Source organism: Nocardia sp. 852002-20019_SCH5090214, from assembly GCF_001665865.1.
GTDB classification, from domain to species: Bacteria; Actinomycetota; Actinomycetes; order Mycobacteriales; family Mycobacteriaceae; genus Nocardia; species Nocardia nova.
Map to the genome: position 1 here is coordinate 1 of NZ_LZMK01000140.1, position 57,671 is coordinate 57,671.

A 57,671-nucleotide genomic window follows, 5' to 3' on the forward strand; every position below is an offset into this window, starting at 1 on the left:
GGTGTGGGAGAGTAGGACACCGCCGGAACATACATTCAGGTAAGGCCCCCAACCAGCAGGTTGGGGGCCTTACCCATATACGCCCCTTTTTGTTCGGCGCTGCCGCTACACCGGATTTTCGTCCGGATCCGCGACTCGTCGCCCCCGGCCACTCGCGATGCGCGCGCGGGCCGGGCAAGTGGGGAAGCGTTCGTGTCGCGTGATTGAATTTATGGTGGTTGCAGACGGGTGCCGGCGGACGGCGCGGTCTGCATGTCATCACCGGCTGCTCGTGCCGGATCAGAGAAAGGTAACGCTGTGTCGGAGCATGACGACGGTAGGAGACCCTTCCGCCGTGGCAGTACCGGTCCGGACTCGGCCGGCTCCGGCACACCTGCCCATGACCGCGGAGAAGGGGAACGTCGCTCCGGAGGTTTCCGGCGCGGCGACGACACCAGCCGCTCGGGCGGATACGGCGCCCGTGACGACGATCGGCGCGGCGGTAGCGGGCGCGGCGACGACCGCCGTGGATCCGAGCGCGGCACCGGCGGTTACGGCCGCGGTGGAGACGACCGCCGTGGATCCGAGCGCGGCACCGGCGGTTACGGCCGCAGTGGAGACGACCGCCGCTCCGGAGGCTTCCGGCGCGACAACGACGATCGCCGTTCCGGTGGATATGGGCGCGGCGACGACGACCGTCGCTCCGGTGGTCACGGGCGCGGTGGAGACGACCGCCGCTCGGGCGGCCATGAACGTGGCGGAGACGACCGTCGCTCCGGTGGCTTCCGGCGCGACAACGACGATCGCCGTTCCGGTGGTTACAGCCGTGGTGGCGACGATCGCCGCTCGGGTGGTTACAACCGTGGTGGGGACGACCGCCGTTCCGGTGGTTACAGCCGTGGTGGCGATGACCGTCGTCCCGGTGGTTACAGCCGTGGCGGGGACGACCGGCGTTCCGGTGGTTTCGAACGCGGCGGCGACGATCGCCGCTCCGGGGGATACGGTCGCGGTGGTGACGATCGCCGCTCGGGCGGGTTCCGGCGTGACGAGGGCGATCGGCGGTCCGGCGGCTACGGGCGCGGCTCGGATGATCGCCGAGGCGGATTCCGGCGTGACGAGGGCGATCGGCGGTCCGGCGGCTACGGGCGCGGCTCGGATGATCGCCGAGGCGGATTCCGGCGTGACGAGGGCGATCGGCGGTCCGGCGGCTACGGGCGCGGCTCGGATGATCGCCGAGGCGGATTCCGGCGTGACGAGGGTGGCCGGCGACCGGGAGGTCCGAGCGGCCGTGAGGATCGTCCGGGTGGTTACGGCCGGGGCGAGGGTGATCGGCGCGGCGGGTTCCGGCGCGGTGGCGCGGATGCCGAGCGTCGATTCGGATCGGCGGACGAGGCCGACACCACCGCGCACACCGGAGAATCGGCGGAGGCCGGCGCGAACTTCGAGGACCGGGAGCCGCGGCGACGGGGTGGTGAAGGGGCGCGCGTCGGCGGTGAGAGCCGGGCGGGGCGGCCCGACGAGCCCGCGTTGCCGGACGATGTGCAGGCGAGCGATCTGGACGGCGCGGTGCGCCGCGATCTGCTGAGCCTCGACAAGAACAACGCCGAGGCGGTCGCCCGGCACCTGGTGATGGCCGCCCGGCTTCTCGACGAGGACCCGGAGCAGGCACTCGAACATGCGCGCGCGGCACGGCGCCGCGCCGGACGCATCGCGGTGGTCCGCGAAACCGCCGGTGTCACCGCCTATCACGCGGGTGAATGGGCCGAGGCCCTCTCCGAGCTGCGTACCGCGCGCCGGATGTCCGGCGGCTCGGGTCTGCTGGCGGTCATGGCCGATTGCGAACGCGGGCTGGGACGGCCCGAACGCGCGATCGAACTCGGCCGCAGCGACGAGGCGCGGGCACTGTCGGGCGACGAGGCGACCGAGCTGCGGATCGTCGTCGCCGGTGCGCGAATGGATTTGGGCCAATACGATCAGGCCGTGGTCACCCTGCAGACGCCGGAACTGGATCCCTCGCGCTCCGGTTCCGCCTCGGCACGGTTGTTCTACGCCTATGCGGAGGCGCTGCTCGCCGCCGGCCGGTCCGACGAGGCACTGCAGTGGTTCCTCAATGCGGCCGCGGCCGATGTCGACGGTGATACCGACGCCGAGGAGCGTGCCGACGAACTCGCGGACGCACAGGTCGACGACGACGTGGAGTAACTAGTGGCAGCATCGCTTCGGGAGAGCTTCGAGGCCCTCCTGCTGGATCTGGACGGCACGCTGTATCGAGGTGCGCAGGTGATCACCGGCGCACCCGCCGCTCTCGACGCCGGCGGTGGCGCGCAGAAGCTGATGTTCGTCACCAACAACGCCAGCCGGTCGGCCGGTGTGGTGGCCGCGCATCTGCGCGAATTGGGTTTCGGCGCAAGTGAATCCGAGGTCGTTACCAGCGCGCAGGCGGCGGCGCATGTGCTCGCCTCCCGGCTGGCCGCCGGATCCACCGTGCTGATCGTCGGCACCGACGACCTCGCGGCGGAAATCGAACAGGTCGGCCTGCAACCGATTCGGCGTTTCAACGGCGTGGCTCCCGCCGCGGTCGTGCAGGGGCATTCCCCGCAGACCGGATGGCCGGACCTCGCCGAGGCGGCCTACGCCGTGCGGGCCGGGGCCCTGTGGGTGGCCGCGAATGCGGATGCCACCCTGCCGAACGAGCGCGGCCTGGCGCCGGGCAACGGCGCGATGGTCGCCGCATTGCGAGCCGCGACCGACCAGGAGCCGGTGGTAGCCGGTAAACCCTATGCGCCGCTGCTCGAGGATGCGCTGGTCCGCGCGGCGACCCGCGACGTGCTCGTGGTGGGAGACCGTCTCGACACCGATATCGACGGCGCCCGGTGCGTCGGCCTGCCGTCGTTGATGGTCCTCACCGGCGTCAGCACCCTCGACGATCTGCGAGCCCGCCCCGCCGACCACCGGCCCACCTACATCTCCCGAACTCTCGACGCGCTGAATCACCCGGTGATCCGGCACGATTCTCCCGAGGGTGACACGGTCGACCACCTGGTCAGACTGTTGGACGAAAACCCCGGTCGCGCAATCGAATTGCTTCGGTAACTGTCCGGCTCACCGCGTTCACCACGGCCGAGTCGACGACTGCCCGATCCGCGCCGGGATCGTCGGTCAATCGCGGCGATCCTCGGCAGCTGTGAACGCTGCCGCGGTCTCGGGGAGGATGCCCAGGCGCCGGAGTAGTGGAGTGGCGGCAGCTCCGGCGCGGCGCCGGGTGATCGCCGCCGATTCGTGTGCGGCAGTGGGGATTTTGAGCCACCAGCATTCCAGCGGCCGGTAGTCGGCGGCGGGGGCGAGGCGTTCGGCGAGGTCCGGCCGCTGCGCCCACAGATAGCGGCGGGCGCGGGCGGCGTGCATGGGGTCGGAGGCGATCATGATGCGATCGGCTCGTTCCATGGCGGGAATGGTGAATTCGATGTTCTGCCACGTGGTTTCGGCCGATGTCTCCGTCCGGATTCGCTCGGGCGGAACACCGAGGTGAGCGCGGGTGTATTCGGCCATCACCGTCGCTTCGACCCAGGGGCCGTGCACGGCGCCGCCGGTGAAGATCAGGAATCCGTCGCGGTCGCGCGGCAGCGAGCGGGCGCCGATGCGGCATCGCCAGCGCTGCAGCGCGCGCGTCCGGCCGTCGGCGGCGGCCGGGTAGCCCAGCACCACCACCGCGTCCACACCGCCGGTTCGTGGTTCCCGCCGCGGTCCGAGCAATCGCCGAGATGCGCGCCAGTGGGCGTATTCGGCGGCGGCGACCACCGCGGCCGCCGTCGATGCCGCCGCGAGTGCGACGAACCGGACAGATCCCTGTCGTCGCTTACCTCCCACGCCGCCATTGTGCCAATACTCGCCGCGCCCCACCGGTCCTGGGGCTGCAGCTGTCGACGCAGGGCGGCCGGCGCCCGGCCGCTGGACGCCACCGTGACCTCCGTTTCACCCGTGCCGCCGCTTGCCTGTCCGTCGTGGAACTCCGGTAGCGTTGTCGGCACCATGACTACGCCCATTCCGCGTCCGCATCCGTCCGGTTTCTCCGGTCCTCGCCCGGGAGTTCCGCTGCCCGGGCAGCATCTCGCGGGAGGGACGGCGGAGTTCGCCGATCCGGAGCAGGTGCGGGCCGAGGTAGCGGCGCTGCTGGCGGAATTGCCCGGAGCGCGGCGCGTGAGCAGCGACGAAGCCGACGGGGTGGACCGCGCGGGAACCGATATCACCCGGCGGGCGCGCATTCTCGAACAGGCCCACGAGGTGCTGGTCGGCGCCCTGGCGACGGTGGACAAGATCTGAGGTGGCCAGGCGCGCGCGAGTGGACGCCGAACTGGTTCGCCGCGGATTGGCGCGATCGCGAGAGCACGCGGTCGAACTGATCGGCGCGGGCCGCGTCCTGATCAACGGTGCGGTCGCGTCGAAACCGGCGACCGCGGTCGAGCCGAATACCCCGCTGCTGGTGCGTGAGGAACCCGACGAGGTCCAGTGGGCCTCGCGTGGTGCGCACAAGGTGCTGGGCGCGCTGGAGGCGTTCGAACCGCTCGGGGTGAGCGTGGCCGGGAAGCGCTGCCTGGACGCCGGTGCGTCGACCGGCGGGTTCACCGATGTGCTGCTCGCCCGCGGCGCCCGCGAGGTGGTCGCCGTCGATGTGGGCTACGGCCAGCTGGTGTGGCGGCTGCGCAACGACGAGCGGGTCCGCGTGTTCGACCGCACCAATGTGCGCGCGCTGACGCCCGAGGCGATCGACGGACCGGTCGAGCTGGTTGTCGCGGATCTGTCGTTCATCTCGCTGGCGCTGGTGCTGCCCGCGCTGGCCGCCTGCTGCACACCGGGCGCGGATCTGCTGCCCATGGTGAAACCGCAGTTCGAGGTCGGTAAACAGCGAGTAGGCTCCGGCGGTGTGGTGCGTGACCCGGCTCTGCGCGCCGAGGCGGTGACCGAGGTGGCCGCCGCGGCCGCCGAGCTGGGCCTGCGTACCCGCGGTGTGGTCGCCAGCCCGTTGCCCGGCCCGTCGGGCAACGTCGAGTATTTCCTGTGGCTGCGCAAGGACACACCGGACACGGATTCGGCCGAGACCGAATCGGAGCCCGATATCAGCGAATTGGTGCAGCGTGCGGTCGAGGAGGGGCCACAGTGAAGCGGGAGATCCTGCTCGTCGCCCATCCGGGCCGTTCCGAACTGCTCGAGACCGCGCATCGGGTCGCGAAGATCTTCGCCGACGCCGGAATCGGGTTGCGCGTCCTCGAGGACGAGGCCTACAGCACCAAGCTGGATTTCGACGACACCGGCGAACCCGACGGCTATCCGGTGCGGGTGGTGCCGCACGGTCCCGAAGCCGCGGTCGGCTGCGAGATGGTGCTCGCGCTCGGTGGCGACGGCACCTTCCTGCGCGGGGCGGAGATGGCACACCCGGCCCGGGTTCCGGTACTGGGAATCAACCTCGGACGCATCGGATTTCTCACCGAGGCCGAGGCCGAACATCTGGACGACGCGCTGGCCCAGGTGGTGCGCGGCGATTACCGCATCGAGCAGCGGATGACCGTAGATGTCAGTGTCCGCGTCGATGATGTTGTCGTGGAACGCGGATGGGCCCTCAACGAGGCCAGTATCGAGAATGCCGCCCGGATGGGCGTGCTGGAGGTCGTCCTCGAAGTCGACGGCCGCCCGGTGTCGCAGTTCGGTTGTGACGGCGTGCTGATCGCGACACCCACCGGCTCCACCGCCTATGCCTTCTCCGCGGGTGGTCCCGTGGTGTGGCCCGAACTCGAGGCGCTGCTGGTGATTCCCAGTAATGCGCACGCACTGTTCGCACGGCCGCTGGTGACCAGCCCGGAGTCGCGGATCGCGGTGGAAACCGTTGCGACAGGCCATGATGCGATCGTCTTCCTGGACGGCCGGCGTACGCTGGCATTACCGCGGGGTGGGCGATTCGAAGCGGTGCGCGGCGCCGAACCGGTGCGGTGGGTGCGGTTGGATTCCGCCCCCTTCGCCGACCGGATGGTGCGCAAGTTCCGCTTACCCGTGACAGGCTGGCGGGGCCGGCGGCCGGAACGGCCGTGCGCGCCGGAGCCGGCCCGCACCCCCACCGAGCAACCCGGCTCAGGCGATAGCGAACACCGCCGAACGGAGAGCACACGTGCTGACAGAGATCAGGATTGACGGCCTCGGCGTCATATCCACCGCCACCGCGCAGTTCCACGAGGGACTGACCTGTGTGACCGGTGAGACCGGTGCCGGCAAGACGATGGTGGTCACCGGACTGCATCTGCTCGGTGGCGCCCGCGCGGACGCCGGACGGGTGCGTCAGGGCGCGCAGCGGGCCGTGGTCGAGGGCCGGTTCACCGTCGAGGACGTGCACGACAGCGCCCGCGACGAGGTCGAGAAGGTGCTGGAATCCTCCGGCGCGCAACGCGACGACGACGACAGTGTCATCGCGGTGCGTACCGTCGGCAGCGACGGGCGTTCCCGCGCCCATCTCGGTGGCCGCAGTGTGCCGGCCGCGGTGCTGTCGGATTTCACGGCGCCGCTGCTGACCGTGCACGGGCAGAACGACCAGCTGCGACTGCAGCGTCCCGATCAGCAACTGCAGGCCCTGGACCGGTTCGCCGGCGATGCGGTGGCCGGGCTGCTGCGCAAATATCAGCTGGCCCGCCGCACCTGGCTGCAGGCTCGCGCCGAGCTGCTGGAACGCACCGCGCGCAGCCGTGAACTCGCCCTCGAGGCCGATCGGCTGCAGCATTCGCTGAACGAAATCGATTCGGTCGCACCGGAACCCGGTGAGGACGAGCGCATCGTCGCCGAGGTGCTGCGGCTCGGCGATCTGGATTCGCTGCGAGAGGCGGCCGGCGCCGCCCATGCGGCCCTCGCGGGTTCCGGCGACGGTGAGGGCGCCGGTGCGCTGGACGCGCTCGGTGGTGCGCGGGCCCGGCTGGAATCCAGTGACGATCCGGCGCTGACCGCGTTGGCGCCGCGGCTGGGGGAGGCCATCGCGGTGGTGGTCGATGTGACCACCGAGTTGAGTTCGTATCTGTCGGATCTGCCGTCGGATCCCGCGGCGCTGGACAGCCTGCTCACCCGCCAGGCGGAACTGAAATCGCTGACCCGCAAATACGCACCCGATGTCGACGCGGTGATCGCCTGGGCCGACGAGGCGCGCACCCGCCTGGCCTCCCTCGACGTGTCGGAGGAGGCGCTGGCGGCGCTGGCCGCCGAGGTGGAGACCGCGGCCGGGCAGGTGCGGGAGACGGCGAAGAAGTTGACCGCCGCCCGGCGCAAGGCCGCCCGCAAACTCGCGACCGCGGTGAGCGCCGAATTGAGCGGACTGGCGATGGGCCGCGCCAAACTCGAGGTGGAGGTGCGGCCGCTGGCGGCGGCCGCGCAGGACAGTGCGCCCATCACCGTCGAGGGGGCGGAGCTGCATGCCGGCGCGTCCGGTGTGGACGAGGTGGAATTCCGGCTGTCCGCCCACTCCGGCGCGCAGTCGCTGCCGTTGAGCCGCAGTGCGTCCGGTGGTGAGCTCTCGCGCGTGATGCTGGCGCTGGAAGTGGTGCTCGCGGCCTCCGAATACGGCTCGACCATGGTGTTCGACGAGGTCGACGCCGGTGTCGGCGGCCGCGCCGCGGTGGAGATCGGGCGACGGCTGGCGCGGCTGGCCCGCACCCATCAGGTCATCGTGGTGACTCATCTGCCGCAGGTGGCCGCCTTCGCCGACACCCACCTCGTGGTGGACAAGGTCGACGACGGCAAGGGCGTCAACAGCGGGGTGCGGGCGCTGACCACCGACGAGCGGGTCGTCGAGCTGGCTCGCATGCTGGCCGGTCTCGACGACACCGAGACCGGCCGCGCCCACGCCGAGGAATTGCTGGCCACCGCGCGGGCGGAGAAGGCCGACACCACCTCGGCGGCGGGCTGACGAGCTGCGAAGCGTCTACTTGGCGACGGCCTTCTTGGCGGCCTTGAGGAACGGCGAGATCAGGCCGCGCAGAAACAGTTCCGTCGCCTTGTCCGGCACCGGCAGCTTGGGCTCGGATTCCATCCGGTACGACACCAGGGTGCCGCCCGGGGCGTCGGCGAAGGTGATGGTGCCGACGTGCCGCTTCACCGGCGCACCGGCGATGATCCGGTATTCCATGCGCTCACCGGGAACCAGTTCGGTGGTCTCCTCGGTCACACCGATGCCGCCCACGCCCACCAGGTAGCGTGCACCGACGCCGGAGGCCTCGGGAGCGCCGGGCTGACGCAGCGTAATGCGCACGGGCAGATAGCCGTTGAGACTGTCGCGCTCGGCGAACAGCTTGTAGACGACGTCGCGCGGTGCGGGAATGACCGTGTCGACGGTGGTACTGGCCATGGCGTTCTCCTTCGGATGCAGTGAGCCGAAGCATATCGGTACCAGCGGTACCACCCGGCACGCCAGTCGACGTCGTGGAGGCGTGCGTTTGCTGGCCTCATGCCAGGGGATGTGATAGGACGTCGGCGCGCCTCCACCACAGGTTGAGAGTCGGCGTCCATTATCGGATGCCATGAAGATGCTGGCGCTGTTGTCGCGCAACACCGAAACGCTTCCCGGCGTCACCGGGATGGCCCGGGTGGACCGCAATACCCGGCGTCTGCTCAAGCGGGTCGGGGCGGGCGATGTGGTGGTCCTCGACGAGATGGACATCGATCGCCTCACCGCTGACCGGCTCGTCCAGGCGGGCGTGGCGGCGGTGATCAATGCCTCGCCCTCGATTTCGGGCCGCTATCCGAACCTCGGCCCGGAAGTGCTGGCCGCCAACGGGATCGTGTTGCTGGATGCTGTCTCCGCCGACGTGTTCGGCAAGATCAAGGACGGCAGCAAGGTCCGCATCGATGCCGGCGTGGTGTATGCCGACAAGTTGACCAAGAAGGAACCGGAGGTTCTGGTCGAGGCCATCGAGCTCACCGATCAGGTCATCGCCGAGCGGATGATCGCGGCGCGCAACGGGCTGGCCGACCATCTGGAAGCCTTCGCCGGCAACACGACCGAATACATCCGGACCGAAAGCGCGATGCTGATCGACGGTCTCGGGGTTCCGGCCCTGGATCTGTCGATGCGCGGCCGCCATGTCGTGGTGGTGGCCGACGGCGTGGACAGTCGTGACGACCTCAAGGCGATCAAGCCGTTCGTCAAGGAGTACGCGCCGATTCTGGTCGGTGTCGGGCGCGGCGCCGACATCCTGACCAAGGCCGGATATCGTCCCGATCTGATCGTCGGCGACCCGGAGGAAATCACCGCGAGCTCGCTGAAATGCGGTGCCGAGCTGATACTTCCGGCCGATACCGACGGGCATGCCAAGGGGCTGGAGCGAATTCAGGACCTGGGTATCGGCGCCACCACCTTCCCGTCCTCGGGATCGGCGGCGGATCTGGCGCTGCTGCTGGCCGACCATCACGGGGCCGCGCTGATCATCACCTGCGGGGCGCCGGCCTCACTCGACGACTTCTTCGATCGCAGCCGCCGCGAATCGGCTCCGGCGATGTTCCTGACCCGGCTCAAGGCGGGACCGAAACTGATGGACGCCAAGGCCGTCGCCACCCTGTATCGGCAGGGCAACTCCGGCTGGGCGACCGCACTGGTGGTGCTGGCCGCGCTGATCGCGCTGATCGTCGGACTGCTCGTGTCCTCGCATCTGGGCAGCGATGTGCTCGATTGGCTGGATTCGGCGTGGCGGCAGTCGCAGGACTGGCTCCATCGACTATCGGACCGTCGGGGGTAGAGAAAGCAGTGGGTTCCATGCGTCGGCTCGTCGTTTCCCTGGCCGCGATCTTTCTGGCATTGGCGGTGGGTGCGGCGCTCGGCGCCGTCGTCCGCCAGGGTGGTCCGGGTGGCGGTGACGATCTGGCTCAGCGCAACGGCGCGCTCGCGGCGGCCAACGGGCAACTCGAGCGGCAGGTCGGTGCGGCCGACGACTTCATCGCCCGGTCGGCGGGCCGCATCCTGAACGGAACCCTCGCCGATCACACGGTGCTCGTATTCACCACCCCCGATGCCGACGGCGGCGATGTCGACGCGGTGACGGCAGCCCTGACCACTGCCGGGGCGAAGGTCACCGGGCGGGTCGCGCTCACCGACGCCTTCGTCGACGCGTCGCAGGGCGACCGCCTGCGGACCGCGGTCACGAATATGATTCCCGCCGGCGCTCAGTTGCAGACCGAGGCGGTGGATCAGGGCAGCCTCGCCGGTGATCTCCTCGGCCTGGCGTTTCTCACCGACCCCGCCGACGGCGCCGACCGTGCCACCGCGCAGGAACGCGGGCTGATCGTCGACACCCTGCGCAACGGCGGCTTCCTCGCCGCCGGTGACTTCGCGCCGGCCCAGTTGGCCGTGGTGGTGACCGGGTCCGGCGCGCGGGCCGACGACAACGGCCAGGGATCGATCACGGCGCATTTCGCCGGGGCGCTGCGCGGACGCGGGGCGGGGCTGGTGCTGGCGGGACGGGCCGGTTCCTCGGACGGATCGGGGCCGATCGCCGAGGTGCGCCGCGAGAACCGCCTCGACGCGACGGTGTCCACGGTCGACAACGTGGACCGCGAAACGGGCCGGGTCACAACGGCTCTCGGCCTCGCCGAGCAACTGGGCGGCAAAACCGGTCACTACGGCACCGGGCCGGAGGCGACCTCGCTGTCGGTGACCGCTTCTCCCGGCTGAGCGCGGCCGCCGCTGTCGACCGCGATCGGATGATCCGTCACGTCGGAGCGAGTGCCGGGCGACCGGTGCGTCCTGGGCGCCGCGTCATGGGGTTGCTGCGCTGAATGAGACGGAAGTGACAAACCGGCAGGACGACGTCCGACATTCCCCGCGTGGCATTCGTTTCGCAACCGTTTTTCGTGTTAGCGTGGAGTTCCGTGAGTCAATCGCGGATTCCGGCGCGTTCCCCCCATCAGACGGCCACCAAACACATCTTCGTGAGTGGCGGTGTCGCCTCCTCCCTCGGCAAGGGACTGACCGCCTCCAGCCTCGGCCAGCTGCTGACCGCCCGCGGATTGCGGGTCACCATGCAGAAGCTGGACCCGTATCTGAATGTCGACCCCGGCACCATGAATCCCTTCCAGCACGGCGAGGTGTTCGTGACCGAGGACGGCGCCGAAACCGACCTCGACGTCGGCCACTACGAGCGCTTCCTCGACCGTGATCTGTCGGGCTATGCGAACGTCACCACCGGGCAGGTCTACTCCACCGTGATCGCCAAGGAGCGGCGCGGCGAGTACCTCGGCGACACCGTGCAGGTCATCCCGCACATCACCGACGAGATCAAGAACCGGATCCTCGCGATGAGCGGTCCGGATCTGCAGGGCCAGACCCCGGACGTGGTGATCACCGAAATCGGCGGCACCGTCGGCGATATCGAATCCCAGCCGTTCCTCGAGGCCGCGCGCCAGATCCGGCACGAGGTGGGCCGGGACAACTGCTTCTTCCTGCACGTGACGCTGGTGCCGTATCTGGCGCCCTCCGGCGAGCTGAAGACCAAACCCACGCAGCACTCCGTCGCGGCGCTGCGCAACATCGGTATCCAGCCCGACGCGCTGATCCTGCGCTGCGACCGCGAGGTGCCGCAGGGGCTGAAGAACAAGATCGCGCTGATGTGCGACGTCGATGTCGACGCCTGCATCTCCACGCCCGACGCGCCGTCGATCTACGACATCCCGAAGGTGCTGCACCGCGAGGGCCTCGACGCCTACGTGGTGCGCAAGCTCGGCCTGCCGTTCCGCGATGTCGACTGGACCGTCTGGGGCGATCTGCTGGACCGGGTGCACAACCCGCGCGAAGAGGTGACCGTCGCGCTGGTCGGTAAATACGTCGACCTGCCGGACGCGTATCTCTCGGTGACCGAGGCACTGCGGGCCGGTGGTTTCGCGGCCAAGGCCAAGGTGAACATCCGCTGGGTGCAGTCCGACGAATGCGAGACTCCGGAGGGCGCGCAGCATCACCTCGGCGATGTCGACGCGGTGCTGATCCCCGGCGGCTTCGGCATTCGCGGCATCGAGGGCAAGGTCGGCGCGATCCGGTTCGCGCGCACCCGCTCGATTCCGCTGCTGGGCCTGTGCCTGGGACTGCAATGCGTGGTGATCGAGGCCGCCCGTTCGGTGGGACTCGAGGACGCCAACTCCGCCGAATTCGAGCCGGAGACAACGCATCCGGTGATCTCCACGATGGCCGATCAGGCCCAGGCGGTCGCCGGTGAGGCCGACCTCGGCGGCACCATGCGACTGGGCGCCTATCCGGCCGTGCTGGAGAAGGGCTCGGTCGTGGCGCAGGCCTACGGCACCACCGAGGTGTCGGAGCGGCATCGGCACCGCTACGAGGTCAACAACGCCTATCGCGACAAGATCGCCCAGAGCGGTCTGCGATTCTCCGGTACCTCGCCGGACGGGCATCTGGTCGAGTTCGTGGAGCTGCCGGCGAACGTACATCCGTACTTCGTCGCGACCCAGGCGCATCCGGAGCTCAAGAGCCGGCCGACCCGGCCGCATCCGCTGTTCGCCGGACTGGTCGACGCGGCGTTGAAATACAAAGGCGCCGAACGGCTTCCGGTGGAGATCTACGGCGAGGAGGCCGATGAGGCCGAGCGAGTCGCGCAGTGAGCGAACCCGGTAACCACAACTTCCGCGTCGTCGGCACCGAGACCGTGTATTCGGGCGCGATCGTCGCGCTGCGGCGGGATCAGGTCGAGATGCCCGGCGGGCGGATCGCCGAACGCGAGGTGGTCGAGCATCACGGCGCGGTCGCGATCGTCGCCCTCGACGACGACGGCTCGGTGGTGCTGATCAACCAGTATCGGCATCCGATCGGGCGGCGGTTGCTGGAGTTGCCGGCCGGCCTGCTCGATCAGGCCGGTGAGGATCCGCTGGCGGCCGCGCAACGCGAACTCGCCGAGGAGACCGGTCTGGCGGCGCGGGAGTGGTCCACGCTGGTGGATGTGGTGCTGTCGCCGGGGTTCACCGACGAGGCACTGCGCATCTATCTCGCGACCGGGTTGTCGGACACCGATCGGCCGGACCCCGAGCACGAGGAAGCCGATCTGTCGATCGTGCGGATGTCGCTGCAGGACGCGGTGACCGCCGCGCTGTCGGGCCGGATCGAGAACGCGACCGCGGTGGCCGGTGTGCTGGCCGCGTCGGTCGCGCGGGCGAACGGCACGACGCTGCGGCCCGCCGACGCGCCGTGGCCGGGTATGCCGACGCAGCTGCTCGATCGGAAGGCCGCCGAACACGCACGGGCCTGATGGACAACCGGCCGGGTGCCTCACCGCACCCGGCCGTACTCCTCGGGCACGTGCGAACTGTGTTTCGTGCGAACGAATGTCGCCGCCGGCTGTCATGATGACACCGTGAATGTCGCTGTTCCCGCCGCCCCGGCGGTCGTTGTGCCGCTACCGGTCGGGTGAACGCGTGGTGGAGCGGCAGATCCAGGCCTATCTCGACCATCTGACGGTCGAGCGCGGCGCGGCGAGAAATACGCTCAGCGCCTACCGGCGTGATCTGCAGCGATATCAGGAGTTTCTGAAACAGCGCGATATCGGTGATCTGGACCGGGTGACCGAGAACCAGATCGCCGATTTCGTCGTCTCGCTGCGGGCGGGTGGCGAGGGCTATCCGGCGCTGGCCGCCAGTTCGGCCGCCCGCGCACTGGTGGCGGTGCGCGGCCTGCACCGGTTCGCGGCGGCCGAGGGACTGACCACCGGGGATGTCGCGCACGGTGTGAAGCCGCCGACTCCGGCGCGGCGACTGCCGAAAGCGCTTCCCTACGAAGATATTTCCCGGCTGCTCGAGGCCGCGGGCGGGGGAGACGACGCCGGTTCCGGGGGCGGGCCGCGCGGACTGCGGGATCGGGCCATGCTGGAACTGCTGTACTCCACCGGCGCCCGGATCTCGGAGGTCGTCGGACTCGACGTCGACGATATCGACACCGCCGGGCGCTCGGTCGTCCTGCACGGTAAGGGCGGTAAACAGCGCATGGTGCCGATCGGGCGGCCGGCGCTGGCGGCAATCGACGCCTATCTGGTTCGGGGCCGGCCCGCGCTCGGCGCCCGCGGCAAGGGCACCCCCGCCCTGTTCCTCAATGCTCGCGGCGGCCGGCTCTCGCGCCAGAGCGCCTGGCAGGTGCTGCAGGACGCGGCCGATCGGGCCGGGATCGGCGCCGCGGTGTCGCCGCACACGCTGCGGCACTCGTTCGCCACCCACCTGCTCGACGGGGGCGCCGACGTGCGTGTCGTGCAGGAGTTGCTGGGGCACGCGTCGGTGACGACCACGCAGATCTACACCCTGGTCACGGTCAATACACTGCACGAGGTGTGGGCCACCGCGCATCCGCGGGCGCGGTAACGCGCCGGCGGCGGCAACCCGATATCGGGTGCGGATTGCCGCAAAGGGTTTCCCAACACCCCCTCGAGGCGACAGAATGCGGAGTTGGTGCCGTGAGGACACGGTGTTGTGGCACGGGTAATGACACAAGTGCGCAACGATCGGGGGCGTTCCCCAAGCGTGTCCGATCGGGGGTCTTGCGCTCGGAGGCGGTAGCGTCTATTGCGGTGGTCCGGTACATCGGCGTCCGGTGTAGCGATCGCCCGCTGTTCCGCAGCGCGCGGCGGGGCAACGAGCAGGAAAACTGAAGGAGCAGCGGACATGACGACAGCCGGCCCGGCCGAGCCGCCGAACAACGCTGCGGCAGAACCGCTTTCGAATATCCGAACCGGCCTCCGAATCGAACAGGCGGCCCGCAGACTCTGGGAGGCGAACGACATCGTGGCGGACGGTACCGAACTCGGCCCGACCGGACGCCCGCTGCGCGACATTCCCGAACCACCCCCGTCGTCGCGCAACGGTGACGCCCTGATCGTCGCCATGTGCAATCAGAAGGGCGGCGTCGGCAAGACCACCTCCACCATCAACCTCGGTGCCGCGCTCGCCGAATACGGCCGCCGGGTGTTGCTGGTCGACCTCGACCCGCAGGGAGCACTGTCGGCGGGACTGGGCGTGGCCCACCACGACCTGGACCTGACCGTGCACAATCTGCTCGTCGGCGGCCGGGCGAGCGTCGACGACGTGCTGCTCAACACCAAGGTCGACGGGATGGATCTGCTGCCGAGCAATATCGACCTCTCGGCGGCGGAAATCCAGCTGGTCAACGAGGTCGGCCGGGAACAGACCCTCGGCCGCGCGCTGGCACCGCTGCGCGACCGCTACGACTACATCCTCATCGACTGCCAGCCGTCGCTGGGTCTGCTCACCGTCAACGCGCTGGCCTGCGCCGACGGCGTGATCATCCCGATGGAATGCGAATACTTCTCCCTGCGCGGGCTGGCGCTGCTCACCGACACAGTGGAGAAGGTGCGGGACCGGCTCAACCCGCGGCTGGCACTGTCGGGCATCGTGGTGACTATGTTCGATGCGCGATTGCTGCACTCCCGGCAGGTGATGGCCCGGGTGGTGGAGGTGTTCGGTGATCTGGTGTACGACACCGTGATCAACCGGACCGTCCGTTTCCCCGACGCCAGTGTCGCCGGTGAGCCGATCACCACCTGGGCGCCGAAATCCGGTGGCGCGGAAGCGTATCGGGCTATGGCACGGGAAGTCATCCACCGGTCGGGCCGGTGAGCGAGGCCGGACCACCGGCTGCCGAGGTCGTACCGGAAAACAAGCCCGACGGGTTCCACCTGCGGCTGAGCAATTTTCAGGGGCCGTTCGACCTGTTGTTGCAGCTGATCAGCCAGCGGCGGCTCGATGTGACCGAGGTGGCGCTGCACAAGGTCACCGACGAGTTCATCGCCTACACCAAAGAGCTCACCGCGAGCCTGGAACGCGATCCGACGCTGCGGGCGGATCGGATTCTCGATCAGACCACCGAATTCCTGGTGGTCGCCGCGACCCTGCTCGACCTCAAGGCCGCCCGGCTGCTGCCGTCCGGTGAGGTTACCGATGCCGACGACCTGGAACTGCTCGAGGCGCGCGATCTGCTGTTCGCGCGGCTGCTGCAGTATCGGGCGTTCAAACAGGTCGCCGAACTGCTCGGTGAGCTCGAGGCCGCCGCATTGCGCCGGTATCCGCGGGCGGTGTCGCTCGAGGAACGCTTCCTGGACCTGCTGCCGGAGGTGAGCCTCGGCGTCGACGCGGCGGGTTTCGCCGATATCGCCGCGGCGGCGTTCCGCCCCCGGCCGCGGCCGACGGTCGGGCTGGACCACCTGCACGCCCATGCCATCTCCGTCGCCGAACAGGCCGCGCTGGTCTTGGAGATGCTGAAGAAGCGCGGGGTGGGAGAGTGGTCGACCTTCCACGAGCTGTGCGCCGATTGCGAGATGCCGATCCAGATCGTCGCGCGCTTTCTCGCGCTGCTCGAGCTCTACCGGGGCAAGACGATCGAATTCGACCAACCCGACCCGCTCGGCCCGCTGGCGGTGCGCTGGATCGGCGACGACGCCGAGGGCGCGCCCGCCGAGCCCGTGACAATCGATGAGGATTACGGATGATGTCGCACGGTGAGCAGTCGATGGATCACGCGGATGCCCGAGACGAAGCGGCCGCCGTAGCCCCGGCGGGCGATGCCGCGATCGGACAGACCGGCCGTTCCGAGGTCGTGCCCTCCTCGGCCGATTCGTCGGGGCGTGGTGATGATGCGGCGGTCGCGCCTGCCGCGGACGATGCCGCTCGGACCGCCGCTGACGAGGTCGCGCCCGCTGGTGTCGACGCTGCGCACGATGCTGGTACCGAGGCGGGTGTTCCGCGAACCATCGTTGGCGCGTCCGGCGTTGCGGAGGCCGTAGGGAGTGGGCCGAGCGGTGATGCCGAGCATCCCTGCCAGGTGCGGCCCGGGGCGGAGAACGACGCGGACGAGGAGGAGGTTGCCCGTCCGCTCGACGACCAGGAGTTGCGGTCGGCGCTCGAGGCGATGCTGCTGGTGGTGGATGCGCCGGCGTCGGTGGAACTGCTCGCGGCGGCGGTCGACGACGCGCCCGCCCGGATCGAGCGGGTGTTGCGCGAGATGTCGGCGGAGTGGACCGCGCGGGGCAGTGGAATCGATCTGCGCTACGTGGGCGACGGGTGGCGTCTGTACACCCGGACCGAGTACGCGCCCTACGTCGAACGTATGCTGTTGGACGGGGCGCGGTCCAAGCTCACCAGGGCCGCTTTGGAAACCTTGGCGGTTATCGCCTATCGTCAACCGGTTACGCGAGCACGAGTGAGTGCCGTGCGCGGGGTGAACGTCGACGGCGTGATCCGCACCCTGGTGGCGCGGGGACTGATCGCCGAGGCGGGCGCCGACGTCGATACCAACGGCACCCTCTACGTCACCACCGAACTGTTCCTGGAACGGATCGGGCTCGCGTCGCTGGCGGAACTTCCGTCGCTGGCGCCCCTGCTACCGGGCGTCGACCTGATCGATGAGATCAACGAGAGCCTGGAGACCGACCCCCGGTACACCAAGCTGAAGAAACCCGCCGAATCGGATATCGATCTCGGCACCGAGGATTGACCGGATCCGCAGCGGATCCTGTCGACTGATCAGAGGACCACGTGAATACACCCGCTCGCCGAGATGGCACACCGGACCGTAGGAAAAGACACAGCGACCCGCCTCGTGGCGGCGGACGCGCGGCACGAGGGGCGGCCGGACGCGCCGACCGCAGCGATGACAGACGGGGCGACCGCTACGGGCGCCGGGACGACAGTTACGGCCGCGGCGACACACGTGGGTCGCGACCCGGCCGCGAGGACGACCGTTACGGCCGCGGGGGCGAGAGCTACGGCCGCGGTGGTGACCGGTCCGGCCGCGGAGACGACCGCTACGTCCGCGGAGACGATCGTTACGGCCGCGGCGGGGAGAGGTCCGGCCGTGGAGACGACCGCTTCGGGCGCGGTGGTGACCGGTCCGGCCGCGGAGACGACCGTTACAACCGTGGCGGCGAGAGCTACGGCCGCGGAGACAGCGCCGGACGGGGTTCGCGGTCCGAGGGTGGCTACAACCGGGGCGACCGGTTCGCTCGCGGCCAGGCGGCCGGGGACGCGCGCGGTGACTCGCGATACGGCCGTGGCGATGCCCGCCCCTCGCGCGGCGATTCACCCGCCGGCTCGCGGGATCGCGGCACTGCCGCCGGTCGCCCTCGCGCGGCCGCCCCGAAGCCGAAGAAGCGCAAGACTCCGCCGACCGTGCTGAGTTTCGCCAAACCCGCCCGCCACCAGCATGTCGAGGCCGAGCAATCCGGTCCCAAGAAGTTGCCGTGGGGTGAGGGCGAACGCCTGCAGAAGGTGCTCGCCAAGGCCGGCGTGGCCTCGCGCCGCGCGGCCGAAGAGCTCATCGAACAGGGCCGCGTCGAGGTCGACGGCGCGGTGGTGCGCGAACAGGGCCTGCGCATCGATCCCGATACGGCCGTGGTGCGGGTAGACGGCGTTCGCGTCGTGGTTCGCGACGAACAGGTCTACCTGGCGCTGAACAAGCCCAAGGGTTTCCAGTCGACGATGTCGGACGAACTGGGCCGCCCCTGCGTCGGCGATATCGTCGCCGAGCGGGTGATGGCCGGTCAGCGGCTGTTCCACGTCGGCCGCCTCGACGCCGATACCGAGGGCCTGCTGCTGCTCACCAACGACGGCGATCTCGCGCATCGGCTGATGCATCCGTCGTTCCAGGTGTCGAAGACCTATCTCGCGACGGTGCAGGGTGAAATGCAGCGCGGCGTCGGTAAGCAGTTGCGTGACGGCGTCGAACTCGAGGACGGCCCGGCGAAGGTCGACAAATTCCAGGTGCTCGAGGTCGCCGAGGGCAAATCGCTGGTCCGGGTGATCCTGCACGAGGGCCGCAAGCACATCGTGCGGCGGTTGCTGGCCGAGGTCGGGTACCCGGTGATCGCGCTGGTTCGCACGCATATCGGGCCGGTCGCGCTGGGCGATCAACGGTCGGGCACCCTGCGAGTGCTGGGCCGCGACGAAATCGGGAAGTTGTACGAGGCGGTGGAGTTGTGAGTGGTGTGGACATGCTGGACGATCGGATCCGAGGAGGCCGTGACGTGGTGGAATCCGGCATCGGCGACGACGGCATCCCTGGCGCGGAACTCGTCGTCGCCATGGACGGCCCGTCGGGCACCGGCAAGTCGAGTGTGTCGCGCCGTCTCGCGGCGCGGCTCGGCGCCCGCTATCTCGACACCGGCGCGATGTATCGCGTCGCGACACTGCGGGTGCTGCGCAGCGGTGTCGAGCTGACCGATCCCGCCGAGATCGCGGCCGCGGTCAAGGATCTGCCGCTGACCATCGGCACCGATCCCGGCCACGAGCTGATCGAACTCGACGGCGAGGACGTCTCGGCCGAAATTCGCGGCGACGCGGTGACCAAGGCGGTCTCCGCCGTCTCGGCGGTCGCCGAGGTACGGACCCAACTCGTCGCCTTGCAGCGTGAGATCGCGGCCGCGGCCGGGCGGATCGTGGTCGAAGGCCGCGATATCGGCACGGTCGTGCTGCCCGATGCCGACGCCAAGATCTATCTGACCGCGTCGGCGCAGGCCCGCGCGGCGCGGCGCAATCAGCAGAACATCGCCGAAGGTCGCGGCGACGATTACGACGCGGTGCTCGCCGATGTGCAGCGCCGCGACAATCTGGATTCCACCCGCGCGGTATCGCCGCTGCGCCCGGCCGCGGACGCGGTGCAGGTCGACACCAGCGAGCTGAGCATGGACCAGGTCATCGACGAGCTGTACCGGGTTGTGGCGCAGCAGATTACGGTGGGAGAGCGCAGATGAGCCCGAGTGTGACACCGAGTTCGAATTCCGACACTCTCGCCGGCGACGGCATCTGGACCGACGAAACCGATTGGGAGATCGCCGATTTCGAGGGCGATGCGGACGCGCACGAGCATGTGCCGATGCCCACCGTGGCCGTCGTCGGCCGCCCGAACGTCGGCAAATCGACGCTGGTGAACCGGATCCTGGGCCGCCGCGAGGCGGTCGTCGAGGACATTCCGGGCGTCACCCGCGATCGGGTGTCGTACGAGGCGAGCTGGGCGGGGCGCCGCTTCCTGGTGCAGGACACCGGCGGCTGGGAACCCGACGCGAAGGGTCTGCAGCAGGCGGTGGCCCGGCAGGCCGAACTGGCGATGCAGACCGCCGATGCGATCCTGCTGGTCGTGGACGCCACCGTGGGTGCGACCGCGACCGACGAGGCGGCGGTGAAGGCGTTGCGGCGCTCCAAGACTCCGGTGATCCTGGTCGCGAACAAGGTCGACGGCGAGAAGGCCGAAGCCGATGCGGCCGTGCTGTGGTCGCTCGGGCTGGGAGAGCCGCGGATGGTGTCGGCGGCGCACGGTCGCGGTACCGGCGACCTGCTCGACGATGTGCTCGCGGTGCTGCCGGAAACTCCGCGCGAGGGTTCCGGGGGAGGGGGCCCGCGACGAGTGGCCCTGGTCGGTAAGCCGAATGTCGGCAAGTCCAGTCTGCTGAACAAGCTGTCCGGTGACGAACGTTCCGTGGTGCACGATGTGGCCGGAACGACGGTCGACCCGGTCGACTCGCTGGTCGAATTGGGCGGCAAGACATGGCGTTTCGTCGATACCGCGGGCCTGCGCCGCAAGGTCGGCACGGCCGACGGAACCGAGTTCTACGCCTCGTTGCGCACCAAGGCCGCCATCGAGGCCGCCGAGGTCGCGATCATGCTGATCGACGCCTCCGAACCGATCACCGAACAGGATCTGCGTGTGATCGGCATGGTCGCCGATGCCGGCCGCGCCCTCGTGCTCGCGTTCAACAAGTGGGATCTGGTCGACGAGGATCGCCGCTACCAGCTCGAGCGTGAGGTGGAGCGCGAACTGGTGCGGGTGCCGTGGGCGCAGCGGGTGAACATCTCCGCGCACACCGGCCGCGCGGTCCAAAAGCTCGTTCCGGCAATGGAAACCGCACTCGAATCCTGGGATCAGCGGATCCCCACGGGCCGGCTCAACACCTGGCTCAAGGAGGTCATCGCGGCGACGCCGCCGCCGATGCGGGGCGGGCGATTGCCGCGCGTGCTGTTCGCGACCCAGGCGACCACCCGGCCGCCGACGTTCGTGCTGTTCACCACCGCATTCCTGGAGGCGGGCTACCGCCGTTTCCTGGAGCGCCGCCTGCGCGAGGAATTCGGTTTCGACGGTTCCCCGGTGCGCATCTCGGTGCGGGTGCGCGAGAAGCGGGATCGCTCGAAGAAGTAGTGGAAGTGCCGGTGCGGGCGGATGTTTCGTCCGCACCGGACATCCCGCCGGCTTCCGGCCTTGGGGAGTTCTGCCAAAGGTGTCTGTGGGCAATCTTCATTGCGTCACGGACATATGCGCATTGAAACATGTTTGTGCGGCATGTCCCGGGCAGGCCCGACTTCGTCGCAGCAACGCCGACTTTCATGAAGAGGCATCGACCGAGCCGACCTGTGGCATCGCGGCCGCCCGCAAGGTGCGGGGGAATTGCGTTGTGGGCGGGTCGGACTCGTTGTGGGCGAGTCGGCGCTGCCGATTACGCCGTTTCGGTCGCGGTGTGAACCACATCACGCTACGGTGAATCCGCTTGGCCCACAATCGAAGAGGTTTGCCATGTGGAGCATCGCCGTACTGTCGGTCATCGCCGCCGCCCTCATCGCCGCCGGATTCTCCGCCGGGTTCCCGGACAAGTAGGCCGCGGGAGATCGTGGTTCGTTCCGGTCGCTGAGAATTTCACAATCAGCGACCGGGGCGGCCTGCCGGCGAATGGCTGCGCCCGAACGCGTGCGGAGCCGCGGGCGATGCGGGTGCATGGGCGGCCGAGAATTCGATGCCGTGCGAGCGGTCGGATCTCCGTGCACTCGATCCGGTCGCGGCGGCGCTCGTCGTAGGCGCCGACCGTTCGATGCGGATCGTCGCTGGTCGGAGCCTCTGTTTCGGCGGCCGAGCCGGGGCCGGTGGCGGCCACTGCGCGGCTTGCACGTGCAACGAGGGCCGGATGCACCGGGTGGCCGACGGTTTGTCGGGAGTTCGCCGCGGGCGTCGGTGGGCCGACGCCGGACGCCTTCGCCGCATGACCGCTCGGTATGTCTGTTATGCGAGACCGGTCGGTCGGAAATAAACATCACATTTCAGTAACGGCGCCGAATGGGTGGTCGATACGGGCGTGACACGCGCAGTGCGGCGGACCCCGGCGAGGCCGGGGGTCGGGGTGGCGGCACTGGGCACCGTCGCGGCCCGGCGGGGGTGGGGCCTCGGCGTTCGATCACGAAAGGTGCTGTTTACACATGCGAAGATTGCGTCGGCAGAGATCCGGGCGCTCCGGTACGACGCTCGGGCGGACCCTGCTCGCCTTGGCCCTGGCGCTGTTCGTACCGCTGACCGCGGCGGTGTCGGGTCAGCTCCCGCGGGCCGCGGCCGCCTTCGACCCCGCCGGTTTCGACTTCTGGGTCGACTCGAGTATGGGGCCGATCAAATCGCGCGTCTTCCGCGCCGCCGACGGCAACACCGACCGCGTCGTCTACGCCCTCGACGGCATGCGCGCCCGCGAGGATCTCAACGGCTGGGAGATCGAAACCGATATCGCGCACCTGCTGACCTCGTGGAATATCAACGTGGTGATGCCGGTCGGCGGACAGTCCAGCTTCTACGCGGACTGGAACGCCCCGTCGAGCTTCCTCGGCGTCGCGCCGGGCTCCGGCTCCTCGTCCGGTTCGACCTCGGGATCCGGTGCGCTGCAGGCGTTTTCGACCGGGCCGGGTAAGTCCTACACCTACAAGTGGGAGACCTTTCTGACGCAGAACCTGCGCGGCGCGCTGCGCGACCGCCTGGGATTCCGGGCCGACCGCAACGGCGTCTTCGGCCTGTCGATGGGCGGTAGCGCCGCGCTGACCCTGGCCGCCTACCATCCCGATCAGTTCAGCTTCGCCGGCTCGTTCTCGGGTTACCTCAACATCTCGGCGCCGGGTATGCGCGAGGCGATCCGCGTCGCGATGCTCGATGCCGGCGGTTACAACGTCGATGCGATGGCTCCGCCGTGGGGCCCGCAGTGGCTGCGGATGGACCCGTTCGTGTTCGCACCCAGGTTGATTCAGAACAACACGCGGCTGTGGATCTCGGCCGGCAGCGGCATCCCCACCGCCACCGACGGACCGAATATGGGCACCGTCAACGGCATGGGACTCGAGGCCCTCGCACTGGTGAACACCCGCGCATTCCAGGTGCGGATGGCGTCACTGGGCGCCCAGAACATCGCCTACGACTTCCCGGCCGCGGGCATCCACGCCTGGAACAACTGGCGTGACGAGGTGTATCGGATGGCTCCGGACTTGTCGGCCAACATCGGCTGAGACGGATTCGCCGACGCTTTCCGCTGTGCGGATCGTCGGCGGTCCGCGGACCGCCACCCGGCGGCGTGTCGCTCACAAGGCACGCCGCCGGGTCGTCTTCGTCGGCGAGACCTCCCGGAATCGCGCGCGGTGGCAGAGCCGTATCCGCAGTCCGCGGCGGTGCGCTCGCCGTAGGGTCGGATGCGGAACCAGGTAGCGATGTCGGGAGGCGAAGTCTCATGGCGGAAGCGCAGCAGTGGTCGTGGTCGAAGATACTGGGCCCCGAGGGCCCGCCGGCGGTGATCTGTATCCGGTTGGCGGTGGGACTGGTGTTCCTCAGTGAGGGGATTCAGAAGTTCGTCTACCCGCACGCGCTGGGACCGGGTCGATTCGACAAGATCGGGATACCGGCGCCGACGTTCTTCGCCGACCTCGACGGCGTCGTCGAGATCGTGTGCGGCGCCTTGGTCCTGCTCGGTCTGCTGACCCGACCGGCCGCGGTGCCGCTGCTCATCGACATCGTGCTGGCGATCGCGCTGACCAAAGTGCGTGAGCTGCGCCCGGGCGGATTCGGTGGAGTGCAGGGTTTCTGGGGAATGGCTCACGACGCGCGCACCGATTTCGCGATGCTGCTCGGATTGATCTTCCTGCTGTGGGTGGGGCCCGGCCGCTGGTCGCTGGATGCGCTGATCGCACGGCCCGCCGGTCCGTCACCGGCGGGGCGCGTGTCTGCTGGTGGGCGGGTCAATCCACCATGACGGCGACGTCCTCGGGCTGGGACGCACGAGTGGTCGTGGCGGTCATGAGCAAGCCGCAGACGGTGAGGCCGGCGGCGACGAGATAGAGGGGGCGGGGGCCTGCGGGCGAGTCGGCGATCAGTCCGCCGACGAGTCCCGCGGCGGCCGCGGCGAGTTGGTAGCCGGAGGCGTTGACGGCGATCGCCAGGGTGGGTGCCGCGGCGGCGGTTGTCATCACGCGCGCCTGCATTCCGGGGATGACGGCGAAGCCGAGCAGACCGATCGCGACGACCGCGACCACGGTGAGCGCGGTGACGGTCGCGACGAACCACGCGCCCACGAAGGTCGCGGCCAGCAGCCCGAGCAGCGCGGGTTGAGCGAACCGTGGGTTGCGGTCGTAGAGCGTGCCGCCGACGAGATTGCCGATCGTCGCGCCGACGCCGTAGGCGAGCAGCAGTAGTGGCAGGCGGCCGGCGGGATGCCCACCCAGGTTCGTGAGCAGCGGGGCGAGGTAGCTGAACACCATCAGCGCGCCGACGTTGCCGACCGCGGTGATCGCCAGCGCCACCAGCACCGGCCTCCGCCGCAGGACCCGCAACTCCGCGACGGCCGAGGTCCGCTGCGCGCCGGCCGCGGAGGGGAACGCCCGGGCGACCGAGACGAGGCCGATCAGGCAGGCGACCGCGATCGTGGCGAAGGTCGCCCGCCAACCCCACTGACTGCCGATCCGGGTGCCGATCGGAGCTCCGAGGATCATCGCCAGGTTCATGCCGAATGCCAAGCGGGCCACCATGGTTCCGGCCCGCTCCGGGGCCGCGGACCGTACCGCGATCACGACGGCCTGGGCGAAGAACGTCGAGGTCACCAGTGCGGTGAGCAACCGGGCCGCCAACAGCAGCCGGAAGTCGGGCGCGAGGGCGGAGACGGCATTGCCGACGACCGCGACGGCCAGCAGGGCCACCATGGGGCGTTTCCGATCGAGTCCGGCCGTCACGGCGGTGAGCAGCGGCCCGCCGATGATCATGCCGACGGCGTACGCGGTGACCAGCAGACCGGCGGCGCCGACGCTGACCCCGAGGTCGCCGGCGACCTCGGGCAGGATTCCGGCGACGACGAATTCGCCGGTGGTGACGCTGAATACGCAGAATATGAGGATGAGGAGTCGGAGCATGCTGGGACGCTAAACTCTCACGTCCACGTGAGAGTCAAGCCCGAACAGCGAACGGAGCGCCAGGTGAAGATCGGAGAGTTGGCCGAGCGAACCGGGGTGAGTGTGCGCGCACTGCGGTACTACGAGGAACGAGGTGTGCTGAAGCCGGAGCGAACCGCCGCCGGATATTGCGTCTTCGGCGACTCCGACGTCCACACGGTGGCGCATATCCGCACCCTCCTGGCGGCCGGGCTGCATATGGACCTCATCGGTGAGATCCTGTCCTGCCTGTCGGGTGATTCCCTGCTGTTGGACGGCTGCCGCGAACGACTGGAAGTGGAGCGTCGCCGCATCACCGGTGATATCGACCGACTCGTCCACACCCGATCGTTGCTGGACGATCTGCTCGCGACCACCTAGCGCACCTCGATCGCCCACTCCGTGTTGTTTAGGCTGGCTACCGGCTATTTGGTGAGTCGGCCAGGTCGGCCGGAGGGGAGTGAATCGCTCTCGGACTCAGGGATTTCCGGAGACGAGCGAAACTCCGAAGATCTGGCTCAGCCGCTCTCCCTCGACCAGGAGAAGGAACAAGCCGTAGTACACATCGAGCATCAGAGCATTGTGCCCTGCCGCGGTGTCGCGCGACATGGAGATGCGCGAGTTCGGTCCCACTGAGCGGGTTCGGTGATATTCGGACCACCTGGAATGTGACACGGTTCACGCCATCTTGTTCACCTGTCACTCCGGAGGGCATATGTCCACCTCCCTCGAAGCGACGACACCGTCGGAGCCGGTCGATACCACCGGCCGCCTCGACGGCGCGTCCAAATTGCGCATTTTCACCGTGCTCGCGGTGATTGTGCTGTTCACCGAGGTCGCCCCGATGCAATTCGTCATGGTGTCGGCGGCATTGCGCCAGATCGCGCCGACCTTTCCCGACCAGGGCGCGAATATCAACTGGGCGATCATCATCTTCGGCGTCATCGGCGCCGCGGCCTCGCCGCTGATCGGCAAGATGAGCGATATCTGGGGCAAGAAGCGGATGTTCCTGCTCTGCGGGGTGCTGTTTCTGATCGGCTGCGCGCTGTGCGCGATCACCAGCAACTGGATGATCTTCCTGGTCGGGCGAGGTCTGCAGGCCACCGCGATCGCGACCGCGGTGATCTCCTACGGCCTGATCCGCGACCTCATGCCCCGCAAGTACGTGCCGATCGGGCTGGGTGTGGCCTCCACCGGCCTGGGTGTTTCGGCCGTGGCCGGACCGCTGATCGGCGGCTACATCGTCGACCACCACAGCTGGCGGGCGATCTTCTGGTTCCTGTTCGTCTTCACCCTGATCATGCTGCCGCTGGTCGCGCTGATCGTGCCGGAGTCGCGGCTGCGCACGCCGCAGCGACTGGATGTGATCGGCGCGGTGCTGCTGGCCACGGGTGCGGTGCTGACGCTGATCTACCTCGACAAGGGGCAGGATTGGGGCTGGGCGAAGCCGTCGACTCTCGCCTGGCTGGTCGTCGGACTCGTGCTGCTCGCCGCCTTCCCGATCGTGGAAATGCGTGTGCGGCAACCGATCATGGATATGAAGCTGCTGTTCCACCCGCGAGTGAGCGTGGTGTTGTTCGTCTCGCTGCTGGCGTCGTTCACGATCGGATACCAGGGCTACGCGGTGGGGTACATGACCCAGTCGCCGCCCGCCGCGGATGTCACCGCCGGTGTCGTGCAGGGCACGCTCGCCGAGATCCACGCCCAGACCGGGCAGATGCTGCCGGCGCAGGCCGTGCAGGTGAGCCTGAATCCGGGCTACACCTACGGCGACAATCTGACGCTGCTCGGATTCGCGGTGCACGTGGCCTTGGCGCAGGCGGTGCTCGGCATGATCGCCGGACTGGTCGCCGGGTTCTGGATCCGCCGCTCCGGTGCGCGGCTGCCGCTGATGTCGGCGCTGGTGGTGATGGTGCTCAGCGGGCTGGCCTATGCGGTGCTCGACCACGGCTGGAGTGTGATCGCCCTGATCAGCGCCGTGTACGGCCTCGCCTTCGGTCTGTACTACGCCTCGACGCCGAACCTCATCGTGGAGGGCGTCCCGGCCGAACAGCAGGGCATCAGCGCGGGCATGCTCGGGGTGATGCAGTCGATGGGCGCCGCGATCGGCATCGCGGTGGCGACCGCGTTCCTCAACGCCAATCCGGTGCGCGCCGATATCTCGGTGGCGGGAAAGCATGTGGCCACCAAGGATATTCCGCTGTTGTTCGCCGACCGCGGATATGAGCTCGGCTTCTACTTCGTGGCCGTGGCCGCCGCTATCGCGCTCGTCGGTGTGGTGTTCATGAAGCACGGCCGCAGCGCGGCCACCGGTGGTACGGCGTTCTGATTCCGGGACACCACGCGGGCCGTGCGGTTTCGGCGGCGTGCCGGGCAGCTCGAGCGGCGGCGACCCCGGGGCTTCGAGTTCGCGTTCGAGCAGATCCGCGATCACGTCGGCATGCACCGGGTGGTGGAAGTACCAGCCCTGGGCGGTATCGCACTGCAGTCCGAGCAGCCGGTCGGCCTGATGCCGGGTCTCCACACATTCCGCGGTCACGCTCAGGCCCAGATCGTGGCTGAGATCGATGATCGTCTCCAGGATCAGCAGATCGCTGCGGCCGACCGTGCCGGCATTGCGGATGCGATGGATGAACGGCCCCGCCAATTTCACCACGTGCAGCGGAAGCTGGCCCAGATAGGCCAGATTGGAATACCCGGTGCCGAAATCGTCGATGGCGATGCGGATTCCGGATTCGGCGAGGGTGTGCAGCGCCTGCAGCGGCCGGCCGATGGCGTGCATGAAGGTGCGTTCGGTGAGCTCCAATTGCAGCCGGTCCGGCGGGATTCCGGTGTCGGCGACGATCTTCTGCACCCGTTCGAGCCAGGCCGGATCGGCGACCTCCTCCGCCGAGACGTTCACACTCACCACCGGCGCCTTGTCGCCGAAGCGGTCGCACCAGCGCCGGCCTTCCCGGCACGCCTGCTCCAGCACCACCGTGCCGAGCGCGATGATGTGGCCGCCGCCCTCGGCCAGGTCGATGAACCGGGCCGGACTCAGAATTCCCAGCTGCGGGTGGTGCCAGCGCACCAGGGCCTCCACCGCGACCGGCCGGTGGTCGCCGAGATCCACGATCGGCTGGTAGTCGAGGAAGAATTCGCCGCGGGCCAGCGCGCCCGGAAGATCGGCGAGTAGTTCGGCGCGGGTGTGCTCGCGGCGGCGCCGGCTGGGGTCGAAGACCGCGTAGCGGCCGCGGCCGTCGGTCTTGGCCCAGTACATGGTGGAATCGGCTGCCTGCAGGAGTTCTTCCGTGGTGGTTTCGGCGGCCTGTTCGGAGATGACGCCGATACTCACCCCGATCCGCAGCCGGTGCCCGTCGATGTCGAACGGCACGGTGAACGCGTCGAGCACCGTGCGGGCCAGATCGATCAGTTCGCGCCTGCGGCGGGTGCGGGGCACCAGAATGACGAATTCGTCGCCGCCCATCCGGGCCACGAGATTGTTCTCCCCGACCGCGCACGCGCACAGCCGCGCCGCCGCGCGGGTGAGCAGTTCGTCGCCGATGGAGTGGCCGAAGGTGTCGTTGACGGCCTTGAAATGGTCCAGGTCGACATAGCACAGGCCGACTCGCGCGTCCGGATCGGCGAAGGCCTCGGTGAGCGCGTCGAAGAACCGGGACCGGTTGGCCAGGCCGGTGAGCGGATCGTGATGGGCCCGGTAGCTCAGGCGCTCGCGCAACTCGCGCTGTTCGGAGATGTCTTCGACCAGCACCAGCGTGTACTGCGGCCGGCCGTGGTCGTCACGGATCAGCGAGACGTTGATATTGGTCCACACGGTGTGCCCGTCGCGATGGCGATACGCCTTCTCCATCTGCGCGTGATCGTGGTCCCCGCGCAGCACGCCCGCGTACAGCTCCCACATGCCCGGCGGATCGTCGGGATGGGTGAGGTCGGTGACCTCGAGTTCGTACATCTGCTCCGGTTCGTAGCCGAGCATGGCGGCGAACGCGTTGTTGACCTCGATGATCCGGCCGGTCATATCCGACAGACCCGTGCCGATCCCGGCCTGGGAGAACACGGCCCGCAATCGGGCCTCACTGGCGCGCAACTGTTCCTCCACCACACTGCGCGCCGCGATATCGGCGGTGCGCACACTTTCCTGTTCGCTGAGCAGCCAGGCCCGGAAGGCGCGCACGTAACCGCCGGCGAAGGCGCCGATCAATTCCGCGGCCCGGCCGGAGGCGATGTCGAGTTCGGCGAAGTAGGTGGCCAGCACCGTCATGGTGCGGCCGAGGACCTCGTCGCCGACGAAATGAGCGCGGGCCAGATCGCCGCCCAGTTCGGCGACCCGCGCGGTACCGCCGGAGTCGGCGGCGTCGATCAACCCCCGGGCGAGGGTGACCAGCAACTGGCGGGCCTCGGAAACGCTCATGGGTACGACGTGATCGCGGACCCCGCCGCCGAGCGCTGCTGCCCATCGGTGCGCCAGGTCGGCGTGCGGACCGTCGTGTTCGGACCCATCCCACGCCATGTCGATGATGGTAGCCGGGGCGTGGACTTCGTGTGAACCGCGGGAGTTTCGCACACCTGTCGAATACGATTGCGTGGCTTCGCCTTCCGGCGGGGTTGGATTCCAGAGAGGTTGCGATGACCAGACCTAGTTGGGCGCCGGAAGGTATCGACCTGGATCGGCCCAGCGCATCGCGGGTGTACGACTATTTCGTCGGCGGGATGCACAATTTCGAGATCGATCGCACGCTGGCACGCCAGATCGAGTCGTTCACCCCGAATGTCGCCGAAACCATGCGCGCCAACCGAGATCTGTTGCGCCGCTGCGTGCGTCATCTGGTCGACGCGGGTATCACCCAATTCCTGGATCTGGGCTCGGGCATTCCGACCGTCGGCAATGTGCACGAGGTGGCGCAGGCGCGCAATCCGCAGGCCCGTGTCGTCTACGTCGATATCGACCCGGTGGCGGTGGCGCACAGCCGGGCGATCCTGGACGGCAACCCGCATGCGACGGTCGTGCAGGCCGATGTCGCCGAGCCGGACACGATTCTGAACGATCCGCTGGTGCGGGAGGTGCTGGACTTCGACCGGCCGATCGCCGTATTGCTGTTGGGCGTCCTGCATTTCGTCCCGGACGAGGCAGATCCGGCCGGATGTGTGGCACGGCTGCAGCAAGCCGTCGCCCCGGGCAGCTATCTCGCGATCACCCATGCCACCGCCGACGGGCAGCCGGTCGAAGTGCTGGAGGCGCAGAAGCTCTCGGGACGAACCTCGACCGAAATCGTGCTGCGCGACAAGGACCATATCGCGGGATTCTTCCACGACTGGCCGCTGCTGGAACCCGGACTGGTGCATCTGCCGCTGTGGCGGCCCGACAATCCGGCGGACGTGGGGGAGCATCCCGAATTCTCCGGTGCCTATGGCGGTTTGGCGTTGCTGAACTGAGCGCGACTGTAGGGTGTGGACGCCCGTTTGAATATGGAAGGAATGCGGTGCGTACACCTTTGCTGATGGTTGTGTTCGGTCTGGCGCTGACGGCCGGTGGGGCGAATGCGGTTGCCGGGGCCGACCCGATTCCCGCTGTGCCCGGTGCCGTGCAGGCGGTATCGGAGCCGATCATCGTCGGTACCGACGGCGACGGCGGAACCACGACCCTCGACGTCGGACAGGAACTGGCGGTGGCCCTGCCCGACAACCCGACGACCGGATACGTCTGGCAGATCGGCGAAGTCGACCGCGGGGTGCTCGCTCAGGAGGGTGACCCGGTGTTCCGGCCGGGCAGCTCGATGCCGGGTGCGCCCGGTACCAGTGTGTGGACCTTCACCGCCGCCCGCGCCGGCAGCACCCGCCTGAGCCTGGTGTCGGTGCGGCCGTGGGATCAGGCCAACCCGGGCCAGCGGTTCTCGATGACCGTCACCGTGCGGTAGTACGTTCGATATCGAAACGGCCCGTCACCGGAAGGGACGGGCCGTTCGCATGCCGGAACCGTTCAGCGCGCGGCGAAGACGGCCGCCGCGGGAACGACGGTGACCCACGACACCAACGCCACCATCGCGGTGAAGAACTTCGCTCGCGCACGCAGCACCGGCATCGCGGCATCGAGATCCGCCGACCACACCCGCACCAGCGTGCTGCCCACGAAACCGAGCGCGATCAGCACGCCGGCCCCGTAGGGCACCAGACTCCAGATCCCACCGCGCAGGGCCAGGGTCCCGCCGGCCACCATCAGCGCACCTACCAGCACCCGGGTGAACGACTCGATCAGCGAGGTCCGCAGCCCCAGCGCGCGCACGGAGGTCAGGATGTCGTGTTCGGCGTCCTCGGGGATGTCCTCGGCGGTATTGATCGAGAACAGCCCCGTGAGCGTCAGGCCCATTCCGAGGATCGCCACCAGTGCCGCGACTTCGATGCCACGGTCGTAGAGCCGCAGCACGACCAGGCCGGGGAAGACCATCGTCATCAGATAGGTGAAGGGGATCTGCCAGAGCCCCGAGGCCTTGAAATGCCATGGTGGCAGCGAATATTGCAGCAGCAATACGGTTCCGAGCACGATCAGCGGCAGCAGATCCGGATGGCCGGTCGCCCACGTCAGATACAGCGCGGACACGCCGATGAACGCGATGGTCGCGTAGATCTGGCGGGCCACGAACCGCACCCCGAGATCACGCACCATCCGCGAGAACTTCGATTTGTAGTCCACGTCCACCCAGCGGTCGGCCAGGCAGTTGGCGACGTGCAGCAGCTGGATCGCGGCGGCGAGCATGAGCGAGGCCACCAGCATCGGTACCGTCAGGATCTCGTGCCACGACCGCGCGCTGAACAGGACGTCGGCGGCCATGATGCCCACCGACATGGGAGCGATCTCCGGTCTGGTCAGCCACAGCGCGTAATGCAGCCGCAGATGGACCGGCAGCGCGATGCCGTCTTCGCCCGGGCCGGGAGTGAAGATGCGGTGCAGCTGCGCGCGCAGCGATCCGGTGGCGTAGTCTACGGTGCCTGCCACGGCGAATGTCCTTCCGGTGGGGCGGTTCTCATGGCCGCGACGCGCGTGCCTTCGCGATGCTGCGGCGGAAGAACGGTCGCGCGAAGTCTTCCGGGATATTGGCCCAGCGCAGGAAGAACGCGGTCAGCGGATCGACGGTGATGTGGGCCCGGCCGCGTTCCATTCCGCGCACGGCGACCTCGGCGACCCGGTCGGCGGGCATGGGCGCGATCGACCCCGTGATGGCCTTGGTTTCGGCAGGCTTGCGCAGATTCTCGCGCAGCAGGCCGGGGGTATCGGTGTCGGCCGGATACAGCACCGATACCGAGATCCCGTGCGGCTCGGCCTCGTAGCGCAGGCACAGGCCCAGCTGTCGTACGCCGGCCTTGGTCGGCCCGTAACTCGAGTAGCCGACGATGCCGAGAAATGCCGAGGTGGAACTGAGCAGCAGGATATTGCCGCGACCGCGTTCGACCATTCCGGGGTAGACGCTACGCACGGCGTATACCGAGCCCAGGTAATTGGCCTGCATCTGGATATCGAACTCGTCGTCGGCCAGATCGAGGAACCGGCCCGGCAGGGTGAGCCCGGCACAGCACGCCAGGACGGCGCAATCGCCCTGCCGCGCTTCGAGATCCTTGATCGCGGCGGCAAGCCCGGCCCGGTCGGTGACATCGGCGACGGCCCATTCGGCGCCGATGCGCCGCGCGGTGGCGGCCAGCACCGCTTCGCGCCGCGCGATGATCGACACGCGCGCGCCGCGGCGGGCGAAGGCAGTCGCCACGGCGGCGCCGATCCCTTCCGAGCCGCCGGTCACGATGACATGACGGCCGGTCCAGTCCACGCTCACGCGTCGTCTCCCGGTGCCGCGGCGAGGACGCCCAGCCGGTCGCGCCAGGCCACATAGGCGCCGGCCGTGCCGTCCTGCGGGACGTCGGCGAAGGCGCGATCGATGAGCGCGGCGGCCTCGTCGATGCCGCGTCCGGTATAGGTGCGCACGGCGACGTGGGTGTGCGCGGTGGCACTGTCGGCCTGCTGCCGGATCTTGGCGACCATGGCCGCACCGGCGGCCAGCTGGGTCCGGAATTGCGGCACGCGGGCCAGGATCGCCTCCAGATCGGCGACCTCGACCCCGCCGGCGAACGTGGTGGCGATGCCGATACCGTCCCAGAGGTCGGGGTGGCGGGTGCTGTCGAATTCCTCGATCATCTTCGCCACCCCGTCGACCGAACCGCCGCCGATGAACCACAGCGCCCGGCCGATCCCCTGATCGATGGCGCGGTGCAGGGGCGCCGGATCACCCATCCACCGCGGCAGGCGGTTGTCGACGTAGTGACGGCCGACCCATTTCTCGGTGTGGAAGAAGGCGTTGTAGAAGCCGTACCCGTCCAGGGCCAGCCATCGATAGCTCTCGTGTTTCGGGAGAGTCTTGCGCCACAACGCTTTCGGGATCCGGCCCATCGCCAGGCCCACCCCGACGTACATGGTCAGATCGTGTTTCGCGGCCGGACCGGCGATCAAATCGTGCGCGCGGCGGCCGAACGGGGTGATCGAGTCGACGGCGGCCAATCCCGTCGCGGCGCCCTCGAACGCGAAACCTCGATACTGCTCCGGCAGTGCGGCGATCGTGGCGATCACCTCGTCGTTGTTCTTGCTGCGCACCGCCATATCGATACTGGAGGCCAGATGGGTGGCGACACGTTCGAGTTCGGCGGCGGTGGCCGGGCTGGGGGCCGCGAATCCCGGTCGGTTCAGCGGCGGTTCCTGGGAGCCGGTGCCGAGCAGGAGGGAGCGGACCGGTCCGAAGACGGAAGGCATGGTGGTCTCGATTCTGTTGCTGCGAAGTGCTTTTCGGTCAGGAGGGGACCGGCGCGGGTTCGGGTGCAGGCAGTGGCTCCTGGATCGGCACCGGAACCGGATCGCGGTCGAATTCGGCGCGGCGGGCGAGTCGTTCGCGGATATTGCGCGACCACCAGTAGACGCCGCGGGCGGCACAGACGATCACGAGGGCGAAGAACAGCCCGAACGACACGTGCAGCACCATCAGGATCCCGTACATGATGCCGACCGATGCCCCGAACGCGATTTGATTGCGGGTGCCGAAGGGTGAGGTCGCGGGATCGGTGATCATGTAGTTCGTGTAGAGCACGAACGCCAGACCGGTGATCGGCGTCAGCGCGGCGATCATCGAGATGTCCGGTTCGAACAGGCCGCGCAGCACGGCCTGCAGGACGAATGCCGCCAGCCAGGCGAGGATCAGCGGCGTTTTCTTGGTGAGCTTGGCGTTCAACATGGTTCCGGCCATCAGCAGGCCCAGGACGATCAGCGCGTCGGCCGCTCCCGAGATGTTCTCCACGAAGTGGTACGGACCGACTATCGCGATCTGCGGAAAGAGCAGAAGCGATACGACGATCCCGAAATTCGACGGGTTCATGAAGTGTTTCATCTTGCCGTTGATCTTGGCCCGCAGCACCCATTTGGTGCCGACGGCGACGGTGATGCCGAACATGATCGGCAGAAATCGATCCGCCGCGTACATCAGGAAGTTGAAGGCCAGGCCGGTGATGTGCGCCGGCATCAGGAACACCATCAGCCCGCGTAACCCGTTACCGAGATATCCCGGCCGCCGCCGATAGGCCCACGCGGCAAGGGTTTCCAGTAACAGTTCGACGACGTAGGCGGTCGCCGCGGACAGGAACGGCCACAACCACGGCTGCTCGAAACCGAGCCAGAGGAAGCCGAGGATATTGAAGAACGTCAGCGAGGCCGCGAAGTTGCGCAGGGCGAGATAACGCGGATCCCGCCCCTCCTTGTCGACGCCGATGATCCTTCGCCACCGGGGCAGCTCCGAACGATCGGGAGCGTCGCCGCTGTGATCGGTATTCTGTGCGCTCACCGGGTGACCTCCCGCGCGTCGGAATCGAGAACCAGGGTGTGGCGGCCGGGCCGCAGTTGCAGCTGCTGGGTGTGGAATCCGCCGTGGTTGTCGCGCCAGCTCAGCGTGACCGGCAGTGGTGTCGCGGCGTCGATCTCGCCGAGGCCCAGGTGGATTTCGGTGGCGCGCTTGCCGGCGTGGCCGCTGCCGCCGTCGAGCTGGGCCACATGCGGTTTCCCGTCCGGAGTGGTGACGGTGACCTCCGCGCCGAGGGCGGGGGAGCCGAGGATCGGCTGACCGGCGATCGTGGTGCCCCCCGAGGCGGTGTTGGTGGGTGGGGTGAACAGGCGCAGGCCGAGATACTGCCCGAGATCGGGAGAATCGTTGCGGTAGTAGACCGGTGCCTCCCACTGGCGCGCGACGGCGAAGCTCAGCCGTCCGGTGCCGGTGGAATCGCCCACCGCGATACCCCTGGTCGGGGTCGCCGCGAAGACGTTCAGAGCGGGTGAGATGTTGGTGAAATTGCCGTCGGCGTCCTGGACGAAGAAGCCCATCCGGTTGTTGCCGGCCAGATCCGAGTCGGCGGTGTACTTCGGCCAGGCCCAGGGATATTTCGTCAGATCGTCGTTCATCGTGGCCATCTCCTGCACCTGCGGCCAGCGCGTGGTCTTGCCTTTGAACATGCCGTTGCTCTGCACGATCTGCGGACGGCCGCTGTTGTCGAAGTCGTCGATCTTGGTGTCCCATGACCAGCCGTCCCAGGCCAGGCCCTTGCGCACCGATTCGTTGCGGAAGGGAGCGACACCCGAATTCAGCTTCTCCGCGGCTTCTTTCGGGTTTCGGGCGGTGTTCATGAAGGCGAGGTTCGCCTCGACGATGCCCCACCGCTGCGCGATATTGCTGACGAACAGGTCGGGCATACCGTCACCGTCGAGGTCGCCGAAGTCCGCGCCCATGCCTTTGAACGAATCATGGCCCAGCACGAAGGATTTCGGATCGGTGGGCCCGCGCGTGCCCTCGGCGAGGGTGAACCTGATCGCACCGGGGGTCGAGCGGTTCACGAACAGCCGGTCGGGTCCCATATCGTTGGCCACGTACAGCGACGGCAGGCCGGTGCCGGTCAGATCCTGGGTGGCGGTCGCGATGGTCCAGCCGTTGGTGGTGCCCTCCGGGAAGGCGTTGAACACTTCGCGGTAATCCACGGTGGGATCGGCGCCGCCGGTGGCGCGTTCGAAGGTGAGCAGGTGGTCGCTGCCGGCGTTGGTCGCCTTGGAGAACGACTCGTTGAGCGTCAGGCTGTGGGTGCCGTCCGGGCCGATGAAATCGCTGTCGGGAAAATAGTTTCCGATGAAGACGCTCGGATTGCCGCTGCCGTCGAAATCGGCGACGGATGCGGCGAGGGTGAACCAGCGCGCCCCGTGATAACTCCCGTCGGGAGCCGCGGGGGAGGGCACGAGCTCGACCGGTTTGAACGCGCTGTTGTCCAGTTTCGCGGCGCCGGCACGCGGCAGGAACACGATCGGCGTGCGGCCGCCGTAGTACACCAGCAGGCCCATTCGGCCGGAATGGTCGAAGTCGCCGGGGATGCATCCGGTCGGTGCCATCTTGTCGTCGGTCGGCAGCGGGGCCGGATTCAGGACGAAGGGGGCGTAGCGGGTGGTGTCGCTGTCGGGCGCCGGGGTGACGATCACCGAATCGGACCGCGAGTCGACCAGGCACAGATCGTCGGCCTTGCCGTTGCCGTCGATGTCGTTGATCGCCACCGCCGAGTTGACCGACGACATCCACGCCACCACGTGTTCGTAGCGGGGCTCGATATGGCGGATCGTGCGCTGGGGCAGCCCCGGTGGTAGCGCGATCGGCATCTCGGTGAAGTGGAATCGGTGCGCCGCCGCTCCGTTCGGATCGTCGGATACCGGTGCGACCATGGCCGAATGCGCGGGCACCAGCAGAATTCCCATCAGCGCGAGGGATGCCAGCGGCACCAGCGCTTTGCGTAGCAGAGAGGTCGAGACGGGCAGTTTCACGAGTTCGGGCCCTCTTCCGTGGTGAAGCCGTCGAATATCCGGCGCAGGGTGCTCAGTGCCGCGTCGAGCTGGTCCTCGGTGTGGCGGCAGTTGACGAAGAATCGCAGGCGCGCCTGGCCGGCGGGGACGACCGGATGGCCGATCGCATTCGCCATCACGTCGTGCTCGAGCAGTTGCATCGACGCGCGCACCGCCGGTTCGTCGGCGCCGGTGATGATCGGCGTGATGGGGGTACCGGCGCCGTTGCCGGTGTCGAAGCCCAATTCCCGTGCGCGCGTGAGGAAATACCGGCTGTTGTGGCGCAGCGCGGCGACCCGCTGCGGTTCGTCGTGCAGGACGGCCAGCCCTTCCAGTGCTGCCGCGGCGGCCGACGGTGCGGGTGAGGCGGTGTACATGCTCAGACCGGCGGCGGAGTATTTGAAGCCGTCCACCAGTTCCCGGTTGGCGGCCAGATACCCGCCGACGCTGCCGAGCGCCTTCGACAGCGTGCCCATCCACACGTCCACGGCGTCGCCGGGCAGGTCGAACAGCTCGCGTGCGCCGAGGCCGCGCTCGCCGAGTACACCGAACGAATGCGCCTCGTCGATCATGACCGAACAGTCGTAACGCCGTGCGACCTCGATGATCTCGGGCAGCCGCACGATGTCGCCGTCCATGCTGTAAACACCCTCGAGCAGGACCATCGCGCGGTCGAAGGACCGCCGCGACATCCGCAGTATCGCTTCCAGCGAGTCGGGATCGTTGTGCCGGAACGTCACCCGCCGGCAGCCCGCCCATTCGGTGCCGGAGACGATGCTGTTGTGGATCAGCGAATCGCACACCGCCAGATCGCGTTTGCCGAGCAGGAAGGCCACCGCGGCGGCGTTGGTGAGGAATCCGCTGGACGTCACGATCGCCGCGTCGGTGTCGTAGATGCGCGCCAGCTCGGATTCGAGCTCACGGTAGAGCGGAAGTTCACCGGCGACCAGCCGCACCGCGGCCGCCGAGGTGCCGTAGGTATCGATCGCGGCCGCCGCGGCGGCCTGCACCCGCGGTTCCGCGGCCAGATCCAGATATCCGAAACTGCTGAAGTTCAGCATGTCCCGGCCCGCGAAGCGGGTCCGCGCCCCACTGACACCCTCGTGCGGCAGGTAATACGGGTTCAGCACTCCGGCCGCGGTGGCCCAACTGTCGAACCGCGCCCACTTCTCGGCCGCCTCGACCACGCCCGGGTGGTCGCGGAAATCGGTGCGGCGCACCGGTGTTTCGGTCGTCGTCGCGACGGTGACCGCCGCGGTGGCCGCGGTCTGCGCGCCGCCGCTGCCGGGATCGTGTTTGGACATCAGGGCCCGGGCCACCGCCCGCGCATCCATACTGTCGGTCGTCATCGGGCTCCTCACGCTGCCGTACGGTCGGACGTTGCTTCTTCCTGGGCGATCTGGGCGGCGATCTTCACCCCGAGACCGGCCAGCGACAGGCCGGCGCCGATGGACAGCACCGACATCTTCACGCCGAGGCTTTTCACCACACGCGCGCCGAATTCCATGGCCATCAGCGAATCGAGGCCGAGTTCGCTGGTGGGTGTCGCCAGATCCACGGTGTCGGCATCGACGCCGAGCACGATCGCCAGTTGCTCGCCGAGCAGACAGGCGACCACCTCGCCGCGCTGTTCGGAATCCAGTGCCAGAATTTCCGCGCGCAGCGCGCCGACGACGCCCGCGCCGCCCCCGGCGGCCGCGACCAGTTCGGCGAAGCGTGGTGCGCGTGCCGAGGATCGGTGCGCCAGCGCCCATTGGCTCCAATCGATGTCGAGGATCGCGCACTGGGTGACCGGCAGCCGCAGGGTTTCCCACAGCAGCGCGGTCGCGAAATCCATGTCCAGGGAGCCGTAACCGGTCATCTCGGCATAGCGCGACACCGCCCGCGAATCGGCCATCCCGCCGTCGCCGCGCATGAACCCCCAATCCACCGAGATCGCCGCCAGCCCCTGCGCGCGCCGCGTCCAGGCCAGGGTGTCCAGGACGGAATTCGCTGCGGCATAACCCAATTGGGGCGAGAGCCCGGCGATTCCGCTGGCCGAGGCGTAGAGGACGAACAGGTCCAGGTCCAGTCCGGCGGCACGGGTGGCCCGGTCGAGATTGAGCGCGCCGAGCACTTTCGGCCGGAATATCTCGTGCAGCGATTCCGGAGTGACCTCGGGTATCTCGGTGTTGTTGACCACGCCCGCGGCGTGGACGAGTCCGCGTAGCGGTGCTCCGTCGGCGGCGATCCGGTCCAGCAGAGCCGCCACGGCGTCGTAGTCGGCGACATCGACCCGTTCGGCGCGCACCCGTACTCCGTCGGCGGCGAAGCGGGCGAGTTGTGCGCGGGCGGCCGCGGTGCGAGCGCCGCCGCGACCCACCAAAACCAGATTGCGGGCGCCGCGTCGCACCAGCTGCCGGGCCGTCGCGAGTCCGAAGGCGCCGAATCCGCCGGTGACGAGATAGCTCGCCGCCGGGTCGATGTCGACCTCGCGGGGCAGATGCCGGACCTGCGGGTGGTCCGCGCGCAGATCCAGTGCCACCCGCCCGATCTGCGCCGAGCGAGCGACCGTCTCGAAGGCCGCGCTCAGCTCGTCCAGGCCGAAGACGGTATTCGGCAGCGGCGTGTACTCGCCCGCATGCAGGGCCTGCACAACGCGCCGCGCGGCCCGCCGGACCTGCTCCGGGCGGCGGGCGAGGATGCGGTCGATATCGACGGCGAAGAACGACAGGTTGCGGTCGAAGGGCCGCAGATCGATGGTTCCCGATCCGTAGATGTCGGCCTTGCCGATATCGACGATGCGGCCGAATTCTCCCGCGACCCGGAAGTTCTGCTGCAGGATCTCACCCGGCGCCGAACTGTAGACCACATCGGCGCCCGCGCCGCCGGTCAGTCGCAGCACCTCGTCGACGAATCCGATCGACCGCGAGGACAGTACCTCGTGGGCGCCCGCCGCCCGCACCCGTTCGCGGCGCTCGGCGGTGCCCGCGGTCGCGATGACCCGGGCGCCGAGCCGCAGCGCGACCTGGAGCGCCGCCATACCCATACCGCCGGCCGCGCCGTGCACGAGTACGGTCTCACCCGGTTGCACGCGCGCCAGCTCCCGCAACCCGATCTCCGCGGTGAACAGCGGCATGACCGAGGTGCAATGCAGCGGATCGAAGGTGCCGGGCTCGAAGATGTCCATCACGGTGGTGGCGCCGGTATCGGTGCGCAGGGTGACGAACTTGCGCACGATTCCGGGTGCGACGACGAAGATCTCGTCGCCCGGCGCGATCCCGGTCACCGCGCTGCCGACCCGTTCGACGACGCCGTATCCGTCCATCCCGATCTCGGTGCCGAAGAAGGTGCCCTCGAGTTCACGCTCGGTGAGCACACCGAGCACCTTCAGCGCGTCCTTGTAGTTCAGGCCCACCGCCCGCATCCGGATCTCGACCTCGTCCGGGCCGGGGGCGACTCGGTCCGCGGTGGCCAGGGCCAGATCGGGAAGCAACCGCGACCGCGGGATGTCGAGTCGATACGACTGCTGCGGATCCACCAGCGGCGCAGGGGTTTCCCACTCCCGGATATGCGCCGGGAGAGTGTGCCGCCAGCGAATCGTCCAGCACGCACCGGCCCGCAACGCCACCTCGTCGATGCTGGTGTCGGCGTAGATTCGTTCGATGATGTCGGCGGCGGGCGTGCCGGGTTCGGTATCGACGAGCCGCCAGTGCCCGGCCGGTAGTTCGTTGAGCAGTTCGCGGCGGGCGCCGGTGAGCGCCGCATGGTCGAGGCGGGCGAAATCGTCGATCGGCAGACACAACGCGTTCTCGGTGACGATCACACCCCGGACCTCGACCGCACCCGAATCCGTTTCGGCGAGAAGCTGTTTCACCGCGCGGGCGACCTCTGCCGTGCCGTGTACGCCGGCGGCGGGGTCGAGATCCTCACCGGCGGCGACCACTACGCGCAGTCTGCCCGAGTCCCGCGCGGCGGTCCGGAACAGATCGGCGAGCGCGGCGGCGTCGTACGCCCCGGAGTGTTCACCGACCGTCACCGGCTCGACCGTTCGCGACGTGGCGATCTCCTTGGCGCGCTGGCAGATCTGCGCCCCGAGATTGATCACCACGAACGCCTCGTCCGGAGCCGGGGCGGCCGCGGGGTCGCCGCCGTCGGTGACGATCTCCCAGACCGGTTCGTAGAACAGCTCGTCGAGCCGTTCGGTGAGTGAACGTGTGGCGGTGAGGTTACGGAACCGCACCCCGAGCAGGCTCATCGCGACCGTGCCGTCGGGGGCGGCGATCCGGATGTCGGCACGCAGCGCGTCGGCCGGATCGCGCGTCACGACCACCACCGGATCCTCCGGCAGGGGGCCGTGTCGGCGGACTCCCGATATCGACGCGGGAACGACGACGTCGTCGTCCGAATCGGGCTGCGGGCCGGACTTGTTCGCGTACAGCGCCGCGAAGCACTGCAGCGCGGCATCGACGATGGCCGGGTGCGCCAGATGGCGGTGGGCGCGATCGCGATCGCTGCCGTCGACGCGGGCGAGGACGGTGTCGGCGCCGACGGCGATGTGGCGTAACCGGCGGAAGGCGGGACCGTAGCGGAGTCCGTGTGCGGCCATTCGCTCGTAGACGGTGTCGCTGGCGATCTCGACCGCATCGGGTGCGGGATCGGTGTCGACGCGACAGGAGTCGATATCGGCCTCGACGAGCCGGCCGTAGGCGTTGACCGTCCAGTCCGAGCCGGTGGCCGGGCGGGATCGGATCGTGAAACGCCGGGTGCTCTCCTCCACGCCGATCCGCACGACCGGTACATCGTGGTCGTCGATCACCAGCGGGCTGACGAATTCGACCCCTTCCAGGCCGAAGGTGTCGCGGCCGGTGCGCGCGGCGACCGCACTGAGCGCGGCGTCGAGGTAGGCGGCGCCGGGCAGCACGACCGCCTGCGCGACCACATGGTCGTGCAGCCACGGCAGATTCGATACCGACAGCTGCACCTCCCATTCCGGTGCGGTGGCCGCGGTGCGGTCGCCGAGCAGGGCGTAGCCGCCGGGCGTGCCGAGCCGGTCGAGTTCGGTCTCCGGCTGTTGCGACCAGATGCGCCGGCGCTGCCACGGATAGCGTGGCAGGTCCAGATGCGGTGTGGCCGTGTCGATTCCGGCAGGCAGCCGGTCACCGTCGAGCGTTCCCGCGCGGTAGAGGTCGGCGAGGGCGCTGTGCAGATTCGCGTGGTCGTCACCACCGCGGGCCAGCGTCGGCACGGCGGCCCCGGTCACGCCGTGATCCAGCAGGATTTCGCGGATGCTGCCGCTGAGGACGGGATGCGCACCGATCTCCAGGAACACCCGGTGCCCGTCGGCGAGCATCGTGGCGACGGTGTCGGCGAACCGTACCGTGTCGCGCACATTGTGGCACCAGTAGTCGGCATCCCAATCGTCACCGGTCGCGCGCTGTGCGGTGACCGTGGAGTAGGCCGGAATCGTGGCCGCCGCGGGGGACAGGGCCGCGAGTTCGGTGCGCAGCTCGTCGAGAACGGGATCCATGCGGCGACTGTGATACGGCACTTCCACCCGCAACATCCGTGCGAACGTGCCGTCGGCGGTGAGGCGGTCGGCGAGGTCGCGCAGTACCGTCACATCGCCTGCCAGTGTGACCGCCGAGGGACTGTTCACCGCCGCGATATCGATGCCGGAGGCGTCTGCCGCCAGTTCCCGCGCCTCGGCCTCCGCGAGACCGACGGCCAGCATGCCGCCGGTGTGCGCGGTGGTGGCCTGCAACCGGGAACGGTGATAGCTCACCGCGACCGCCTGCGCCGCTGTCAGCGAACCGGATACGTAGGCAGCGGTCACCTCGCCGACGCTGTGACCGACCACCGCGGCCGGACGGATCCCCAGCGCGGCCAGCTCGGCCGTGAGCGCTGCCTGCACGACGAAGTTCGCCGGCTGGGCGATCTCGGTGCGGGTGATCCGCGAATCGTCTTCGTCACAGAGCAATTCCGCGAGAACCGACCAGCCGGCCAGTGCCCGGAACTCTCGATCGATCTCGCGAGCGGCGGCGGCGCCGGGACCGTCGGCTTCGAGCAGAGCCCGGCCCATCGCCCACCACTGCGGCCCCATTCCGCTGAACACGAACACCGGATCCGTGCTCCCCTCGGAGATCGCTCGTGCGGGTGTCCGGCCGCCACCGGCCGCGAATTCGGTCAGCTGCGCTCGGAGATCGTCGCCGTCGGTGTAGAAGAAGGCCGTGCGCAGCGGGTGGTGTGCGCGCCGCACCCATGCCGCGGCGGTCAGGTGGTGCGGCGGCACCGCATCCGATGCCACGCACAGCTCGGCCGCCAGCACGCGCAGCGCGGACTCGTTTCGCGCCGACAACGGCAGGACGGGCAAAGACGATGCGGTGTGGGCTGGTTCGGCCGTCTCGGGCGCCGGCCCGATCAGCACATGCGCGTTGGTTCCGCCGTAGCCGAAGCTGTTGACGGCGACCACCGGGAGTCGCAGCGGTTCGGCGCGCAACGGCACCCGCAGGCCCAGGCCGTCGAAATCGATCTCCGGATTGGGCTTGTCCAGCCGTGCCTGCGGGGCGATCGTGCGGTGATGCACGGTGAGCGCGGCCTTGATAACGCCGGCGACGCCCGCCGCGGCCTCGGTGTGCCCGATATTGTTCTTCACCGACCCGACCGGCAGCGCCTCCGTGCGTTCCGGCACGGCCCCGTACACCGCGCCCAGCGCGGTCATCTCGATCGGATCGCCCACCGGAGTTCCGGTGCCGTGCGCCTCGACGAAGCCGATGTCGTGCGCGGCGATCCCCGCCTGCTGCCGCACCCGCTCGGCGAGCTGCTGCTGCGCAACCGGATTCGGGACCGGCACGGCCAGGGTGCGCCCGTCCTGATTCACCCCGCTGCCGCGCACCACGGCGTAGATGCGGTCGCCGTCACGGACCGCCGCGTCGAGCGGTTTGACGACGATCGCACCGGCACCTTCACCGCGGCCGTATCCGTCGGCGTCGGCGTCGAAGGATTTGCAGTGCCCGTCCACGGCCAGGAACCGGCCCTTGCACATGGAGACGAACGTCTCCGGCTGCAGCATCGCGTTGGTGCCCCCGACGATCGCCGCCGAACATTCTCCGGTCTCCAGCGCTCGCACGGCCTGGTGCAGCGCCACCAGGGAGGACGAACATGCGGTGTCGATGGTCATGGTCGGCCCGTGCAGATCGAGCAGGAACGCGATCCGGGCCGAGAGCAGCGTGTGCGAGGAACTGGTCGGGGTGTGCGAATTGATCGAGGCGCGAACGACATTGCGGCTCACCGCGTTGTCCATCATGAAGCCGCCGACGAATACGCCGATATCGCGCCCGCCGACCCGCCCGGCCATCCCGCCGTCGTCGAGTGCCTCCCAGGCCACCTCGAGCAACAGCCGCTGCTGCGGGTCCAGGATGGCGGCCTCGCGCTGGGAGATGCCGAAGAAGTCGGCGTCGAAATCCCACAGCGATTGCGTCAGGAAGCCGCCGTGACGGGTGTACATGCGCCCGGGGGCGTCGGGATCCGGGTCGTAGAACTTGTCGAGACTCCACCGATCGGCCGGGACCTCAACGACGCCGTCGCCGCGGCGGAGCACGAAATCCCAGAACGAGTCCGGACCGTCGATACCGCCGGGAAAACGACAGCCGATCCCGACGATTGCTGCATCGGACATTGCGCGGTCCTCTGATTGTCTGCACCGAGTCGTGCACATGTGCACGGAAGCGGTCGAACCATTCATATACGAACAACAGCGAGCATAGATACGAACCGCTCGCGGCGGTTGGAGAATTGTCGAAAGTCGTTGTGCGAGTTGACTCGAGGGCATGGTGCGCTGAATTTTCGAAATGACATCCGGCCTGCTGACAGTGTTATTTTCGGGCTGACGATGTTATTTCCCGGAGCTCGACAGTGATTATGTCCGAGCCATGACGATGTTATTTGCGGCCATCTGCGCCATATGATCGAACAATGACATCGTTATCGGCCGGCGTGCGCGCCGGGCCCGGTGAAATAACAATGTCACCGCCATTCATGACATTGTTATTCGGGTACATTCAGCCGTCATGAAATCCGGTGAATTCGCGCTCGATCCGGGAGCCGACCCGATTACCGACCCCGCCTGGCTGCGCGGGTTCGTCGACCACTACATCGCCGGGTGGAACGCCGGTGACGCCGCCGCCGTCGCCGCCTGCGTCAGCGAGGACACCCGCTGGCTCGACCCGTCCGAAGAACATGTCATGATCGGCCGGTCCGCGGTCGCGGCATTCGTCGACGACACCGTGCGCTCGTTTCCGGATGTGGCCTATCACCTTGTGTTCGAGCCCGCCGTCACCGCCGACGGGCTGGCCGCGATCGTGCCGTGGCGGATGACCGGCACCAATACGGGGCCGATCGATCCGCCCGGATTCGCCGGTACCGGCAAGAAGTTCGACCTGTTCGTGGTCGACATCTGGCAGTTTCGCGAGGGGCTGATCTGGCGTAGCAAGGCCACCTGGGACCTGAACGAACTGTTGCTGCAACTCGAACTGCTACCCAAGCGCAACGGTTTCGCCGAACGCGCGATGGCTCGCATGCAGCGCGCCGGCGTGCGGCTGCGCCGCCGGTCAGGACGTGGGTGAGAGCACGCGCTCCACCGCGCGGTGCACCGAGCGCTGCACCCACTCGGGATCGGCGCCCATGCCGATCATGATGTTCACGATCGAGGGCAGCAGTACCTCGCCGACGCCCTCGTCTCCGTAGAGCCCGGCCATGTCCAGCTGGATGAAACCGTAGAGACCCGTCCAGAATTGGGCCGCCGCCGCCCGTGCGTTCTCCGCGCGAACCAGGCCGGCGTCGAGGGCGCGCTGGGTCGCCCGCACCACGTGGTCGAAACTCTCGGCGAAGTTGTCGAAGTCCGAATCGCCGGTACCGGACAGGATGTTGCCGCGATGCAGCTTCACCTCCGCCCTGGGTGATTCGGTGGCGAACATCAGGCGGAACAGTTCGGGTTTGCGCAGCGCTTCGTCGCGAAAGACGAAGCCCAGCACCAGAATGTCGGTGATCGGGTCGTCGGTGCACCCACACTCGGCCAGCCGGGCCGAGAGCTGGGCGAATCCGGCCGAGCCCACCGCGCGCAGCAGTCCGGGCATTCCGCTGAAATTGGAGTAGATCGCCATGGTCGACACTTCGCAGATCCGCGACACTCGTCGCACGGTCAGGGAGGTCAGGCCCTCCGCGGAGATGAGTTGAATAGTCGCGTGGATCAAGCGATCTCGTAACGACTGTGCCACCGCGGCACCGGATTCACAGGCAGTCGCGCTCATGCCGCCGCCACCGTTCGCAGTTCGGCGGCGGTGATGTCCTCCAGGGAGCGGCGCCGCGTCTCCACGATGTAGACCACCGCCGCGATCGTCGCCAGCGCGATCGGCACCGCACTGATCAAGGCCATGACGCTGATCGAGGGCGCGGCCACCGCCAGCACCACCAGTGCGATCACACCGACGCCGCCGGCCTTCGTCATGGCCGCCGCGACACCGCTGCCGCGCGAGCGGATCCGGGTCGGGTAGATCTCCGCGCCGTAGGCGACGATCACCGCCACGATCGAGCTGGAACCCCAGATGGGCACTACCAGAAGGGTATTGAGCAGCAGCCGGTGGTCGGCCACATGGTCGCCGAGTATCACGAATCCGGCCAGGGTCACCGCCAGCAGCGCGCCCAGCGTGATGAGGGTCCATTTGGTGGAACGGTGATAGCAGTAGGCGACGGCGAAGTTCAGCGGGAATCCGATGAGGGCGGAATCGCGCAGGATGCGATCGGCGGTCACATCGCTGAATCCGAGATTGCGCAGATTGGTCGGCAACCACAACTGGAATCCGTAGGTGACCAAGCCGACCCCGAGCCCGATCAGTGACAACACCACGGTGACACCGAGATACGGCCGCCGCAGCAATTGTCCGAACCCGTCGCGCACGCCGTCCTCGGCGGCCAGTTCGCTGTGCTCGACCGGGACGATCTCGGCGTTGTAGGTGCGCAGCACGTCTTCGGCCTCGCGGTGACGGCCGACGGCCAGCAGGTAGCGCGGCGATTCCGGGATCCAGCGCACCAGCAGCACCAGCAGGAATCCTGTCGGCAACCCGAGCAGCCACAGGCTGCGCCAGCTGTAGGTGTGCCCGATGGTCGACGAAAGCCAGCTGGTGACGATGTAGGCGCCGGCGATGTCACCCCCGATCAGCACCAGCAACCAGCCGCGATGCCGGGCGGGGATGGTCTCCGAGAGAAGCGTGAACGCGATCGGCAACATCCCCCCGGCGCCCAGCCCCATGACGAAACACATCGCCACGTTCCATTCGAAACTGGGCATCGCGCCACAGATCGAGGTGCCCACGAAGAAGATTCCGGCCAGCAGGATGGCGGCCTTGCGTCCCATCCGGTCGCCGAGCCAGCCCCACAGGAGCGAGCCGAGTACGGTGCCCGCGATGCCCGACAGCGGCAGCAACGCGACCGGCAGCGCGTCGACATGCGGGTTGGCCGGTGTTCTCAGGTGGTATTCGGCGCCGACTCCGGGTACCACGAACGACAGTGTCGTCGGCTTCATCACATCGATGGTGATCGCGGCCGCCATCACCAGCATCAGCACCACGTGCACGCGGTTGATGGGGGCGTCGTCGAGGGCGGCCACCCGCAGCGCGACCACCCGGTGGTGCACCGATCGAGTCGGGAAAAGGCCGTAGGTGGTCAGCGCCAATCCGGCCACGATCAGCGCCATACCGCAGATCATCGCGGTGTCCATGGGCATTCCCGCCATGCGGTAGCCCATGTCCCGGGCCATCCGGAACATCGGCAGGTGCAGCAGCACTCCGCCGGTGGTGGCCGTCAGGCCCAGCCAGAACGCCCAGGTGCGCCGGCCGGCGCCGAGTGTGTCGGGTAAATGGGGAGATTCGACGGATTCCCTGCCTTGCATCACCGGATCCTCGTCTACTACATCAGCCGCCACCCCTCGGCCGTCGAACAGCTACCGGGCGGTAGCCTACACACGAAACGTGCAGATCGATGGCCTGTTTCGGAAGATCTAATGTGAAAAGCCTTCTCCGGAAATACTTTTCGCGTGCGGTATCGGCGAGCGGTCGCGGGCCTACCGCCGATGTCCCCGAGTGGGGCGCGTCAGCAGCAGTTTTGCGGAAATCCGGCGCCGGGCGGATGGCGCCGGCGCGCAGGGGAGTGTGGATTGTGTGCGACTCGGGCTAATCGGTGGTTACCGATCGCTGCGGTAGGTACGACAACACGCCGATTCTAGTGGCGGGCAGAAGGTCATACCTGCCAGTGGTGGGAACGGTCGGCGACGGGGCGTGAGCGCGCGAGCCGCCCCGACGCGCGATCCGCGTGACACCGAAACCGGTCGTCCCCCGATGGCGGCGGACGAAACGCTCGATTCGACCGCCGCCACGCTCGGTTTCGGAGCCGTCGGGTGTTATCGGGGAGACGGGGGTTCGGCGGATACGGCGGCGTTGTCGTCGGCCAGGCGGCCGTCCGCGAGTCGCAAGTGCCGGCTCACCCGCACCTCGGCGAGAAAGTGTTCGTCGTGACTGACGACCACGATCGCGCCCCGATAGGACTCCAGGGCGCCGACCAGCTGTCCGACACTCACCAGATCGAGGTTGTTGGTGGGTTCGTCGAGCAACAGCAGTTGCGGCGCGGGTTCGGCGAACAGCACGCAGGCCAGTGTGGCCCGCAGTCGCTCCCCGCCGGAGAGGACGCCGACCGGCAGATGGGCGCGCGAGCCGCGGAACAGGAAGCGCGCCAACAGATTCATCCGCTGCGCGGCGGGCAGGTGCGGGGCGGCGGCGGCCAGATTCTCCGCCACGGTCCGGTCGGCATCGAGCAGGTCCAGCCGCTGGGACAGGTAGGCGATCCGGCCGTCGGCGCGGGTAACGGTACCGCTGTCGGGGGTGAGGTCGCCGTGCACGATGCGCAGCAGCGTGGACTTGCCCGCGCCGTTGGGTCCGGTCAAGGCGATGCGCTCGGGTCCGCGGACGGTGAGATCGGCGCCCTCGCCGGCGAACAACTCGCGCTCGCCGAAGCGGAACCGGATGTGCTCGGCGGCGAACAGCGTGCGGCCGGCCGGGACCTCGGTATCGGGCAGGTTCAGCACGATGCGCTGTTCTTCGCGCAGCGCCCGCCCGGCCTCGTCGAGGCGGTTCTTCGCGGCGTCCAGCCGGGCGCCGTGGGTTTCGTTCGCGCGACCCGCCGACTGCTGGGCATTGCGTTTCATGGTGCCGGCGAAGATCTTCGGCAGTCCGGCGTTGCCGAGATTGCGCTGCGCGTTGCTCGCCCGGCGCGCGGCGCGTTCGCGAGCCTGCTGCAATTCCCGCTTCTCGCGCTTGACCTCCTGTTCGGCGGTGCGGATGTTCTTCTCCGCCACCGCCTGCTCGGCCTGCACCGCTTGCTCGTAGTCGGTGAAACTGCCACCGTAGTAACGGATTTCGCCGTCGTAGAGTTCGGCGATGCGATCGGTGCGGTCGAGCAGGGCCCGGTCGTGGCTGACCAGCAGCAGGCAGCCGTTCCAGTCGGTGAGCACGTCGTAGAGCTGGTGGCGCGCCTCGAGATCGAGGTTGTTGGTGGGTTCGTCGAGCAGCAGCACATCCGGTCGCCGCAGGAGCTGCGCGGCCAGTCCGAGCGAGACGATCTGCCCGCCGCTGAGGGTGTGCAGCCGCCGGTCGAGCGGCAACGCGCCCAGCCCGAGCCGGTCCAGTTGAGCGCGCGTGCGTTCCTCGATGTCCCAGTCGGTGCCGATGGTGGTGAAGTGCCGCTCGTCGGTGTCGCCGGATTCGACGGCCGCCAGCGCGGCCAGCACCGGTGCGATGCCGAGAACCTCAGCGACCGTCAGCTCTCCGGTCAGGGGCAGATTCTGCGGCAGATATCCCAGGGCGCCGTCGACGGTGATGCTGCCCGCTGAAGGGGTCAGCTCGCCGGCGATCAGGCGCAGCAGGGTGGTCTTCCCGGCGCCGTTGGGGGCGACCAGGCCGGTCCGTCCGCCCGGCACGCTGAAGGACAGATCCCGGAACACCGGGGTGTCGTCGGGCCAGGTGAACGACAGGTTCGAACAGACGATGAAGGCATCGGACATGGTGAGACCTCGAAAGTCGTTGCGGCACGGTGCGATCGCGCCGCAGGGTGATCGGGTGAACGACGACATGGCCACGTCGGCGGCGCCGCGTGCGCCTACCGGTGGCCGTGACTTCCGGGTCTATCCGGAGATGTCGAGTTCACCAACCATGTCTGGTCTCCTTGATCTACCGACTCCGCCCGACGATAACAGCCGGGACCGCATCGCACGGAAAAGGTCAGGTCGGGTTACTGCTCGTGCGTCGACGGGCCGTCCGGGCGAGGTGGTGTTCATCGCCGCCGCCCGCGGCATTCCGAGCCTGTTCCCGGGCGGGATCGCGCCCCGGAGTCCGCTGGTTCGCCCGTGGAACCGATAGTGTCGACGGCATGCCGAGTTCGCTCGGTGTGTTGCTATCGCCCCGCGGTGACCGGCGCCGGCCGGTGCCGGGAGCGGACAGGAGTGCTCACGGATGTCGCTGGTCGGACGGGAATCGGAACTCAAATATCTGGACGAGTCGATCACCGGCATCGCCGAGCGCGGCGGCGTCGTCGTCATCGCGGGCGAAGCGGGGATCGGTAAAACCGCGCTGCTGCACGAGGTCGCGGCGATGGCCAGGCTGGCGGGCGTCCGGGTCGTGACCGTGACCGCGACCGAGGCCGAACAGCAGCTGCCCTACGCCGGATTGCATCAGATCGTGTTCCCGCTGCGTACCGGCATCGATGCGCTGCCGCCCACCCAGGCCGCGGCACTGAACGCCGCGCTCGGATTCGTCGACGTGGCCGCACCGAGCGAATATCTGATCGGTGCGGCGCTGCTGACCCTGCTCAGTGATCGGGCGGCCGAACAGCCGCTGCTGCTGGTGGTGGAGGACCTGCACTGGCTCGATGCCGCCACCGCCGGCGTGCTCGGCTTCCTCGCCCGCCGGCTGGAATCCGAGCCGATTGTGCTGGTCGCCGCCACCCGGGACGCGCAGGCGGCGCTGTCGCAGGCCGGGCACCCGACGCTGGCACTCTCGCGACTGGGCGAGGAGGAGGCGCGGCAGCTGCTCGACACCGCCGCGCCCGGCCTCGACGATCACCGGCGAGAACGGGTCCTGGCGGCCGCGGCCGGAAATCCGTTGGCGCTGAAGGAATTACCCTCGGCCACCGACCGGACCGAGGCGGCGTTGCCGCTCACCGAGCGGCTGGAACGTGCGTTCGGTTTGCGGGCCGATCGGTTGCCCGAGACGACCCGCACCGTCCTGCTGCTCGCCGCGCTCGACGAACTGTCGGTAGCGGAAACGCTCGCGGCCGCCGCACTGCTGCTCGGCGGCCCGGTCGACGACGCGGACCTGACCCCCGCCGTCACCGCGGGGTTGATCGAGATCGATTCCGGCGCAGTGCGATTCCGTCATCCGCTGATGCGGTCGGCGATCCCCGCCGGGGCGCAGCCTGCCGCCCGCCGTGCCGCCCATCGTGCGCTGGCCTCGACCCTGCGCGAGCAGCCGGACCGCGCCGCCCGCCATCACGCGGCCGCCGTCACCGGACCGGACGACGCCGCCGCGGCCGAACTCGAGGCCGCGGCCGAGCGGGCGTTGCGCCGGGGCGGGGTGGCGGCGGCGATCACGACCCTGGAAGACGCCGCCCGCCTGACCGACACACCGGCGGCGCGGGTGGGACGACTGTTGCGCGCCGCCGAGCTGGCGGTGGAATCCGGCGAGCGCGACACCGTGGATCGGCTGCTGCGCGCCGCCGGTCGCCAGGATCTCGACCAGCGTCAGCGCGCCTTGGCGACCTGGCTGGTCAGCGGATTCGACGACGGCGTCGGTGAGGATCCGGCCCGCACCACCGAACTTGCGAAACTGGCCGAAACCGTTGCAGCGGAAGGGGATCGGGACCTCGCGATGCGCATCCTGTGGGGGACCGCCATGCGCTGTTTCTGGTCCGAGCCGGGTCCGGACGCGCGCCGCGCCCTGCTGACCGTCGCCGACGGTACGGGTCTGCCCGTCGGCGATCCGCGGATCGTGGCGATCACCGCCTACGTGGCCCCGTTCGAGCGCGGCGCGACGGTCTCGGAGCGACTGCGCGCACTGGCCGGGCGCACCGGCGCCGATCCGGAGGTGGACCGCTATCTCGGCAGCGCGGCGTTGCAGATCGGCGCCTTCGCGCTGGCCGGCCGCTTCTCCGCCACGGCGATCACCGGCCTGCGGGAACAGGGCAGGCTCGGCCTGCTGACCAGAGCGCTGGCGGTGCGGGCCTGGAGTTGTGCGCGCACCGGTGATCTGGTGGGCGGTGCGGCGGCCGCGGCCGAGGCCGGGCGCCTCGGACCGGAAACCGGCCAGCACTTCATGTACGGTCTCGCCGTCGCTGTCGGAGCCGAAATCGCCGCGCTACGAGGCGATTTCGACGAAGCGATCGAGCGAGCCGAGGAGGCCGAACGGATCGGCGCGGCCGCCGGCGCGCGACCGGTACTGGCCACCGTGCAACGGGCCCGCGCTCTCGTCGCACTCGGACAGGGCCGCTACGACGACGCGCTCGCCGACCTGCGCCGAATTCTCGACCCCGCCGATCCGGCCTATCAGCTCGCCCTGCGCGCCTACGTCGTGGGCGATCTGGTCGAGGCCGCGGTGCGCGCCGGGCGCGTCGAGGAGGCGGAGGAGGTCGTGCGTGAATTCGAGGAGCCGGCCCGGCGTAGCCCGTCACCGGCCCTGCATGTCGGCCTGCGCTACGCCCGCGCCCTGCTCGCGTCGGCCGAGTCCGCGGAAGACCTGTTCACCGCTGCTCTCGACGCCGATCCGGACGGGTGGCCGTTCGAACGCGCCCGCGTCCAGCTCGCCTTCGGGGAGTGGTTGCGCCGGCAGCGGCGCATCGTCGAGTCGCGGGCACAGCTGCGAGCGGCCCGCGACACCTTCGACGCGCTGGGCGCGCGGCCCTGGGGCGATCGCGCGCGGCGCGAACTCCGGGGCGCGGGGGAGACCAGCCCGCGCCGCGACCCCGACGCACGCGACAGCCTGACCCCGCACGAACTGGGTATCGCGCAGCTGGCCGCCGAAGGGCTCACCAACCGGGAGATCGGGCAGCGGCTGTATCTGTCGCATCGCACCGTCAGCACCCACCTGCACCGCATCTTCCCGAAACTCGGTGTCACCTCCCGTGCCGAACTGGCCGGCGCACTGCGCACCGCGACGGATCCGGTGCCGTAGCCCGCACGCGATGACGTATGCACATACCGTCATCCGACGGGCGCGACAGCACACCCGTGCCGCCTACCGTTTCTCGTATCGCAGCCGTGGCAGTGGGCGCGGCGGACGAGAACACGGGAGATGAGCAGATGTTCACCAAGAAGCGGTTCGCGCAGATCATCGCGGCGGCAGCGGTAGCGGCGTCGCTGGCGGCGTGCTCGTCGGGTACGGATGCGCAGGCTCCCGCCGCTCCGGCGAGCGCCGCGGGCGTCGGCGCCGGTGAACACACCACGCTCGGGCCGATCAAGCACATCACCGCCGGTGTCCTCGACACCGCCTACGTCGAATACGGTCCGGAGAACGGCCCGGCGGTCGTGCTGATCCACGGCTGGCCCTACGACCCGGCGAGCTACATCGACGTCGGCCCGCGGCTGGCCGCACAGGGCTACCGGGTGATCGTGCCGTATCTGCGCGGCTACGGTCCGACGCGATTCCTGTCCCCGGATACCGCGCGCAACGGTGAGCAGGCGGCGGTCGCGCACGACATCGTCGCGCTCATGGACGCGCTGCACATCGACAAGGCGATCCTCGGCGGATACGACTGGGGGGCAAGGACGGCCGATGTGATCGCCGCGCTGTGGCCGCAGCGGGTGAAGGCGCTGGTTGCCGTGAGCGGATACCTGATCACCGATGTGGCGGCCAACCAGCAGCCGCTCGCGCCGGCCGCGGAGGCCGGTTGGTGGTACCAGTACTACTTCGCCACCGACCGCGGTGTGCTGGGCTATCGCCGCAACGTCCACGACTTCGACAAGTACATCTGGAAGACCGCCTCGCCGAAGTGGAACTTCGACGACGCCACCTACGACCGCAGCGCCGGCTCGTTCGACAATCCCGACCATGTCGATGTCGTGATCTCCAACTACCGCTGGCGTCTGGGCCTGGTCCCCGGCGAACCGCAGTACGCCGCGGAGGAGACCGCGCTGGCGCAGGGCCCGGCGATCACCGTCCCGACCGTCGCCATCGGCAGCGATTTCGACGGCGCCAATGCCGACGGCACGAGCTACCGCGCGAAGTTCACCGGCAAGTACGAACACCGCACGCTGCCCGGGGTCGGCCACGATGTCCCGCAGGAAGCGCCCGCGGCCTTCGCGCAGGCCGTGATCGACGCCGACCATCTCTGAAACCGCTGGGAGACAACGCAACACCCGCGCCACGATGTAGCGGCGCGGGTCTTGCGCTGTTGTGCCGATGTCCGCGTCCGCGGTCTCGCCTGTGCGGAGGTTATGAGTCTTGCGCGACGGGCCGCAGGCGGGTGAGTGCGTCGTGGTCGCCGCGTGCGGCGAGGCCGAGCTGCTGTGCCACGTTCAGATCGATCACGCCGGTGAGCAGGCCGAGGACCGCATTGGCGGGTCCGTCGAGGGTCAGATCGGCGGCGTCGGTGCTGCCGACGCGGGTCTCGACGCGACCTGCGCCGATGTCGACGACCGCACGCACCTCGTCGACGACGAGTTGAATCACCACCGGTGCGGCCGCGGGATCGGCGTCGGCGGTGAACCATCCGGCTGCGTAGGCCAGCCACTGCGGGAGGAACGCGTCGTCCGGGTCGACCGTGTCCATGTACCGCAGTCCCCAGCGTCCCAGTGCTCGCAGTGCGGGTTCCAGTTCCCGGCCCGCATCGGTGAGCCGATAGAGAGCCGATGCGACGGGCGGCGGCGCGTCGTCGCGGGCGATCAATCCGGCGTCCTCCAGTTCGCGCAGGCGGGTGGACAGCAGATTCGCGGCGATGCCGGGCAGCCCGTTCTTGAGATCGGTGAATCGGCACGGCCCCTGGATCAGCAGCTCGCGCACGATCAGCAGGGTCCAGCGATCGCCCACCACATCCAGCGCGCGGGCGATCGAACAGTACTGGCCGTAGCTTCGCATGCGTCCACTATACCGGCCTGAAGTAGAGATTCTGAATTTGTTAGTTGAAAAACTCTACTTTCTCGTCCTAGCATGAAATGGCAAGGTCGGTCGCCGAGTGGCCGGGAATTCCCTCTGTATCGGAGCAAGCGCATGACTCGCAGCCAGATCCCCGCCCAGTACGCCACCGGCGCGGCCCGGGCCGATATCGAACGGGCGTTGCTGGCCGCCGGAAAGGATCTCGGCCGCCTGCGGCTCGACGATCTGGCGATGCTCGAGGACTTCCACACCAGTGGGCGCATCGCCACCGGTGAACTGGCCGATCTGGTCGACATCTCTTCCGCCACCGAGGTTCTCGACGCCGGCACCGGCATCGGCGGCACCGCCCGATACCTGGCGGACCGATTCGGCTGCCGGGTCACCGGAGTCGATCTGGTCGAGGAGTACTGCGAGATCGCTCGCTGGCTCGACCGGCTCGTGGGGTTGGACGACCGCATCACCGTGCGGTGCGCCGATGTCACCGCACTACCGTTTCCGGACGGCGCCTTCCAGGTCGTATTCAGTCAGCACGTCCAGATGAATATCGCCGACAAGAACGGCCTCTACCACGAAATGCGCCGAGTTCTGGCGCGTGGGGGACGGCTCGCACTCTGGGATATCACCGCCTCCGGCGCCGGTGAACCCGACTATCCGCTCCCGTGGGCCGACGGCCCCGGCTTCGGTCACCTCACCACGCCCGCCACCCTGCGGACGACGATCGAGGCGGCCGGATTCGCCGTCGAGCGGTGGGACGACCGCACCGACGAGGCCGTGGCCGTGATGCGCATGGTGCGCCAGCTACCGCCGAGCCCGCTGGGCCTGCACGCCTTCGTGCCCGACTTCGCCACGCGCGCAGCACATCTCACCGATGCGCTGGCCGACGGGCGGCTGCGCGCGATTCGCGCGGTGGCGCGGGCGCGGTGACCGGTCAGCGGGGTGTGAGCGCGGCACTTCGGGTGGCGAGGTAGTCGCGTTCGCGTTGATTTCCGGTGAGGCGGGCCGCGGTATCGAAACTGCGCCTCGCCTCGTCCGTCCGGCCCAGGCGGGCAAGCAGATCCGCGCGGACGGCGTGAAACAGGTAGTGCTCGGTCAGGTCCAGGCCGTCGACGAGACTCAGTGCCGCGGCCGGCCCGTCGACCTCGGCCACCGCCACCGCTCGATGAAGTGCCACAACGGGATTCGGGTCCAGGCGCGCCAACCGGTCGTAGAGCGCGAGGATCTGCGTCCAGTCGGTGACCGGATCGGTGTGCGCGGCATTGATCGCGGCGAGCAGCTGATACCGGCCGGGGCGGTTGCGGCGCAGGCAGGTGCGGACGATCGCCCGGCCCTCCGCGACCAGTGCGGCATCCCAGCGGCCGCGGTCCTGGTCGGCGAGCCGGACGAAGGCGCCGGTCGCATCGGTGCGGGCGCCGCGGCGAGCATGGGTGAGCAGCATGAGGGCGAGCAGGCCCGCCGCCTCCGGCTCCTCGGGCATCGACTCGACCAGTGCGCGCGTGAGCCGCACGGCCTCCTCGCACAGGTCCGCGCGCAGCAGTTCCGTGCCCGACGAGGCGACATATCCCTCGTTGAAGATGAGAAACAGGGTCGCGAGCACCGAATCGAGCCGCTCGGGCAACTCGGCCTGGCCGGGCACCCGGTAGGGGATACGGGCGTCGCGAATCTTGGCCTTCGCGCGGGCCAGTCGCTGCGCCATCGTCGCCTCCCGGACCAGGAACGCGCGCGCGATTTCGGGCGTTGTCAGCCCGCCCAGCAGCCGCAGCGTCAGCGCGACCTGCGCGGGCCGGTTCAGTGCCGGATGGCAGCAGGTGAAGATCAGCCGGAGGCGCTCGTCGGGCACGGCGGTCTCCTCGGCGTCGTCGGGCGGGGCGTGCACGATCGCCGCCTCGGCGTACTTGCCGGCCCTGGCGGATTCGCGGCGCAGCGTATCGATGGCTCGGCGCCGGGCGGTGGTGATGATCCACCCGGCCGGACTCGGCGGCGGTCCGTCCTGCGGCCAGCGGCGCAGCGCGGTGGCGAAGGCGTCGGCGACCGCGTCCTCGGCCAGGTCGATATCGCCGAGCGTGCGAATCAGCACGGCGACGGCCCGGCCGTATTCGGCGCGGAAGACGGCGGCGATCCGATCCGGCGTCATCGCGTCAGAACGGCGGAACATCCCGGAACGGGCGGATTTCGATCGGCAACGTGGTGGCCGCCGCGGCCTTGCGTCCCCAGGCCAGCGCCGCGTCCAGATCGGCCGCGGTGATCACCCAGATGCCACCGATATGTTCCTTGCCCTCCAGATAGGGCCCGTCGGTGATCAGCCCGTCGGCGCGCACCACGGTCGCGCTGTCCGCCGCGTGCAGGCCGCCGGTGAACACCCACGACCCGCTCTCGCGCAATTCTTCGTTGAGGCGGTGCAATTCGGCGACGATCCGTTCCAT

43 protein-coding genes and 2 pseudogenes (1 of these 45 running past the window's edge) are annotated in these 57,671 nt (G+C 68.8%); 27 read left to right on the forward strand and 18 right to left on the reverse strand.

Going from position 1 to position 57,671, the window contains the following annotated elements:
• Nucleotides 1–1,011 precede the first annotated feature (1,011 nt).
• Both A5780_RS43070 and A5780_RS11850 read left to right on the forward strand, forming a co-directional pair.
• Nucleotides 1,012–2,181: pseudogene (locus A5780_RS43070) on the forward strand (hypothetical protein); the annotation flags it as partial.
• 3 nt (nt 2,182–2,184) lie between these two features.
• Entirely contained in the window at nt 2,185–3,072 is an 888-nt protein-coding gene (locus tag A5780_RS11850; RefSeq protein ID WP_064907003.1) for an HAD-IIA family hydrolase, read from the forward strand.
• Between the two features lie 66 nt (nt 3,073–3,138).
• Here the strand turns inward: A5780_RS11850 and A5780_RS11855 are convergent, their stop codons facing one another.
• Nucleotides 3,139–3,846, reverse strand: a complete 708-nt coding sequence (locus A5780_RS11855; RefSeq protein ID WP_082940897.1) for a YdcF family protein — start codon at nt 3,844–3,846, stop codon at nt 3,139–3,141.
• 162 nt (nt 3,847–4,008) lie between these two features.
• Here A5780_RS11855 and A5780_RS11860 point away from each other — a divergent pair, with 162 nt between their 5' ends.
• Genes A5780_RS11860 through recN form a run of 4 tightly spaced genes read left to right on the forward strand, consistent with a single transcriptional unit; the run spans nt 4,009 to nt 7,912 of the window.
• On the forward strand, nt 4,009–4,299 hold the full coding sequence (locus A5780_RS11860) for a hypothetical protein (RefSeq protein ID WP_064907001.1): 291 nt from the start codon (nt 4,009–4,011) through the stop codon (nt 4,297–4,299).
• Between the two features lies 1 nt (nt 4,300).
• Complete coding sequence (locus tag A5780_RS11865) at nt 4,301–5,137, forward strand: TlyA family RNA methyltransferase (RefSeq protein ID WP_030518950.1); 837 nt, start codon at nt 4,301–4,303, stop codon at nt 5,135–5,137.
• Entirely contained in the window at nt 5,134–6,159 is a 1,026-nt protein-coding gene (locus tag A5780_RS11870) for an NAD kinase (protein WP_082857395.1), read from the forward strand. The genes A5780_RS11865 and A5780_RS11870 overlap by 4 nt, the downstream gene beginning before the upstream one ends.
• A complete protein-coding gene (gene recN, locus A5780_RS11875; RefSeq protein WP_064907000.1) occupies nt 6,137–7,912 on the forward strand; it encodes a DNA repair protein RecN in 1,776 nt (591 codons plus the stop codon). The genes A5780_RS11870 and recN overlap by 23 nt, the downstream gene beginning before the upstream one ends.
• 15 nt (nt 7,913–7,927) lie before the next feature.
• Here the strand turns inward: recN and A5780_RS11880 are convergent, their stop codons facing one another.
• Nucleotides 7,928–8,350, reverse strand: coding sequence for an SRPBCC family protein (locus A5780_RS11880; protein WP_030518953.1), 423 nt, complete (start codon nt 8,348–8,350; stop codon nt 7,928–7,930).
• Between the two features lie 172 nt (nt 8,351–8,522).
• On the opposite strand from A5780_RS11880, the gene steA reads away from it, so the two are divergent.
• The 7 genes from steA to A5780_RS11915 all read left to right on the forward strand — a co-directional run bounded on the left by steA (nt 8,523) and on the right by A5780_RS11915 (nt 16,484).
• Nucleotides 8,523–9,737 (forward strand): putative cytokinetic ring protein SteA, encoded by a 1,215-nt coding sequence (gene steA / locus A5780_RS11885; protein WP_036524839.1) that lies wholly within the window; start codon nt 8,523–8,525, stop codon nt 9,735–9,737.
• 17 nt (nt 9,738–9,754) lie between these two features.
• Nucleotides 9,755–10,669, forward strand: coding sequence for a copper transporter (locus tag A5780_RS11890; RefSeq protein WP_369829520.1), 915 nt, complete (start codon nt 9,755–9,757; stop codon nt 10,667–10,669).
• A gap of 197 nt (nt 10,670–10,866) precedes the next feature.
• Nucleotides 10,867–12,603, forward strand: a complete 1,737-nt coding sequence (locus A5780_RS11895; protein ID WP_030515927.1) for a CTP synthase — start codon at nt 10,867–10,869, stop codon at nt 12,601–12,603.
• A complete protein-coding gene (locus A5780_RS11900) occupies nt 12,600–13,244 on the forward strand; it encodes an NUDIX hydrolase (protein ID WP_064908452.1) in 645 nt (214 codons plus the stop codon). Before A5780_RS11895 ends, A5780_RS11900 begins: the two co-directional genes overlap by 4 nt.
• A gap of 109 nt (nt 13,245–13,353) precedes the next feature.
• A complete protein-coding gene (gene xerD, locus A5780_RS11905) occupies nt 13,354–14,343 on the forward strand; it encodes a site-specific tyrosine recombinase XerD (protein ID WP_063018184.1) in 990 nt (329 codons plus the stop codon).
• A 300-nt stretch (nt 14,344–14,643) separates the two neighbouring features.
• Nucleotides 14,644–15,615 carry a ParA family protein gene (locus tag A5780_RS11910; protein ID WP_082857394.1) on the forward strand — a complete coding sequence of 324 codons (972 nt, stop codon included), beginning with the start codon at nt 14,644–14,646 and terminating at the stop codon, nt 15,613–15,615.
• Nucleotides 15,612–16,484: a ScpA family protein gene (locus A5780_RS11915; protein WP_051756303.1), complete on the forward strand. Its 873-nt coding sequence runs from the start codon at nt 15,612–15,614 to the stop codon at nt 16,482–16,484. Before A5780_RS11910 ends, A5780_RS11915 begins: the two co-directional genes overlap by 4 nt.
• Here A5780_RS11915 and A5780_RS40865 read toward each other — a convergent pair.
• Nucleotides 16,475–16,807, reverse strand: a complete 333-nt coding sequence (locus tag A5780_RS40865; protein ID WP_064906997.1) for a hypothetical protein — start codon at nt 16,805–16,807, stop codon at nt 16,475–16,477. The genes A5780_RS11915 and A5780_RS40865 overlap by 10 nt on opposite strands.
• 9 nt (nt 16,808–16,816) lie before the next feature.
• On the opposite strand from A5780_RS40865, the gene scpB reads away from it, so the two are divergent.
• The 6 genes from scpB (at nt 16,817) to A5780_RS11950 (ending at nt 24,026) form a co-directional block, all read left to right on the forward strand.
• Nucleotides 16,817–17,488 carry an SMC-Scp complex subunit ScpB gene (scpB, locus tag A5780_RS11925; RefSeq protein ID WP_063018180.1) on the forward strand — a complete coding sequence of 224 codons (672 nt, stop codon included), beginning with the start codon at nt 16,817–16,819 and terminating at the stop codon, nt 17,486–17,488.
• A 674-nt stretch (nt 17,489–18,162) separates the two neighbouring features.
• Entirely contained in the window at nt 18,163–18,972 is an 810-nt protein-coding gene (locus tag A5780_RS43075; protein ID WP_308248289.1) for a pseudouridine synthase, read from the forward strand.
• 101 nt (nt 18,973–19,073) lie between these two features.
• Nucleotides 19,074–19,742: a (d)CMP kinase gene (gene cmk / locus A5780_RS11935; protein WP_063018201.1), complete on the forward strand. Its 669-nt coding sequence runs from the start codon at nt 19,074–19,076 to the stop codon at nt 19,740–19,742.
• A complete protein-coding gene (der, locus tag A5780_RS11940; RefSeq protein ID WP_064906996.1) occupies nt 19,739–21,181 on the forward strand; it encodes a ribosome biogenesis GTPase Der in 1,443 nt (480 codons plus the stop codon). The genes cmk and der overlap by 4 nt, the downstream gene beginning before the upstream one ends.
• A 1,046-nt stretch (nt 21,182–22,227) precedes the next feature.
• A complete protein-coding gene (locus A5780_RS11945) occupies nt 22,228–23,289 on the forward strand; it encodes an alpha/beta hydrolase family protein (protein WP_064908453.1) in 1,062 nt (353 codons plus the stop codon).
• Between the two features lie 218 nt (nt 23,290–23,507).
• Nucleotides 23,508–24,026, forward strand: coding sequence for a DoxX family protein (locus A5780_RS11950; protein WP_064908454.1), 519 nt, complete (start codon nt 23,508–23,510; stop codon nt 24,024–24,026).
• Here A5780_RS11950 and A5780_RS11955 read toward each other — a convergent pair.
• On the reverse strand, nt 24,013–25,176 hold the full coding sequence (locus tag A5780_RS11955; RefSeq protein ID WP_064908455.1) for an MFS transporter: 1,164 nt from the start codon (nt 25,174–25,176) through the stop codon (nt 24,013–24,015). The two genes, A5780_RS11950 and A5780_RS11955, sit on opposite strands and share 14 nt — an antisense overlap.
• A gap of 63 nt (nt 25,177–25,239) precedes the next feature.
• Between A5780_RS11955 and A5780_RS11960 the strand changes: the two genes are divergently transcribed.
• Nucleotides 25,240–25,575 (forward strand): MerR family transcriptional regulator, encoded by a 336-nt coding sequence (locus A5780_RS11960; protein ID WP_064908471.1) that lies wholly within the window; start codon nt 25,240–25,242, stop codon nt 25,573–25,575.
• 334 nt (nt 25,576–25,909) lie between these two features.
• The gene (locus A5780_RS11965; protein WP_064908456.1) at nt 25,910–27,523 is read left to right on the forward strand and encodes an MFS transporter; all 1,614 of its coding nucleotides are present in this window, start codon (nt 25,910–25,912) and stop codon (nt 27,521–27,523) included.
• A 177-nt stretch (nt 27,524–27,700) separates the two neighbouring features.
• On the opposite strand, the pseudogene A5780_RS39055 reads toward A5780_RS11965, so the two are convergent.
• Nucleotides 27,701–29,704: pseudogene (locus tag A5780_RS39055) on the reverse strand (putative bifunctional diguanylate cyclase/phosphodiesterase); the annotation flags it as partial.
• Between the two features lie 116 nt (nt 29,705–29,820).
• Between A5780_RS39055 and A5780_RS11980 the strand changes: the two are divergent.
• Both A5780_RS11980 and A5780_RS11985 read left to right on the forward strand, forming a co-directional pair.
• On the forward strand, nt 29,821–30,627 hold the full coding sequence (locus A5780_RS11980) for an SAM-dependent methyltransferase (protein ID WP_063018166.1): 807 nt from the start codon (nt 29,821–29,823) through the stop codon (nt 30,625–30,627).
• A gap of 47 nt (nt 30,628–30,674) precedes the next feature.
• Nucleotides 30,675–31,109, forward strand: coding sequence for a protease inhibitor I42 family protein (locus tag A5780_RS11985; protein ID WP_146098785.1), 435 nt, complete (start codon nt 30,675–30,677; stop codon nt 31,107–31,109).
• 62 nt (nt 31,110–31,171) lie between these two features.
• Here the strand turns inward: A5780_RS11985 and A5780_RS11990 are convergent, their stop codons facing one another.
• Genes A5780_RS11990 through A5780_RS12020 form a run of 7 tightly spaced genes read right to left on the reverse strand, consistent with a single transcriptional unit; the run spans nt 31,172 to nt 44,741 of the window.
• The gene (locus A5780_RS11990) at nt 31,172–32,185 is read right to left on the reverse strand and encodes a hypothetical protein (protein WP_064908459.1); all 1,014 of its coding nucleotides are present in this window, start codon (nt 32,183–32,185) and stop codon (nt 31,172–31,174) included.
• A gap of 28 nt (nt 32,186–32,213) precedes the next feature.
• Entirely contained in the window at nt 32,214–33,014 is an 801-nt protein-coding gene (locus A5780_RS11995; RefSeq protein WP_169812476.1) for an SDR family oxidoreductase, read from the reverse strand.
• On the reverse strand, nt 33,011–33,982 hold the full coding sequence (locus A5780_RS12000) for a DUF1702 family protein (protein ID WP_064908460.1): 972 nt from the start codon (nt 33,980–33,982) through the stop codon (nt 33,011–33,013). Before A5780_RS12000 ends, A5780_RS11995 begins: the two co-directional genes overlap by 4 nt.
• A gap of 37 nt (nt 33,983–34,019) precedes the next feature.
• Nucleotides 34,020–35,060 (reverse strand): RnfABCDGE type electron transport complex subunit D, encoded by a 1,041-nt coding sequence (locus A5780_RS12005; RefSeq protein WP_104364348.1) that lies wholly within the window; start codon nt 35,058–35,060, stop codon nt 34,020–34,022.
• Nucleotides 35,057–37,066: a CRTAC1 family protein gene (locus A5780_RS12010; protein WP_197521733.1), complete on the reverse strand. Its 2,010-nt coding sequence runs from the start codon at nt 37,064–37,066 to the stop codon at nt 35,057–35,059. Before A5780_RS12010 ends, A5780_RS12005 begins: the two co-directional genes overlap by 4 nt.
• Nucleotides 37,063–38,433: an aminotransferase class I/II-fold pyridoxal phosphate-dependent enzyme gene (locus A5780_RS12015; RefSeq protein ID WP_064908461.1), complete on the reverse strand. Its 1,371-nt coding sequence runs from the start codon at nt 38,431–38,433 to the stop codon at nt 37,063–37,065. Before A5780_RS12015 ends, A5780_RS12010 begins: the two co-directional genes overlap by 4 nt.
• Before the next feature lie 8 nt (nt 38,434–38,441).
• The gene (locus A5780_RS12020; protein WP_064908462.1) at nt 38,442–44,741 is read right to left on the reverse strand and encodes a type I polyketide synthase; all 6,300 of its coding nucleotides are present in this window, start codon (nt 44,739–44,741) and stop codon (nt 38,442–38,444) included.
• Nucleotides 44,742–45,132: 391 nt separating this feature from the next.
• On the opposite strand from A5780_RS12020, the gene A5780_RS12025 reads away from it, so the two are divergent.
• Entirely contained in the window at nt 45,133–45,687 is a 555-nt protein-coding gene (locus A5780_RS12025) for a nuclear transport factor 2 family protein (protein ID WP_063018795.1), read from the forward strand.
• On the opposite strand, the gene A5780_RS12030 is transcribed toward A5780_RS12025, so the two are convergent.
• The 3 genes from A5780_RS12030 to abc-f form a co-directional block, all read right to left on the reverse strand.
• The gene (locus A5780_RS12030) at nt 45,673–46,371 is read right to left on the reverse strand and encodes a TetR/AcrR family transcriptional regulator (RefSeq protein WP_063018788.1); all 699 of its coding nucleotides are present in this window, start codon (nt 46,369–46,371) and stop codon (nt 45,673–45,675) included. The genes A5780_RS12025 and A5780_RS12030 overlap by 15 nt on opposite strands.
• Nucleotides 46,368–48,008: an MFS transporter gene (locus A5780_RS12035; protein WP_064908473.1), complete on the reverse strand. Its 1,641-nt coding sequence runs from the start codon at nt 48,006–48,008 to the stop codon at nt 46,368–46,370. The genes A5780_RS12030 and A5780_RS12035 overlap by 4 nt, the downstream gene beginning before the upstream one ends.
• 507 nt (nt 48,009–48,515) lie before the next feature.
• Nucleotides 48,516–50,171, reverse strand: coding sequence for a ribosomal protection-like ABC-F family protein (gene abc-f / locus A5780_RS12040; protein WP_064908474.1), 1,656 nt, complete (start codon nt 50,169–50,171; stop codon nt 48,516–48,518).
• 448 nt (nt 50,172–50,619) lie between these two features.
• Between abc-f and A5780_RS12045 the strand changes: the two genes are divergently transcribed.
• Entirely contained in the window at nt 50,620–53,331 is a 2,712-nt protein-coding gene (locus A5780_RS12045) for an AAA family ATPase (RefSeq protein WP_064908463.1), read from the forward strand.
• Nucleotides 53,332–53,459: 128 nt separating this feature from the next.
• Nucleotides 53,460–54,491 (forward strand): alpha/beta fold hydrolase, encoded by a 1,032-nt coding sequence (locus A5780_RS12050; protein WP_064908475.1) that lies wholly within the window; start codon nt 53,460–53,462, stop codon nt 54,489–54,491.
• Between the two features lie 100 nt (nt 54,492–54,591).
• Here A5780_RS12050 and A5780_RS12055 read toward each other — a convergent pair whose 3' ends face one another.
• Nucleotides 54,592–55,233 carry a helix-turn-helix domain-containing protein gene (locus A5780_RS12055; RefSeq protein ID WP_063016029.1) on the reverse strand — a complete coding sequence of 214 codons (642 nt, stop codon included), beginning with the start codon at nt 55,231–55,233 and terminating at the stop codon, nt 54,592–54,594.
• Nucleotides 55,234–55,365: 132 nt separating this feature from the next.
• On the opposite strand from A5780_RS12055, the gene A5780_RS12060 reads away from it, so the two are divergent.
• Nucleotides 55,366–56,175 (forward strand): class I SAM-dependent methyltransferase, encoded by an 810-nt coding sequence (locus tag A5780_RS12060; RefSeq protein WP_063016030.1) that lies wholly within the window; start codon nt 55,366–55,368, stop codon nt 56,173–56,175.
• Between the two features lie 4 nt (nt 56,176–56,179).
• On the opposite strand, the gene A5780_RS12065 is transcribed toward A5780_RS12060, so the two are convergent.
• A complete protein-coding gene (locus A5780_RS12065) occupies nt 56,180–57,382 on the reverse strand; it encodes an RNA polymerase sigma factor (RefSeq protein WP_064908476.1) in 1,203 nt (400 codons plus the stop codon).
• Nucleotides 57,383–57,386: 4 nt separating this feature from the next.
• A protein-coding gene (locus tag A5780_RS12070; RefSeq protein ID WP_063025817.1) for a YciI family protein crosses the window boundary here: on the reverse strand, nt 57,387–57,671 show its 3' portion. It continues 60 nt past the right edge of the window; the window shows 285 of its 345 coding nt (coding positions 61–345); its start codon lies beyond the right edge, outside the window; it ends in the stop codon at nt 57,387–57,389.

Bases quoted from the DNA above. Each gene is read 5' to 3' on its own strand.
- A5780_RS11860 (WP_064907001.1), top strand. From the start codon at position 4,009: ATGACTACGCCCATTCCGCGTCCGCATCCGTCCGGTTTCTCCGGTCCT.
- A5780_RS11880 (WP_030518953.1), bottom strand. From the start codon at position 8,350: ATGGCCAGTACCACCGTCGACACGGTCATTCCCGCACCGCGCGACGTC.
- steA (WP_036524839.1), top strand. From the start codon at position 8,523: ATGAAGATGCTGGCGCTGTTGTCGCGCAACACCGAAACGCTTCCCGGC.
- A5780_RS11890 (WP_369829520.1), top strand. From the start codon at position 9,755: ATGCGTCGGCTCGTCGTTTCCCTGGCCGCGATCTTTCTGGCATTGGCG.
- xerD (WP_063018184.1), top strand. From the start codon at position 13,354: ATGTCGCTGTTCCCGCCGCCCCGGCGGTCGTTGTGCCGCTACCGGTCG.
- A5780_RS11910 (WP_082857394.1), top strand. From the start codon at position 14,644: ATGACGACAGCCGGCCCGGCCGAGCCGCCGAACAACGCTGCGGCAGAA.
- A5780_RS40865 (WP_064906997.1), bottom strand. From the start codon at position 16,807: ATGCTCGGCATCACCGCTCGGCCCACTCCCTACGGCCTCCGCAACGCC.
- cmk (WP_063018201.1), top strand. From the start codon at position 19,074: ATGGACGGCCCGTCGGGCACCGGCAAGTCGAGTGTGTCGCGCCGTCTC.
- der (WP_064906996.1), top strand. From the start codon at position 19,739: ATGAGCCCGAGTGTGACACCGAGTTCGAATTCCGACACTCTCGCCGGC.
- A5780_RS11945 (WP_064908453.1), top strand. From the start codon at position 22,228: ATGCGAAGATTGCGTCGGCAGAGATCCGGGCGCTCCGGTACGACGCTC.
- A5780_RS11950 (WP_064908454.1), top strand. From the start codon at position 23,508: ATGGCGGAAGCGCAGCAGTGGTCGTGGTCGAAGATACTGGGCCCCGAG.
- A5780_RS11955 (WP_064908455.1), bottom strand. From the start codon at position 25,176: ATGCTCCGACTCCTCATCCTCATATTCTGCGTATTCAGCGTCACCACC.
- A5780_RS11965 (WP_064908456.1), top strand. From the start codon at position 25,910: ATGTCCACCTCCCTCGAAGCGACGACACCGTCGGAGCCGGTCGATACC.
- A5780_RS11980 (WP_063018166.1), top strand. From the start codon at position 29,821: ATGACCAGACCTAGTTGGGCGCCGGAAGGTATCGACCTGGATCGGCCC.
- A5780_RS12000 (WP_064908460.1), bottom strand. From the start codon at position 33,982: ATGCCTTCCGTCTTCGGACCGGTCCGCTCCCTCCTGCTCGGCACCGGC.
- A5780_RS12015 (WP_064908461.1), bottom strand. From the start codon at position 38,433: ATGACGACCGACAGTATGGATGCGCGGGCGGTGGCCCGGGCCCTGATG.
- A5780_RS12020 (WP_064908462.1), bottom strand. From the start codon at position 44,741: ATGTCCGATGCAGCAATCGTCGGGATCGGCTGTCGTTTTCCCGGCGGT.
- A5780_RS12025 (WP_063018795.1), top strand. From the start codon at position 45,133: ATGAAATCCGGTGAATTCGCGCTCGATCCGGGAGCCGACCCGATTACC.
- A5780_RS12030 (WP_063018788.1), bottom strand. From the start codon at position 46,371: ATGAGCGCGACTGCCTGTGAATCCGGTGCCGCGGTGGCACAGTCGTTA.
- A5780_RS12035 (WP_064908473.1), bottom strand. From the start codon at position 48,008: ATGCAAGGCAGGGAATCCGTCGAATCTCCCCATTTACCCGACACACTC.
- abc-f (WP_064908474.1), bottom strand. From the start codon at position 50,171: ATGTCCGATGCCTTCATCGTCTGTTCGAACCTGTCGTTCACCTGGCCC.
- A5780_RS12045 (WP_064908463.1), top strand. From the start codon at position 50,620: ATGTCGCTGGTCGGACGGGAATCGGAACTCAAATATCTGGACGAGTCG.
- A5780_RS12050 (WP_064908475.1), top strand. From the start codon at position 53,460: ATGTTCACCAAGAAGCGGTTCGCGCAGATCATCGCGGCGGCAGCGGTA.
- A5780_RS12055 (WP_063016029.1), bottom strand. From the start codon at position 55,233: ATGCGAAGCTACGGCCAGTACTGTTCGATCGCCCGCGCGCTGGATGTG.
- A5780_RS12060 (WP_063016030.1), top strand. From the start codon at position 55,366: ATGACTCGCAGCCAGATCCCCGCCCAGTACGCCACCGGCGCGGCCCGG.
- A5780_RS12065 (WP_064908476.1), bottom strand. From the start codon at position 57,382: ATGACGCCGGATCGGATCGCCGCCGTCTTCCGCGCCGAATACGGCCGG.